Origin of the sequence: Mesorhizobium sp. B3-1-8 (assembly GCF_006439495.1) — a bacterium.
GTDB lineage: Bacteria > Pseudomonadota > Alphaproteobacteria > Rhizobiales > Rhizobiaceae > Mesorhizobium.
Map to the genome: position 1 here is coordinate 55,693 of NZ_VFTK01000008.1, position 54,262 is coordinate 109,954.

Sequence of the window (54,262 nt, forward strand, 5' to 3'; positions counted from 1 at the left end):
CGGGGACGAGCCGCAGCTTCCCCTGCCGCCCACCATCGCGGTGGTTTTGACGGTCGGCAATCGGCCAGAACCACGCATCGGCAGGGCCTATGCACGCCTCCTTGCCGGCGACATGGATCAACCACCGCATCCCATGGGAAGGTCGCTGATACCCACCGGTCAGGAAGAAACCGTTGACTCGAATTAAGTTGTAGGATGATATGCATCACCCGATATCCAGACATGAACTTTCATGACCGTTCATCGCCTCTCGCCGGAAATCCTCAGCGCCATGGAAGGCGCAGTCGGCCGAAACGGCATCGCCGTGGAGCCGGCTGGAATGGCGAAATATCTGGGCGACTGGGCCGGCGATTATCGCGGCAACGCCCTGGCCGTGCTGCGGCCCGCATCGGTGGCCGAGGTCCAGTCGCTGATGCGCCTATGCAATGAGCTCGGGCTGGGTGTCGTTCCGCAGGGCGGCAACACCGGACTGGTATCGGGCGCGATCGACAACAAAGGTGGCGGCCTGGTCGTCGTCAGCCTCGAGCGGCTGAACGCTATCCGGCAGATCGATACGAAAAACTTCACGCTGCGCGCCGACGCCGGTTGTGTGCTGCAGACGATCAAGGATGCTTGCGAGACGAAGGATTGCCTGTTCCCGCTGGCGCTCGGCGCGCAAGGCAGCTGCCAGATCGGCGGCAATGCGGCGACCAATGCGGGCGGCGTCAACGTGCTGCGCTACGGCATGGCGCGCGACCTGATCCTCGGGCTAGAGGTTGTGCTAGCGGATGGCGAACTGTGGAACGGCTTCTCCGGCCTTCGCAAGAACAACAGCGGCTATGACCTGAAGCAGCTTTTCATCGGCTCAGAGGGCACGCTCGGCATCATTACGGGTGTCGAGGTCAAGCTGTTTCCAAAACCGGCCAAAACAGAGACCGCCTATCTCGGCCTGGCCTCGTTCGAGGCGGCCGTTGAGCTGTTCAACGGGGCGCGCCGCGACTGTTCGGACCTAATCTCCGCTTTCGAGATCATCGGCTCGGAATGCATCGAGCTCGCCCGGCTGATCGACCCCGCATTGGGAGCGCCGGTCTCGGCGCCCGTCCAGGTGCTCATCGAATTGTCGTCCGGCGCCGCCATCGACCTCAACAGTCTGCTTGCCGGCTTTCTCGCCGAAGCCATGGAGAACGGCCTGGTGACCGACGCGGCTCTCGCCGCAAGCACCGCGCAGGCCAGGAGTTTTTGGGCCATCCGGGAAGGTCTCGTCGAAGGCCAAGCCAGGCGTGGCTATCATGTGCGCACCGATCTGTCGGTGAGGATTTCCGACATCCCGGCCCTGATCGAGCAGGCCCGCCGCTTCGTCGCGAACGACCATCCCGGCTGGATCCCCCTCGCCTACGGCCACGCCGGCGACGGCAATATCCATTTCAACGTGCTGCCGCCTCTCGACCTTGCCGAGTACGAGGCTCGTGCACGTGGCGCTGAGGTCATTGCCGGGCTCTATGAAATCGCCGTCGGCCTCGGCGGCTCGATCAGCGCGGAGCACGGCATCGGCCGCAGCCGCCGCAAGGAATTCTGGGCCGGACTCTCGCCGGCGCATCGCCGCATGGTCGCGGCGCTGAAGAGCGCCCTTGACCCCAAGGGCCTGATGAATCCCGGCTGTCTGTTGCCCGCGACGGAAACTTTTCCATGAAGCAAAGACTGGCCGCCATCGGTACCATCGAAACCTTGCCGCATCGTGTCGCGGCTTTCCTCAGTCGCGAGATCGAATCGGGCGAGCTGAACCCCGGCGCACGGCTGCCGACCGAGCAGGAACTGTCGAAAAAATTCGGCGTCAGCCGCAATGTGGTGCGCGAAGCGATCGCTCAGCTTCGTGCCGATGGCCTGATCGAGGCGCGCCAGGGCATCGGCGCTTTCGTGCTCGCGCCTGAGCAACGGGCCGCGATCCGCATCGACCGCGAGGCGCTCAAGGACACGCACAACATGGAGCGGCTGTTCGAGCTGCGCTGCATCCTCGAAGCCGAATCGGCGGCGCTGGCAGCGGCGCGGCGCAATCAGGAACATCTCGATTCGATCAAGGCGGCACTCGACCGCATGGGCGGCGAAGAGCGTTGGGAGGAAGGCAGCATCGACGCCGACCTGCTCTTCCACCGCGAGATCGCGCGCGCCACCGGCAACAGCTACATCCACACCTTCATTTCCTTCGTCTGCGAGCAGATCCGTCACTCGATCCACTACGCGCGCATGACCAATCCGCTGCACGACCTCGTGGAAATCAATGTCGGCGAGCATGTGCGCATCTATGACGCCCTGGTGGCGGGCGATCCGGAGGCGGCGGAAGCGGCGATGCGCGCGCACATCGTCGGTGCGGCCAACCGCGTCGGCGTCAAGCTGCCGCTCTCGAAAGCCAACGGAGCGAAATAGCCATGCCAGCAAGCATCACCCGCATCTCCGACGTCTGCCTGCTGGTCGAAAACATCGACAGGACGGTCGATTTCTACGTTGAAAAACTCGGCTTCCGCCTGCGCCGCCGCGCCGAGGGCTTTGCCGATTTCCATGGCGAGGGCGTCACGCTCGCCGCCTGGGAGCTCGACCACATCAACCGGCATACCGGCGTGTCCGACCTGAGATCGCCGCGCCACGCGCACAAAGTCTGCGTCGCCGTGCAGCTCGACACGCCAGCCGATATCGACCGGCTGCATGGCGAACTGAGCGCCAAGGGCGTGCCCTTCTACGGCCCGCCCGAAAACTATGTCTGGAATGCGCGCTGCGCCTATTTCACCGACCCGGACGGCACACTTTGGGAGCTTTACGCCTGGCTCGACGGCGGCCCTGGCGATTACCACGACGAACAGCCGTAGACGACGCCGCGCCGAAGGGAACGGCGCCTGAAGAAAAGACGAGAAAAGTCTGCAACAGGAGCGAAAAATGAATGGGAACAGGGACTTCGAATTGAATCGTCGCGCTTTCGTGAAAGGCGGCATGGCAGCCGTTGCGGCCGCGTCGGCCGGCATGCAACTAGTGCTGACGCCCGGCGCGAAGGCCGCGGGCAAGGTCGTCATCCAGTATGATTGGCTGATGTCCAACGGACAGATCGGCGACATCGCGGCCGTCGCCAACGGCTATTTCAAGGATGCCGGGTTGGAGGTCGAAGTCAGCCCCGGCGGCCCGAATGCGTCAACCGTGCCGCCGGTGATCTCAGGAGCCGCGCAGCTTGGCCAGTTCTCGGAAACGCCGCAGCTTTATTCCGCCCGCGCCAGCGGTGTGCCGGTCAAGATCATCGCCTGCGGCTTCCGCACCGGTCCTTATGCATTGACGTCCAAGCTCGCAAAACCGATCCGCGGCGTGGCCGACCTCAAGGGCAAGAAGATCGGCATCCAGCCGACGGCGCGCTTCGTCATCGATGAGATCCTGGCCAAGAACGGCATCGATCCGTCGGACGTGACCATCGTCAATGTCGGTTTCGACAAGGCACCGCTGGTGCGGGGCGATGTCGACGCGATCGGCGGCTGGATCACCAATACCCAGGCGCTCAGCGTCGTCGGCGACGACCGCATCGACCTCCTGACGCGCGACCTCGGGCTGAGCTCCTACGCCGATGTCTATTTCGCCACCGACGCGGCTATCGAGAAGGATCCCGGGACGCTGGCGAAGTTCATCGGCGCTGTCGGCAAAGGCTGGGGCTGGGTGCACGCCAACCCGCAGGAAGCGGTCAAGAAGATGGTCGCCGCCTATCCGGAAATGGATCTCGGCTGGGAGGAAAAGACCGTCAATCTGGTGCTGAAACTCTCCTTCGACAGCGCCACCGCCAGGGACGGCTGGGGCACGTTCGATCCCGCCTCGATCGACGAGCAGTTGGCGCTGCTCGACAAGGTCGGCCAGTATCCGAACGGCCGGCCGGCCGCCAAGGATGTCTACACCACCAAGATCCTGGAGCTTTCTGCCGCCGACCGGCCCAAGCTCGACGCGCCCGCGGCATGATGCCAAGCGCGATCGAAGCCCGACGGCTGGATGTCGGCTATGGCGGCCGGCAGACGGCCGTCAAAGTGCTCGCCGGCCTCGACTTGACTGTCGCGGCCGGTTCCTTCCTGTCGATCCTGGGGCCGTCCGGCTGTGGCAAGTCGACCTTGCTCAGGGTGGTAGCGGATCTGATCGACCCGCTCGGCGGCTCGATCAGCGTGCTTGGCGAAACGCCGCATACGGTGCGCTCGCGCCGCGATGTCGGCTTCGTTTTCCAAGATTCCACACTGCTGCCCTGGCGCACGGTGCGCGACAATGTGCGCCTGCCGCTTGGCGTCGGCCAGCGCAGCCTGACGCGAAAGATCGAGGACCGCAGCGCCGAACTGCTGGAATTGATGGGGCTCGGCGGGCTCAGTGAGCGCCTGCCGCACCAACTCTCCGGCGGCCAGCGCCAGCGCGTTGCGATCGCGCGTGCCCTCCTCGGCGAGCCCAAATTGCTGTTGATGGACGAACCCTTTGGCGCTCTGGACGAGATCACGCGCGACCGATTGAACGACGAATTGCTGGCGCTCTGGCGGCGCACCGGCACGACGATCCTGTTCGTCACGCATTCGATTGCGGAAGCCGCCTATCTCGGCGAGCGCGTCATCGTGCTGGCCGCTAATCCTGGGCGCGTCGTCAAGGATCTCGACATGCGGCCCTTCAAGCAGGAAGGCAATCGCTGCAGCCGCGAAGATCCGGCGATCGTCGTCGCCATGGCCGATCTGCGCGTGGCGCTGGAGCACGCATCGTGAGACAGGCGCCGCTTTCCCCGCAAATGACCGTCACTCTTCCGGTCCTGGGCGCGGCTTCGATCCTGCTTGCTTGGCAATACATTCTGCCGTTACTCGGCGTGCCGGCCTATATCGTGCCGACACCGACAGCGATCTTCGGTGTCTTCCAGAAGAATTTTACGCTTCTCATCGATAATCTGAGGCCGACGCTGATCGAAGCGGTGGCCGGCTTCGTCATCGGCGATCTGGCCGCCGTGCTGCTGGCCGTGCTCTTCGTCCACAGCCGCGTCCTGCAAGCCGCCTATTTCCCGATCGTGCTCTTCTTCAACACCATCCCGATCCTGGCGCTGTCGCCAATCATCATCCTGATCTTCGGCCTCGGCATGACGCCGAAGATCGTCATCGCCGCGGTGATCTGCTTCTTCCCGACGCTGGTGAACATGATCCGCGGCCTCGATTCGGCCAGCGACAACGAACACGAGCTGTTCCGGGTACTGTCGGCGACGCGCTCGGAGATTTTCTGGAGCCTGCGCCTACCCCGTGCCCTGCCGATGCTGTTCTCTTCGCTGAGGATCTCGTCAGCCACCGCCGTGATCGGCGCCATCGTCGGCGAGTGGATCGGCTCGGACAAGGGGCTCGGCGCGCTGATCATCCAGGCCACCTTCAATTACCAGTCCGACCGACTCTACGCCGCGATCGTTCTGTCGTCATCGCTGTCGATCGCGCTGTTCTGCCTGGTGGTTCTGGTCGAGCGGCGGATCATCAAATACTGAGTCGGGCCATCGGTAGGAACCACCCGGCGTTCTGCGCTCGCATGTCGAGTTAACGATAGCCTCCCGACAGCAATCAGGCACTCATCGCGCATTTAGTCGGTCTGCGATAGGATGCCTGCGTACAACCAAACCGGGAGACAATTCGTGTTAAAAACTTTTCACGTCTCGATCCGAACGATGCTGGCCTTCATGTGTCTGGCCGGGCTGGTCGCCGCGGCGTCCGCCCTTTTCCCCGCCTCGGCCTCGGCGCAGCAGCTGCGGCGATGCGCCGATGAAGGCGGCATATGCCGCTTGCCCTATCCCACGGAGGTCGTTTACGGCGCACGGGGTCGAACAACCTCGCGGTTTTTCGATCGTCAGTCCGTGCCCTGCTCGAATCGCCTTTTTGGCGACCCCGCTCCCGGCCGCGACAAGGCCTGCTATTTCGTGGCGCGCGGCGGCGGTTATGGCGATGACAACAATTACGGGGACAATGATTACGGCTCACGCCCGGACCGCGGCGAATGGGTAGCCTGCGCCAGGGAGGGTGAGTTCTGCGGCTTCCGCGGCCGCGCGATGGTCAGATACGGCGCACGTGGCCAATACACGCAGAATGTTTTCAGAAACGGCGTCCGCTGCGGCAACAACGCTTTCGGCGACGATCCCGCTCCGGGCGCTCACAAGCGCTGTTACGTGAGGCAATAGCGGCCTGAACTCGGCTCTCGACAAGGTGGCGGCCCGGCAAGGGCCGCTGCCGCATTCCGCGTTCTGCTTGTCCGGCGGACTGGTGGGCGATGACGGGCTCGAACCGCCGACATCTTCGGTGTAAACGAAGCGCTCTACCAACTGAGCTAATCGCCCGCTTGAGCGCGGACCTTTAAGCAGTTAGGGCCGTATTCGCAAGGCCAAATGAACGGACGGCGTGCGCCCTGCAGTGCGGATTTTCCCAAGCTCAATGGCGCTGTCAAAAAACCTTCTCCCGATTGCTATAATGCTTGAATGCCGCGCTTGACACCCGCAGGCGAACCCCTTATCCAGCGCCCCAACGACGAACACGGCTGACACGTGCTCGTCAGTGCGCGGGTGTAGCTCAGTCGGTTAGAGTGCCGGCCTGTCACGCCGGAGGTCGCGGGTTCGAGCCCCGTCACTCGCGCCATTCATTTCCCAATGGCTATATTCCAAAGTGACTCCTGACACTGGCGGGAGAAAGAGCGGGACCTTGTAGGCAGCCGAACGAGAGCTTCGGCCGTCTCCGCTTGGCCTTTATATAAGCGTCTGCTAAAGTTAATTTTTACAAGAGTCCGAGCCGCCGTGCGAGCCAACCTTCCGCGCTTTTCCCAGCAGTGGGTCGGCCGCGTGATTGCACGCCAGCCAATGCTGGCACTGCCGATTGATGCTGTCTCGCAGTTGGAGGGGCGCAAAACTCATCACGGAGGATGCGATGACCAGTCCAAGCATGTGGATAATATGGGCTTCGTGGTTTCTTTGGCTTTTTACCCTGCCCGTCCAAGCAAGCAGCTTGGGTGACCTTGTCAGACACGGCGACACCGCGAGGGTGGCTTCTGCCTTGGACAAAGGCGCCGCCGTCAACGAAGTTAACGGTGTTACGGCGCTCTATATCGCCTGTGAGGGCGGAAATGTCGAAATAGCAAAGCTTCTGATAGATCGTGGGGCGGACGTTAACATGCCCGTCAGCTGGCAAAGAACGCCACTCTACGCTGCCAACAATGGTGGCTACCCAGACATCGTGAAGCTGTTACTGGATAACGGAGCCGATCCAAATCAGGTGGCGAAATCGCAAACCCCGCTGCACGTGGCTGCCGAGAAAGGCTGTCTTCGTTGTGTAATCCATCTCGTGGACGCTGGAGCAGACGTCAATGCGCTGACATCAAATGGAAATCCACCCATACACCTGGCCAAGCTCGGTGGTCACGAAGACGTCGTCGCCTACTTGCGGGATCACGGCGCTGGACGACCGGCCATTGCGCCGATTTCGGCGCGACTTGCATCGGCAAACGTTGAATCGGGCAAGGGGATTTTCGACCAAACATGCGGGGTCTGTCATCTTTCAGCCCCGGGCCTCAAGGTTCCCAAACGGGTCAATCTTTGGGGCGTTGTAGGGCGACCAAAAGCTTCACAAGGCGACGTCCCGTATTCATCGGCTCTAAAGGAAGCGGGCGGCACATGGACCTTTGAAGATCTCAATTCCTTCATCTCAAACCCGGCATTCGCATTGCCTGGAACAGACATGATTTTCCCGGGTCTGCGGGACGAGAACCAGCGAGCAAACCTGATTGCTTACCTGCGGACCCTGAGTGACAAGCCGTCGCCGCTTCCCGAGAATTGATTGCTCCTGCGGTGCTGCATGGTGGGAGGAGCGGACCCCTAAAAACGCCATCATCCGTTCCAGCTGACCAGCCCCAGCAGCCTTTCGCCGAGCGGCGTCAGCTTTGCCGTCTCGGCGTTTTTCTTCTCCCACCCGCGCGGATCGCCCGCAAAGCCGGCGCGCCGCGGCGCCTCGCGCTCGCGCCAGGATCGGATCCGCGCCTCGCGCTCGCCGAGATCGCCCTCATCGGCCGGGAACATGGAGATGTACTGCGCCATCCTCACCTTGCCGTCGGATGTGTTCGGCGCCACGCCATGCGCCAGGAGCGAATTGAAGATCATCAGGTCGCCCGGGAAAAGTTCGAGCTTCTCGATCCTGTCCTCGATCCCCCTCATGTCCGGGTGGTGCGGATCGCGGTCGGCTGGCTGGGTTTTGACCCATTCATCGAAATGCTCGAACAGATAGGGCACACATTGGAAACCGCCGATATCACCGCCGTCCTGGTGAACCAGCGAAAGCACACCCTGGACCGAGATCGGCTTGGGCTCGAGCGAGGTGTCGGCGTCCCAGTGGATGAAACCAGGGGATGCGCGTCTGCCCTTGTTGGGGGTGTTGAGGTTGGCGCGGTCGATCGCGACCCACAGATCCTCCATGTCCCAGATGTCGACAAAGGCGTCATAGACCCGGCGCGCCATACGATTGTCCCACAGGAACTGATGGTTGTAGATCTCGACCATGCCGGCGTTGTTGATTTCCTTCAGCGCATAGTCGCGCCGCTGGGTGACGTCCCAGGTCGCCGGATCGCTGGGGTCCTTTTCCTCGAATTGCCAAAGCAACCCCTTGAGGCGCTCGACATTTTCCTTTGGCACTGCATTGCGCACGATCACGAAGCCTCGCTTTTGCCAGTGGGCGAAATCCGCCTCTGAAAGCACGCGCAGCGGAAGCGTTTTCTTGATCCTGGACAATTGGGTCGTTACCCGGCTGGACGTCGGGTGATCGTCCTTGGTGATGTCCTTCGCGTGGGCCATCGATTTCCTCCTCGATCTTGTCTTGTCGAACACGAGGCTAACCGAACGGCGGACCTGCATGTTGTCCCTGACAGGCCGTCAATGATACTATTCTGGCGTCCATCATTCTTTCTATGCCGTTCGAGGCAAATTCCTTGGTGGCACGCCATGAAGCCGTATCTTGAGAAAGTCACAATCGCCGATGACGCCTCATGGTCGATGGTAAGGGTCCCGCGCGACCCGACCATTCCCTTCGAATGGCACCATCATCCGGAGTATGAACTGACGTTCACCCTGAACTCGCGCGGGCGCCGCTTCGTCGGCGACCATGTCGGCAACTATGACGATGGCGATCTCGTGCTGCTCGGCCCGAACCTGCCGCACACATGGTCTTCTTCGGGCAAGATCGACGTGGGCAGGCCGCATCTGGTCATGGTCATCTGGTTCCGGCCCGAATGGGCACGTGGATTGACCGGGCTCCTGACGGAGCTGCGACCGGTCGCCGGCCTGCTGGAAAGATCGGCGCGCGGGCTGAAATTCTCGCAAGGCGCGACCGGGCGCGTCAGGGCGCGTATCGAAGCGATCTTCGACAAGCCGCCCGCGGAGCGGCTGCTCGACCTCATTTCGGTCCTGCTGACGCTTGCCGGGGATGACGAGGCCGAGCCGCTGACTGCGCCGTCCCGCTCGCCCTCGCCCATCGCCTCGAGCGGATCGCGCATAGATCGCGTGCTGGACTATCTGCACGCGCACTACACCGACGATCTGAGCATCGACCGTCTCGCCCGCCTCGCCGCGCTCAGCCCGTCAGGCTTTCACCGCATGTTCACGCGGCACACGCGCTTGACCCTGGTCGAGTATGTGACGCGGCTGCGCATCGGCGAAGCCTGCGCCCTTCTCACGGAAGAAGACAAGCCGATTGCCTACATCGCCGAGCTTGTCGGCTATCGCTCACTGGCCAATTTCGGCCGTCAATTCAAGGCGTTGAAAGGGCTTACGCCGCGCGAATATCGCGGCAGGTTCGCCAGCTGAGGTCTTTCTCGGAACCATTCCAACCTTGTCCCGTTCAGCCCACGGGCGAAAAAACGGGAGATAAAGATGGCTGTGAGATGTCGGATTTCCATCGACGATGACAGGGATATCGACGAGCTCGCCTTCCAGGAATTGCCGCGGGTGGGCGAAAGCGTGTCGATGCCGGTCGAAGGATCGAGCAGGGACCTGCGGGTGCTGCGCGTCGTGCATATGCCCGGCAGCGAGCAAGGTGCAACGACGATGCTGGAGCTGACCAGCAGGATCCTGTAGCGCTATCTATCCTTGGAAATCATTCGCCCAGGACAACCCCGGAAGCGATAATCTGGGCCGTCCGTTCGGTGAGCTTCTGACGCTTCACGAGCGTGGGCTTTTCGTAAGGCTTTTTCATCCTACCGTTCCAAATCGGCGCCGCCGACAGGACGATGAACGCGCTCGCCTCGGTAGCGTTCCGGAATAAGCGGCCTCTAACAAGCCGCGAAAAATGGACGGCGGGAGGTCTCAGGCCCTGGCGAGCAGCGCTTCGACCTCTTTGAGGGTCGGCATGGACGGCGCAGTGCCGGGGCGCGTCACCGAAATGCCGGCGACCGCGCAGGCAAAGCGGATGGCCTCCAGCGGCTCGACGCCTTTTGCCAGGGCCGCGGCCAAGCCGCCATTGAACGCGTCACCTGCTCCCGTGGTCTCGACCACCGGGCCGGCATTGACCGCGCCGACATGTTCGGAGCGGGTCTTGGTGTGGAGCAACGCGCCCTTCTCGCCGAGCGTCACGATGACGGCGCCGACACCCTTGGCCAGCAGAGCGTCGGCGGCGCGGCGGGCGTCGTCGATCGACGAAACCTTGATGCCGGTCAGTCCTTCGGCTTCGGTCTCGTTGGGCGTGACATAGTCGCAGAACGCGTAGATGCGGTCGGGCAGGCTGGCGGCCGGCGCGGGGTTGAGGATGGTCGTCACCCCTGCTCCACGCGCGATCTCCAGCGCCTTCAATACCGCGTCGATCGGCTGTTCGAGTTGGGTGACGAAGACGCCGGCGGACCGGATGAGCTCGGCATGCGCTTCGATGTCGGCCGGGGAAATCAGCATTGCAGCACCCGGGCTGACGATGATGGCGTTGTTGCCGCTGCCTTCCTCGACGAAGATATAGGCGGCGCCCGTATAGCTGTCCGGCGTGTCGATGACGGCGCTTTTCACGCCCGCGTCCTTCCACGTCTGTTTGGCCATGTCGGCGAAAGCATCGACGCCGAGGCGCGTCAGGAAGGTGATGTCGGCGTCGAGCTTGCCGGCGGCCACGGCCTGGTTCGATCCCTTGCCGCCTGGGCCGAGCTTGAAGGAATTGCCGAGGATCGTCTCGCCCAGACGCGGCTGGCGGTCGGCGCGATAGGCGGTGTCGGCGACGAACACACCCAGGATCACAACGGGCTTGCCGGTGGCCATGTCCTTACTCCGTATCCGGCGGCACGACGCCCTTGCGGAAGGCAAAGCAGCCATAGAAGCGGCGCTCGCCGGTCTGGATCACGCAATAGGCTTTCTTGGAGCGCTCGTAGAAGGCATAGCGCTCGATCGATATCATCGGCCAGGGCTTGCCCTCGGCCGCGTCGATCTCCTTCTGCACCTCCCTCTGCACCGGCGGGATCTCGTTCGGCTTGCCGACGATCTCCATGCGCGCCGCCGCATCGTTGACGAAAGTATCCAGCGGCAAGACCGACAGCACCGCCTTCGCCACTTCGGCCGCCGTCGCATCGATGCGCAACAGCTTGCCGAGCACGGTTTGCCGCGCCACGGAATCGGACGGGAAATTGGTGTCGGCTATGATCAGGTCGTCGCCATGGCCCATCGCCCGCAGTGCCTGGAGCACATCGGCATTGAGCAGCGGATTGATCCCTTTGAGCATGGTTTCCTCTTGAAGGGTTGTGTGCGGTCAGAGACGCTTGCCGGTCCCGGCGTCGAAGAGGTGGACCTGGTCGAGACGCGGCTTGAGCTTGAGCGTGTCGCCAGGCTTGAAGTCGTGGCGCTCGCGAAACAGCGCCACCATCTCGCCCTCGCCGAAGCGCACGAAGGCCAGCGTCTCGGAGCCTGTCGGCTCGACCACCGAGACGGTGGATGCGACGCCTTCCGGATGGATCTCCAGATGCTCCGGCCGCACGCCGTAGACGACGGCCTGGCCATCCTCGGCGGCAACTCCCGACGGCATCGGGAACGCCGTGCCCGCGATCTCGACGACCGGCTTCTCAGCCTTCTTCACGGTGCCCTTGAGCAGGTTCATCGAAGGCGAGCCGATGAAGCCAGCGACGAAAAGGTTCGCCGGCCGATCGAACAGCTCAAGCGGGGCGCCGACCTGCTCGATACGGCCGTCGCGCATCACGACGATCTTGTCGGCCATGGTCATGGCCTCGATCTGGTCATGGGTGACGTAGATGGTGGTCGTCTTCAGCCGCTGGTGCAACTCCTTGATCTCGGTGCGCATCTGCACGCGCAGCTTGGCGTCGAGGTTGGAAAGCGGCTCGTCGAACAGGAACACCTGCGGATTGCGCACGATGGCGCGGCCCATGGCGACGCGCTGGCGCTGGCCGCCGGAAAGCTGGCGCGGGTAGCGCTTGAGGTACGGAGCAAGGTCGAGGATGTCGGCGGCACGCTTGACGCGTTCGGCGACGACGGCCGGATCGGTGCCGCGCAGCTTCAGCGCGAAGGCCATGTTCTGCTCCACCGTCTTGTGCGGATAGAGTGCATAGTTCTGGAACACCATGGCGATGTCGCGCTTCGCCGGCGGCAGGTTGTTGACGACGCGGTCGCCGATCGAAATCGTACCGCCGGAAACGGTCTCCAGCCCGGCCACCATCCTCAAAAGCGTGGACTTGCCGCATCCTGACGGACCGACCAGAACGACGAACTGTCCGTCGGCAATATCGACGCTGACCTCATGCAGGACCTTGACGGTTCCGAACGCCTTGGCCACACTGCTGATCGCGACTTGAGCCATCGTCTCCCCTTTATCGTTTGCGGTGAAGCTAGCCATTGCCAACGGCGACGGCAAGTCGGTATCTTATAGATAAAAAGCCAATCTTGTTGACAAGGTAATCGATTACGCGAATAGTGGCGAGTGCCAATCCGAGAGCAGGCCTGTTACCCTGAAATCGGAGCTCCGGCGACGCAGGGTGGGGTCCCACGTCCGGTATGATCGAGGAGAACCGAGAGACGCTTCGACGTCCGAGAGATTGGCACTTCAATTCAATGGCTGTTGTTCTGGGAGGAACCTGTAGATGAGAGTCGATCTGTATGAAAAACTGATGCGCGCCGGAGCGAACCGCCGCGATCTGCTGAAGGGCGCGGCCAGCATGGCCGCAATCGCCGCCGCCTCCGGCGCCGGGCTCGGCGCGCTAACGAGGCCGGCCGCGGCCGATGACGACCTGCGCAAGAAAATCCTGCAGATCCCGGGCGTCGGCAAAGGCCAGCCCACCGACGCCGACTTCCAGAAGGTCGGCGAGCTCTGCCTCGAAGCGACCAAGGCCAATGTCAAGGAAGGCGAGTTCGCCGGGGTCGAGCTGACCTTCATGGGCCTCAACAACCAGAACCTGCACAATGTGCTGTTCCGCGGCTTCCTGAAGCCATGGGAGGCCTATACGGGCGCCAAGATCAGCTGGATCGACCTCGCCCAGGCCGACTACAACGCCCGCCTGCAGCAGTCGATCGCCACCGGCACCGTCGATTTCGACATCATCGAGATGGGCGCGCCCTTCGAAGGCGATGTCTGCGGCAAGGGCCTCACCTCCGAGATGCCCGACTGGGTCAAGAAGCAGATCGACTTCGACGACCTCGTCAACTACCTGAAGCCGCCGGTCGGCACCTGGGACGGCAAGCAGTATCGCGTGACCATCGACGGCGACACGCACAACTTCAACTACCGCACCGACGTGTTCGCCGATGCCGACCTCGCCAAGCAGTGGAAGGACAGCGGCGCGACCACCGAGTGGGGGGTGCCGAAGACCTGGCAGGAAGTGCAGGCCGTCACCAAGTTCCTCAAGGGCAAGAAATTCAAGGGCCAGGACGTTTATGGCTATCTCGACGCGCCCAAGCCCTGGGGCGGTTTCGGCTTCTACTTCCTCGGCAGCCGCGCCACCGCCTATGCCAAGCATCCCGACGACAAGGCCTGGCTGTTCGATGCCGACACCATGAAGCCGCGCATCAACAATCCCGCCTGGGTGCGCGCCATCCAGGACGTGATCGACGCCCTGCCGTCCGAGCCCGCCGACCAGATCAACGCGGATCCGAACACCACGGCCTTCCAGCAGTTCCTGGCTGGCACCGGCTCGATGATCCCCTGGTGGGGCGACGTCGGCTCGAACGTCAAGACCAATGACTCCTCGGTCATCGGCGACGTCACCGGCTTCTCGATCCTGCCGGGCTCCGACGACGTCTACAACTCCAAGACCGGCAAGTGGGACAAGCTTGCCAGCGGCCCGAACTATGCGCCGAACTGCGCCTATCTCGGCTGGGGCGTCTATGTCATGGCCCGCGTCGACAAGGACGAAAAGAAGAAGAAGGCGGCATGGTCCGCCGCCGCCCATCTCGGCGGCAAGGACCTGTCGATCTGGACGGCGATGTACCCGTCGGGCTTCCAGCCCTACCGCAACTCCCATTTCAACATTCCGGAGTGGGTGGCGGCCGGTTACGACGAGGCCTTCATCACCTCCTATCTCAAGTCGGAAGGCGATTCCTACAACCATCCGAACGCGGCGATCGAGCCGCGCATCCCCGGCATCTTCCAGTATTACTCCGCCGCCGAGGACATTCTGGCCAACACCTTCGCCGGCAAGATGAAGGCACAGGAAGGCGCCGACGCCATCGCCGCGGCCTGGGAAAAGCTGACCGACCAGATCGGCCGCGAAAACCAGGTCAAGCTCTACAAAGCCTCGCTCGGCATGTAGGCTGGCTTGTGAGACGTCGCGGCCCGGTGGCACATCGTCACCGGGCCGCGTCTTTACCGGCTTGGCCGGTTTGATGCGTTAGAGCAATTCCAGGAAAAGTGTGAGCGGTTTTCCGTCCGGAATTGCGTAAAAACAAAGAGATAGAGCGGTTCGCCGTTTCCGTGAAACGGTGAAGCGCTCTAGAAGGCGAGAGGCGTGGCTGAGCAGATTTCGACCGCGAATGCGTGGCCGGCGAATCCGGCCGATCTGATCCCGGCAGGCCGCAAGCGCCTCGGTTGGGGCCTGCTGGCCCTCGCGACGCTTGGCCTGCTGGCGATCATCATCGTGCAGGTCCTCTACAAGACCGAAATGTCCACGGTCGGTTTCGACACCTGGCGACCGGTGATCTACGCTTACATCTTGTGGGGCGCAGCGCTCGGCGCCTGGCAGGTGCTGACGCGTGGCGAGGACGGGCAGCGCGCGCTGTTCCTTTTGCCGGCGCTGCTCTTCACCATCGCCATGGTGATCTTCCCGACCCTGTTCGGCTTCTACATCGCGCTCACCGACTGGAACCTCAGCTCGTTTACCGGACGCAGGTTCAACGGACTCGACAATTTCTGGCAGATGCTGGCCGATCCCTACTACCGCAATGCGCTGTTCAACATGGTGCTCTACGTGCTTGCGGTACTGGTCGAATATGTCATCGCCTTCGGCCTGGCGCTGCTGCTCAACGCGCAGATCCGCGCCCGCAAATTCTTCCGCGTTGTCTTCCTTTTGCCGCTGATGCTGTCGCCGGTCGCGGTGTCCTGGATGGTCGGCAAGTCGCTGATGGAATACCGGTTCGGACCGGCGGCGACGCTGGCGCGCCATCTCGGCTGGGACAATCCCGCTTTCTTCTCCGATCCGATCACCGCCCGCATCTCGATCATGATGCTCGACGCCTGGACCTTCATCCCGTTCATGATGATCATGCTGCTTGCCGGCCTGCAGGCGATGTCGCGCGAGGTTCTGGAAGCCGCCCGCGTCGACGGCGCAACCGCATGGCAGACCTTCTGGCAGGTCACCTTCCCGCTGATGCTGCCGGTGTCGGTGACGGCCGTGATCCTGCGCATTATCTTCAAGCTGAAGCTCGCCGACATCATCATCACCTTGACCTCCGGCGGCCCCGGCGGCGCCACCGATTCCGTGTCGAGCTTCATCTATCGCGAATATCGTGACCGCTCGAATGTCGGCTACGGCACCATGCTGGCCATGGCCTATCTCATCATCATCGTCGTGTTCGTGACCTGGCTGCTGAAATTCGCCAGTCGCTTCGTGCGCAACGTCAACTGAGCGGCCGTCATGAGCGTCCAGACCACCGACTACACCGTTTCCGAAATCCGCTCGCCGGCGGCCTTCATCGCCAGCCGCGTCTTCATCTATGGCGCGCTTATCTTCTGGGCTTTTGTCTGTCTGTTCCCGATCTACTGGACGATCACCACCTCGTTCAAATCGGCGGTCGACGTCACGCAAGGGCATCTCATTCCCTTCGTCGACTTCCAGCCGGACTGGAAAGGCTGGCGCTCGCTCGGCCTGTCGCCGGATTCGATCTTCCAGACATCGACCGTGCGCGACGAATTTCTGAAACGGTTCATGAATTCTGTCATCACCTCTGTCGGGGCATCGGGTCTCGCCATCATCATCGGCAGCCTCGCCGCTTATGGCCTCACCCGCTATCGCTACAAATTCGCATGGTTCAAGAACGAGGACATCTCTTTCTTCTTCCTGTCGCAACTGATCCTGCCGCCGGTCGTTCTGGCGCTCCCCTTCCTGGTGCTCTACCGCGAAGTCGCCCTCCTCGATACGCGCATTGGGCTTGTGCTCCTCTACACGCTGATGGTGCTGCCGATCGTCATCTGGATCATGCGCGACCAGTTCAACTCTATTCCCGTCGAATTGGAGGAAGCCGCTTTGGTCGACGGACTGTCGATCTGGGGCGCCTTCTTCCGCATCGTCATGCCGATCGCCCTGCCCGGCATGGTCGCCGCTTTCATCCTGGCGATGGTGCTGTGTTGGAACGAGTATTTCTTCGCCGCCCTTCTGACGTCGACGGACGCCAAGACAATCCCCGTCATGGTGGCGAGCCAGACCGGCTCGCAAGGCATCAACTGGTGGTCGATGGCGGCCCTCGCGACGGCAGCGATCGCGCCGCTGGCGATCATCGGTATCGCGCTCGAGCGCTATCTGATCATGGGCATGACGGCCGGCTCGGTGAAATAGGCGCCCCCACCTTCTCCCCTTGTGGGAAGGTGGATCGGCGCGAAAGCGCCGAGACGAATGAGGGGTGCTTCAGCGGAGTGAGACGTTGGCGCTCCCTGGACCGTCGCCCTTCGGCGAGAGAGCTAGACTAGGCCTGCAGGATCGACCGCAAATGGTCGAGTATCATCGCGACGCCGATCTTGCCGAGACCCGCGGAGGCTTCCGCGGCGCCTTTAGTGTACCAGCCGGTGTTGTCGGCGAAATGCTTCTCGTCCACCGCCTCCGGGCATAGGGCCAGCATCAGCGATGTCTCGCCGATGCCGGCATGGTCGAACGGGTATTTGCCGTTCATCGCGGCCGGCATCAGCGGATGCACCTGCACCCAGTTGAAAACATTCTCGCCCTGGGCGTGGCCGGCATAGTAGTCGGCCATCGCGTTCGAGCCCCACCAGCCCTCGCCGCGCTCCTTTTCGAGGAAGCGAAAGATCGCCTGCCGGCCGGCGGTCTTGAAGGCGAGATCGGTCGGCATGCCGGCCGCGAAATTCTCGGTCTGATGATGGATGATGGCGTGGATGTTGCGGAAGCCGATGCGCAGCAGGCCGTAGAACAATTCCTCCGCGAAAGGCGAAAGCGCCGGACCGCCGACCTGCACCGAGCCGCTGCCTTCCGGCGGAGCCACCGCATAGCTTGCCGCGCCGTAATAGAAGGGCGGCAAAATGACGATGTCCCTCTCCTGCTCGATCAGCTCCACCGTCTTGATGACGGCCAGCGTGTCCATGCCGACTGCCATGTGCTCGCCATGGTATTCGAGCACGCCGAGCGGCAGAACGACCGGCCAGTTCTCCTCGATCGCCTTGCGGATCTGGTGCGGCAGCATCAGCTCGTAGCGCATCCCCTACTCCATATTGGTGTGCCTGGCGCGCATCGCTTCCGGTGTCGCCCCGGTCAGCGCCTTGAGCTTAAGCACCATGATTTCGAACAAAAGGAACAATGCGCCTTCGAACAGCGAGCCCATCGGCAGCACCGAGGTTCGGGCGGCGCCCTGATCGCTGGCCATCGTCTGCGCCGGGATGAGCAGCGTGAAGTCGGCAAGCTTCGCGGCGCTGCCTTCCGGTTCTGCGGTCAAGAGCAGCACCTTTGCCCCAGCCGCGCGGGCAACCCGCATCAAGGTCAGCACCGTGGTGGTCTCGCCCGGCCCTGAACTCGCCAGGAAGACATCGCGCTGCCCCAATGGCGGCGTGGTCATGTCGCCGACGACCGAGACCGACAGGCCGAGATGGTAGAGCCGCATGGCGAAGCCCTTGACCTGCAGCGCCTCGCGGCCGCAGCCATGGACGGCGATCCTGCCGGCGCCGGCAAGCATCGCGCAGGCGGCGTCGATTTGGGCTTCATCCGTGCGCGCCAGCACCGCGCCAAGCTCATTCAGCGCGGTCGCGAACATGCCTGATCCGGCTTTGGTCATGATGGCTCACCCTGCCTGCGGAGGTGTCGCTTGGCTTTGTGGATTTGCGATGTGCTGCCGCGAAAGGCTTGTTTTGTTTATGCTACCACCGCGAAAATCGCTGTCCAACGAGCCTCGGCACTTTTGCTGGGCCACGAGCGTGATAGTGTCATGTCAGACAAATCGCTCCGGGACATCGTCAGACATGAAGACACGGCATTTCGACCGCATCGGCAATGGCGGCATCACCTTCACCGAGCTCGGTTTCGGCACGGCGCCGCTCGGCAATCTCTACCGCGCTATCTCCGACGAGGATGCCAACGCCACCCTGCAGGCGGCATGGGCGACCGGATGCCGCTACTATGATACGGCCCCGCTCTACGGCCTTGGCCTGTCTGAAACCCGCCTCAACCCGTTCCTGCGCGGCAGGAAGCGCGACGACTATGTTTTGTCGAGCAAGGTCGGCCGTATCATGCGCGTCTCTGCGCCGGCCCAGCGCACCGGCATCGGCAAGTTCTTCGACACGCCGTCGCGCCGGGAAGTCTACGACTACAGCTACGACGGCGTCATGCGTTCCTTCGAGGCCTCGCTGGAGCGTCTGGGCGTCGACCGCATCGACATCCTCTTCGTCCACGATGTCGACGTCTTCACTCATGGCAGCAAGGAGGCCTCCGACGCCCGCATCGAGGAGTTCATGTCGTCGGGCTATTACGGGCTGCTTTCGCTGCGCGACCAGGGCGTCATCAAGGCCTTCGGCGGCGGCATCAACGAGTGGCAGGTCGCTCAAACCCTCGCCGAACGCGGCGACTTCGACCTGTTCCTGCTCGCCGGCCGTTACACGCTGCTCGAGCAGGAGGCGCTGCAATCCTTCCTGCCGCTTTGCCAGAAGCGCGGCATCGGCATCGTGCTGGGCGGGCCCTACAATTCCGGCGTGCTTGCGACCGGACCGAAGCCCGGAGCCTTCTACAATTACAGCGAGGCGCCGAAGGAGATCCTGGATCGCGTGGCGCGTATCGAAGCCGTCTGCAAGCGCCACGACGTGCGCCTGATCGAGGCGGCTCTGCAGTTCCCGCTGCAGCATCCTTCGGTGATGTCGGTGATCCCCGGCGGCCAGCGGCCGGCCGAGGTCGAAAGCAACCGGGCGCTGCTCGACACCAAAATACCTGCGGCGCTATGGGTGGATTTGAAACAGGAAGGCCTGATGCGCGCCGACGCGCCGACGGCCTGAGCCGCTGCGAACAGCCGAAAAAAAGAAAAGCCGGGCAAGCCCGGCTTTTCTGCTCTTAAAAGAAAAGGTCTTAGTTGACCGCGTCCTTGAGGCCCTTGCCAGCCGAGAACTTCGGCACGGTGCGGGCCGGAATCTTCACTTCCGCGCCGGTCTGCGGGTTGCGGCCGGTCGAAGCAGCGCGTTTTGACACGGTGAAATTTCCGAAGCCGACAAGCCGGACATCGCCGCCCTTCTTCAGTTCGCCAGTGATCACGGAGAACACCGCATCGACGGCGGACTGCGCATCAGCCTTCGAAATGCTTGCGGAGTCGGCGACGGCGGACACCAGTTCGTTCTTGTTCATAAAAATTCCCTTCCATGAGAAAACCGGAACTACGACTCATCCGGCAGGAAACGGACTTTAGAAAGAAGCGCTCCGGAACCCAAGCCGAAAACCGCGGAATTCCGGGCTTTTTTCCATTTTTTCATGGCTTTTTCACATGAAAAAGCCGGGCTCAAGGCCCGGCTCTCTCTTTGTGCGCTGCAATGTTAGCAAATGCTAATGAGCAAGCGACTTTCCGGCATCGTCGCCGCTGTCGACCGGAGCGGGCGCATTGACCGGCTCGACCCACTCGATCGGCTCCGGCATCCTGGTCAGCGCATGCGCGAGCACCTCGCCGACCCGCGAGACCGGGACGATCTCCATGCCGTTCTTCACATTGTCCGGAATGTCCGCCAGGTCCTTGACGTTCTCTTCCGGGATCAGGACCTTCTTGATGCCGCCGCGCAATGCCGCGAGCAGCTTCTCCTTCAGGCCGCCGATCGGCAGAATACGGCCGCGCAGCGTGATCTCGCCGGTCATCGCCACATCGGCCCGCACCGGGATACCCGTCAGCACCGAAACGATGGCCGTGGCCATCGCGGCGCCGGCGGACGGGCCGTCCTTCGGAGTCGCGCCTTCCGGCAAGTGGACGTGGATGTCGCGCTTGTCGAACAGCGGCGGCTCGATGCCGAAATCGATAGCGCGGGAGCGGACATAGGATGCCGCCGCCGAGATCGATTCCTTCATGACGTCGCGCAGATTGCCGGTCACCGTCATGCGGCCCTTGCCGGGCATCATGACGCCTTCGACCGTCAGCAGCTCGCCGCCGACTTCCGTCCAGGCAAGACCCGTGACCACGCCGACCTGATCGTCCGCCTCGACCTGACCGAAGCGGAAGCGCGGCACGCCGAGATAATCGGCGAGGTTGTCCGCCGTGATCTTCACCGTCTTCTTCTTCGTCCGCAGGATCTCGGTCACCGCCTTGCGCCCGAGCTTCATCAGCTCGCGCTCCAGGCTGCGCACGCCGGCTTCCCGCGTGTAGGTCTGGATGATACCGCGGATCGCGTCCTCGCCGACCGAGAATTCGTTCGGCTGCAGGGCATGGTCGCGGATCACCTTGGGCATCAGGTGACGCTTGGCGATTTCGATCTTCTCGTCCTCGGTGTAGCCGGCGATACGGATGATCTCCATGCGGTCCATCAGGGGCGCAGGGATGTTCAGCGTGTTCGCCGTCGTCACGAACATCACGCTCGACAGGTCGTATTCGACCTCGAGGTAATGATCCATGAACGTCGAGTTCTGCTCGGGATCGAGCACCTCGAGCAGGGCCGAAGACGGATCGCCGCGGAAGTCCTGCCCCATCTTGTCGATCTCGTCGAGCAGGAAGAGCGGGTTGGACCTCTTGGCCTTCTTCATCGACTGGATGACCTTGCCGGGCATCGAGCCGATATAGGTCCGCCGGTGGCCACGGATCTCGGCCTCGTCACGCACGCCGCCGAGCGCCATGCGGATGAACTCGCGGCCGGTGGCCTTGGCGATAGACTTGCCGAGCGAGGTCTTGCCGACGCCGGGCGGTCCGACGAGGCACAGGATCGGCCCCTTCAGCTTCTTCTGCCGGCTCTGCACGGCCAGATACTCGACGATGCGCTCCTTGACCTTGTCGAGGCCGAAATGGTCAGTGTCGAGGACGTTCTGGGCGAAGGCCAGGTCCTGCTTGACCTTGGAGTTCTTGCCCCACGGGATCGACAGCAGCCAGTCGAGATAGTTGCGCACCACCGTCGATTCAGCCGACATCGGCGACATCGAGCGCAGCTTCTTCAATTCGGCTTCCGCCTTTTCGCGGGCCTCCTTGGAGAGCTTGGTCTTCTTGATGCGCGCCTCGATCTCGGCGGCTTCGTCGCGGCCGTCCTCGCCCTCGCCGAGCTCCTTCTGGATCGCCTTCATCTGCTCGTTGAGGTAGTACTCGCGCTGCGTCTTTTCCATCTGGCGCTTGACGCGCGAACGGATGCGCTTTTCCACCTGGAGCACGGAGATTTCGGCTTCCATGAAGCCCATCGCCTTCTCCAGACGCTCCTTGACGGAAAGCGTGGCGAGCATCTCCTGCTTCTCGGGGATCTTGATGGCGAGATGCGAGGCAACCGTATCGGCGAGCTTGGAATAGTCGTCGATCTGGCTGGCGGCGCCCACCACTTCGGGCGAGATCTTCTTGTTCAGCTTGACGTAATTCTCGAAGTCGGTGACGACCGAGCGGGCAAGCGCCTCGATCTCGACCTCTTCCTCTTCCGGTTCGGCGAGCGCGGTAGCGCGGGCTTCGTGGAAATCGGCGCGGTCGGTGAACGAGACGATCTTGGCGCGCGAGGCGCCCTCGACCAGAACCTTCACGGTGCCGTCGGGCAGCTTCAAGAGCTGCAGCACATTGGCGAGCGTGCCGATGTCGAAAATCGCATCGGGCTCAGGATCGTCGTCGGCTGCATTCATCTGGGTGGCGAGCAGGATCTGCTTTTCCTGACCCATCACCTCTTCCAGCGCCTTGATCGACTTTTCACGGCCCACGAAGAGCGGAACGATCATATGCGGGAACACGACGATATCGCGCAGTGGGAGGACTGCGAAAACGCCGTCGCCGGAAGCCTTGGATATCTTGGCCATTGTCCAACCTTTCATGTCGCGGCCGCTTATTTTAGCCAACCGCGAATCTCATATTAACGACCGAGTGTCGTTCCGCCTACCACCGTTTGTGACGGGAGTTTTACAGCACAGAATTCGGCGCCTCGGCCTTCTGGTGTTAGGTGGATGCAGCCGAGGCAAAGATCAAGGGTTAACACGGTCGCTCGACCCGTTCCATTGCGTGCCTTCCCGCCTTTCACAGCAAAACGGCGCCACGCGGGCGCCGTTCCATGAAAATTATGGGGTCAAACGCCATTTCAGGCGCTGACATTGCCCTTCTTTTCCTTCTGCTCGGAATAGATGTAGAGCGGCCGGGCGTTGCCGGACACCACCTCTTCCGAGATCACCACTTCGCGCACGCCTTCCAGCGCCGGAAGCTCGAACATCGTGTCGAGCAGGATCGCTTCCATGATCGAGCGCAGGCCGCGGGCACCGGTCTTGCGCTCGATGGCGCGCTTGGCGATCGCCGAAAGCGCGTTCTCGTGGAAGGTCAGGTCGACATTCTCCATCTCGAACAGCCGCTGATACTGCTTGACCAGCGCGTTCTTCGGCTCGGTCAGGATCTGGATCAGCGCCGGCTCGTCGAGGTCTTCCAGCGTCGCCAGGACCGGCAGACGGCCGACGAATTCCGGGATCAGGCCGAATTTCAGCAGATCTTCCGGCTCGACCTGGCGGAACAGGTCGCCGGTGCGCCGATCCTCGGGCGAGGCAACGGTCGCGCCGAAGCCGATCGAGGTCTTGCGGCCGCGGTCCGAGATGATCTTGTCGAGACCCGCGAAGGCGCCGCCGCAGATGAACAGGATGTTGGCGGTATCGACCTGCAGGAATTCCTGCTGCGGATGCTTGCGACCGCCCTGCGGCGGCACGGAAGCCACCGTGCCTTCCATGATCTTCAAGAGCGCCTGCTGCACGCCCTCGCCCGACACGTCGCGTGTGATCGAGGGATTGTCCGACTTGCGCGAGATCTTGTCGATTTCGTCGATATAGACGATGCCGCGCTGCGCGCGCTCGACATTGTAGTCGGCCGACTGCAACAGCTTCAGGATGATGTTCTCGACGTCCTCGCCGACGTAGCCGGCCTCGGTCAGTGTCGTGGCGTCGGCCATGGTGAACGGCACGTCGATGATGCGGGCGAGCGTCTGCGCCAACAGCGTCTTGCCGCAGCCGGTCGGGCCGATCAGCAGGATGTTCGACTTGGCCAGCTCGACGTCGTTGCTCTTGCCCGCATGCGCCAGGCGCTTGTAGTGGTTGTGGACCGCCACCGACAGCACGCGCTTGGCGTAGGGCTGGCCGATGACGTAGTCGTCGAGGACCTTGAGGATTTCCTGCGGTGTCGGCACGCCTTCGCGCGACTTCACCATCGAGGTCTTGTTCTCCTCGCGGATGATGTCCATGCACAGTTCGACGCACTCGTCGCAGATGAAAACCGTCGGCCCGGCGATCAGCTTGCGGACTTCGTGCTGGCTCTTGCCGCAAAACGAGCAGTAAAGCGTGTTCTTTGAATCACCGCCGCCGTTGCTGACCTTGCTCATTTTTCTGTCCTTTCACCAACGCCCGCCGGTGGTCTGGCTTTGAGTGACGTCTCACCAATCTATCGCGGGAATCCGCCACCGCCAGTGTCCCGGCTCACACAGCGCATTCCGTACGAAACACAAATCAGAAAACGCGGCAATGATTCGCAGCAACCCCACGCAAAGCTAAGCCGTCGAAAATCAACATAGCCTTAACGTAGGCAATCCCAACGCCTGTGGGAACAGCCAAATGTGGCCGAAATGCCGCAAGACGCGCCAAAACCGCGTTATGCTGCCATTTGCCGTCGATGCTCAGGCGGAAGCCGTGGCTGTCTCGACGGCTTCGCGGCTGGAAATGACCTTGTCGATCAGACCGAAGTCCTTGGCCTCGTCCGCGGTCATGAAATGGTCGCGGTCGAGCGTCTTCTCGATCTCGTCATAGCTCTTGCCGGTGTGCTTGACATAGACCTCGTTCAAGCGGCGCTTCAGCTTGATGATGTCCTGCGCATGACGTTCGATGTCCGAAGCCTGGCCCTGGAAGCCGCCGGACGGCTGATGGACCATGATCCGGGCGTTCGGCGTAGCAAAACGCATGTCCTTGTGGCCGGCGGTCAGGAGCAGCGACCCCATCGACGCGGCCTGGCCGATGCAGAGCGTCGACACCGCCGGCTTGATGAACTGCATGGTGTCGTAGATCGCCATGCCCGAGGTGACGACGCCGCCCGGCGAGTTGATATAGAGGTTTATTTCCTTCTTGGGGTTTTCCGCCTCGAGGAACAAAAGCTGTGCACAAACCAGCGTCGCCATCCCGTCCTCGACCGGACCGGTGATGAAGATGATGCGTTCCTTCAAGAGGCGCGAAAAAATGTCATAGGCACGCTCGCCGCGATTGGTCTGCTCGACCACCATCGGAACGAGGTTCATGTAGGTTTCAACGGGGTTCTTCATGGACTACCCTTGTTGGAGATGGATTCCGGCGCCTCGGTATATCAGCAATCGCGCGGAATCGTTCTGGATTGGTTACGACCTAAATAGGATGTCGGCTCACCCTAGCGCAAGGCCGCCTCTCCTAGCCATCTGGTCAAGTCGAGTAAAGCGCGGCAAGCCCGCAAAGCACGGGCGGCTTGCCCCATGAGGTGGGCCCGGTCCAGCTTGGCGACCAAAGCCATTCGCAAAGGTAGCAATTCCTTAACCGCGCCGCTTAACGAAAAGCCTTGAAATCGCTGTCCGCCCCCGGAGCTTCCGCTACAGTCCTGCGTTGTGAAGGCGTCCTTTTTCAACGGGGGAATGTCATGATCCGCAAAAGCTCCGCATCGCTGGCGGCAGTCGCGATGCTTGCCACCGTCTCCGAAACCGCCGCCGGCGGCCGCGCGCTCGAATGCTATGAGCCGATCCACAGGCCGGCGCTCTACGACACCGTTTACGAGGATGTGATGGTGAGCCCCGGCGGACAGGTGGTCGATTACGACGCGCCGATCTACGGCACCTACCAAAGCGTGGACCAGATCGCGCCGGCGCGCGTCACCTATGAGACCGTCCCGGCGGTGACACGCACGGTCTACCACACGGTCAAGGTCGATGATGGCGGTTATGCCTGGGAGTGGCGCGTCATCCACGGCCGCAAGGTGCTGTGCAAGGTATGGCGCAAGGCTCGCTATGCGCGCGTCGCCGAAACGGTAGTGGTCCAGCCGGAGCGCGTCCGACGCGTCGTTCAGCCGGCGGAATATGAAGCGGTTGCCCACGAAGTGCTGGTGCGGCCGCAACAAGTCCGCATCCGGGAAATCCCGCCTTCATATGGGACGGTGGCGCGCCGGGTGGTGGTGCGGGAAGGTTCTACAAGCTGGCGGCGGGTGCATATCCCGCGGTACTGCCAGGATTAGAGCAATTCCAGGAAAGTGCTTCGCGGTTTTCCGTTCAGAAATGCGTCAAAACAAAGCCCTCGGCGGAATTTTCACCTGTAGGCTGCAACCGGCCGGGCGGCGGTGTTCCGCGCCTCGGCCAGAGCTGTTGCTGGCTTAGGCCAGGTCGATGTCGAGAATGGCCATCGAGAAATTATAGTCGCCGTCGTCCTCGTCCTTGAAGACGATGCCGAGGAACTCGTCGCCGACATAGACCTCGGCGGAGTCTTCCTTGCGCGGACGTGCCTTGACCTGCAGCTTGGGGTTCTGGAAGACGCGCTTGAAATAGGCGTCCAGCTTTCTGATTTCGTCAGGCTTCAAAAATCTTCTCCGAAATGTCGGCCTTGTACGTTGGAAGGCGCTTCTGACACGCCAACAATGGCCATGTAAAGGCAAGCCGGCACAATTGCATAGGACAAGTCGGCCGAAACCGGCGGCCGGATTTCGCCGGTTCCCGACGACGGCGGAAATCAGATGTCGAAGCTGACCACGTGGTCCATGCTCTGCGACGGCAGGAGCTGGTCCATCTGCCGCGAAGGCTGGTCGCAGCCGGTTTCCCCCACGACCCGGGCGGGCACGCCGGCGACGGTCTTGTTGTGCGGCACGGGCGACAGCACGACCGAGCCGGCGGCGATCTTGGAGCAATGGCCGATCTCGATATTGCCGAGGATCTTGGCGCCGGCGCCGATCAGCACGCCGCGGCGGATCTTCGGATGGCGGTCGCCACTGGCCTTGCCAGTGCCACCCAGCGTCACCCCGTGCAGGATCGACACGTCGTCCTCGATGACGGCCGTCTGGCCGACGACCAGGCCCGTGGCATGGTCGAGGAAGATGCCCTTGCCGATGCGGGCGGCCGGATTGATGTCGGTCTGGAACACCGAGGACGAACGGCTCTGCAGGTAGAGCGCGAAGTCCCTGCGGCCCTGGTTCCACAGCCAATGCGCCAGCCGGTGCGTCTGGATCGCGTGAAAACCCTTGAAATAGAGAACCGGCATGATGAAACGGTCGCAGGCCGGATCGCGGTCGTAATAGGCCTGGATGTCGACGCGAACCGTCGTGCTCCACTCCGGATCGTCGTCCAGCATCGCCTTGAAGGTCTGGCGGATGAGATCGGAACCGATATCCTGATGCGCCAGCCGTTCGGCAAGCCGGTGGATCACCGCTTCTTCCAGGCTCTCCTGATTGAGGATGGTCGAATAGAGGAAGGCCGCGAGCAGCGGATCGCGGTTCACCGCCTCCATCGCCTCGTCGCGAATCGACCGCCAGATCGGATCGACCGGCTGCACCATGCTGGGACGGGCAATCGTAATGCTGTTCATCGACGCTCTCCGGCCTTACTCATTCTGCGGCGGCACATATAGGCTAGATCATACCACGGTTGAACTCAATTTTCCTTAGTGCTTTGTCAAATGGACATGGTTCACGCAGATTCAAGCGACGATGGAAAACGAACCCTTGATCGACGAAGCGCTGAAAAGCGAGCTTGCAGCGCTCTACCAGGCTGCGGATCGCCACTATCACGGCTTGGCTCACATCGAAGCGATGCTGGCGCTGGCAAGCGAATACCGGCACCTTCTGGATGACCCGGAGGCCGTCGAAGCGGCGATCTGGTTCCACGACGCCATCTATGACAGCCGCGCCAAGGATAATGAGGCAAAAAGCGCCGAACTGGCCGAGAAAAGGCTCGCCGGACGCGCCAACCCCCATCGCCTCGCTTGCATCGCGGCCATGATCAACGCCACCGCCACCCACCAGTTGCCGCCGTTCCGCGACGAGGACGCGCTCAACGATGCAGCTCTTTTGCTCGACATGGATCTGGCGATCCTCGGCGCCAGACCTGCGGTCTTCGATGCCTATGAGAACGCGGTCCGGCGGGAATATGGCTGGGTGGAGGAGCCGATGTGGCGCGCCGGTCGAGCCGCCGTCCTCAAGAGCTTCCTGGCCCGCCAGCACATCTTCCATACGACGGAGTTCCGGGATCGGTTCGAGGCGCAGGCGAGGGAAAATCTCGGCCGTTCCCTGCAAGCCCTGCAAGACCAGCGCTGATAGGCCCATACTCCCGCTGGGCTTTGCCCCTATGCCTGAATTCCAGGCCCTGCGATCACTACGGAACGTGAACCGCTCCGGAATGGCCGCCAGCATGGAAAACAGCTTCCACCAACCCGTCGACGCCGCGCAGGTACCGCGATTTGCCGGGCTTTCCACCTTCATGCGGCTGCCGGCCGTACCGACCGCGAAAGGGCTGGACATCGCCCTTGTCGGGATTCCATGGGATGGCGGCACGACCAACCGGGCCGGCGCGCGCCACGGCCCGCGCGAAATCAGGAACCAGTCGAGCCTGATGCGTCGCGTCCACCACGTCTCGGGAACCGAACCGTTCAGCATCGCCAATGTCGCCGACGTAGGCGATCTGTCGGTTAATCCCATCAACCTACTGGACGGGTTGAAGCGCATCGAGGACGGCATTGCCGCGATCGTGGCGGACGGTGCCCTGCCGCTGGCCGCCGGCGGCGACCATCTGACAACGCTGCCGGTTCTGCGGGCCGTGGCCCGCAAGGCGCCTGTTGGCATGGTTCACTTCGACGCGCATTCTGACACCAACGATCGTTACTTCGGCGACAATCCCTATACGCACGGAACGCCTTTCCGCCGCGCGATCGAGGAAGGGCTGCTCGACCCCAAGCGGGTTGTCCAGATCGGCATCAGAGGCTCGATCTACGAGCCCGGCGAGCACGAATGGGCAACGTCACAGGGCGTGCGCATCATCTATATGGAAGAGTTCGTCAGACGCGGCGCCGCTTCCGTCATGCAGGAAGCGCGCGATCTTGTCGGCGACAGCCCGACCTATGTGACGTTCGACATCGATTGCATCGATCCGTCCATGGCCCCCGGCACCGGTACGCCGGAACTCGGTGGCTTCACGACGCGCGAGGCGCAGGAGATGGTTCGATTGCTGGACGGATTGAATTTCGCCGGCGCCGATGTCGTTGAGGTCGCGCCTCCGTTCGATCTTGCCGGCATGACGGCGCTGGCCGGCGCAACGATGATGTTCGAGCTGCTGTGCGTCATGGCTAGATCCCTCGCCGACAGGAGAGCCCGCGGCTAGGGCGATTCCAGCAAAGGCGCGCAGCGCCTTCCGACTAATCCGGAAAGGTCTCGATCCTCTCGGCGTAGCCTCTGAATCCCGCGCGCCCGTAAACCGACTGGGCAGCCGGATGATCATAGGTATCGGTGTGAAGCCAAAGCCTTTGCGGGCCGTGCGACCACGCCGAGCGCAACGCCCGGTCGAGCAGGAACGGCCCCAATCGCTTTCCTTGAAAAGCCGGGCTTAGAGCGGGTTTTCGGCGTAGAACTCGAGCACGCGCTGCTTGAAGCTTTTGTCGCCGACGGCGAGCATGTGGTCACGTCCTTCGATGTGAAAAGCCCTTGCGTTCGGCATCAGCGCCGCAAGTTCGTCCGGCGAACCGCCGATGTCGTCCTTCGTGCCGACCGCGATCAGGGTCGGCTGGGCGATGCGCGCCATGTCGTCCTCGCTGAGCAACTCGCGCGACTTCGCGATGCAAGCCGCGAGCGCGCGACGGTCGCTGCGCGTCTGGTCGGCGAAAGCGCGGAAGGAGCGGCCGCGCGGGTGCGTGGTTTGGGACGGATCTTCCGCCAACAGGGCCGCCGCGATCGGATCCCAGTCGCCGACGCCGTCGACCATGCCGATGCCCAAACCGCCGAACACCAGCGTCGCCACCTTCTCCGGATCGGAGAGCGCCAGGAAAGCCGAGACGCGCGCGCCCATCGAATAACCCATGACATGGGCGCGCTCGATACCGAGATGATCGAGCAGCGCGGCCGCGTCGGAAGCCATCTTCTGCGGCGTGTAGTCGGCCTCGTCATAGCTCTTCGACGACGAGCCGTGGCCGCGATGGTCGAAGGCGATCGCCCGGTAGCCGGCGTCGTTCAGCGTCTTGAACCAGCCCGGCGAGACCCAGTTGACATAGTGGCTGGAGGCAAAGCCGTGGATCATCAGCACGGGGCCGCCCTGCCCCGAGGCCGGCTGGCGATCGAGATAGGCGAGTTCGAAACCGTCATGGGAAAAGAACTGCATCGGCAGATTTGCTTTTTCAGTTGGCGCCAGTGCCAATAGCCGGGTGGCGCAATAGATCGCCTTCCTTGATGCCATCCCGGGCGGCTGTGCCGGCCTTGAGTTCGAGCACGAAGCGCACGGGTTGTCCCGGCGAGATGATCGCTTCGGATTCGGGCTCGCCGCGCTTGATGGCTTTGATCCTGCCGTCCTGGCCGATGAAGATGAGGTCGAGCGCCATCGGCGTGTTCTTCATCCAGAAGTCCACCTCATCCGTTCTTTCGAAGACGAACAACATGCCGTGATCGTCCGCCATGGTCCGGCGAAACATCAGTCCCGCCTCGCGTTCGGCGGAGGTATCGGCGATCTCGATGGAGAAGGAACGCTCGCCCGAACCGGTCGACACCACAAGCGGCGTCCGGTCGACCGGCAGCAGCATCGCATCCGCCGAACTCGGCTTCGCAGCGATGAAACAGGCGGCGAAAACGATCGCGGCGCAGAATACGCCCGCGGTCAGCCAATTGCGATGAGCCATGGGTTACCTCGTCCAGACGCTCGTCCTAAACCATGATCCGGACAAGTGGAACCGGTTTTCGGACAAGATGGTCGCGCCGCGGCAAAGGGACCTTTCGACTGCGTCGAGAAGCCCTCAGTGCGAGACCGACAAGGTGCCCATATCGGGGTGGATTTCGGCGGCCATAAGGCCTTTGTCGCCGCGTCCGAAGCGGACGAGCACGACCTGCCCGGGCCGGAGCTCGGTTATGCCGTAGCGCCGCAGCGTCTCCATGTGGACGAAGATATCTTCTGTCTCCTCGCCCCTCGTCAGGAAGCCGAAACCCTTGGTGCGGTTGAACCACTTGACCAAGGCCCGCTCGAGGCCGCTCTCCGGGTTGACGGTAACGTGGGTGCGCTGTTCCTGCTCTGCCGGGTGGACAGCCGTCGAGGCATCCATGGAAAGGACGCGGAAAGCCTGCAAGCCGCGCTCGCCCTGTTTGACCAGGCAGACGACCCGCGCGCCCTCGAGCGCCGTCTGGAAGCCGTCCCTTCGAAGACAAGTCACATGGAGGAGAATATCGCCCGAGACGCCGTCGTCCGGAAGAATGAAGCCGTAGCCCTTCGCCACGTCGAACCATTTGATAGCGCCGGCGATTTCGACAAGCTCGGCGGGGTCGCCGCCATTGTCCCGCTGCAAGGCGTCGTCAAGGCTTCCGTCCCGCCTCGTAAAAGAGGCTTTTTCCCCCATAAGAATGCCCCCCTTTTCAACTGAACCGCAACTGATTCTTGCCAAGAGATTAACACTGCGACTTCCGGGGTGTGCAAGGGCTGACGTGCCTTTTTTCACCGTTCAGCACCGGAAAGGCTGAAATGTCGTTTGCCGGCGCTTCCGGAATCCGAAATCGCAAGGCCTGAAATCGATCGCGCCGCCGCTATTGTCGGACGATTGCCCTTTCCCCGGACGGCCCCTATGGTGCCCCGCAACCCAACACTTTGAGGAAGCCGCCATGCGTTACCTGCACACAATGGTCCGCGTCGCCGATATCGACCAGTCGCTCGATTTCTACTGCAACAAGCTTGGCCTGAAGGAGGTGCGCCGCTACGAGAACGAGCAGGGCCGCTACACGCTTGTCTTCCTCGCCGCGTCGGAAGACGAGCAGAGCGGCATCAATGAAAAGGCGCCGCTGGTCGAGCTGACCTACAATTGGGACCCGGAAGACTATAAGGGCGGCCGCAATTTCGGCCATCTCGCCTATGAGGTCGATGACATCTACGCCACCTGCCAGAAGCTGATGGACAATGGCGTGACCATCAATCGTCCGCCGCGCGATGGCAACATGGCGTTTATCCGCTCGCCGGACGGCATCTCGATCGAACTGCTGCAGAAAGGCCCGGCCAAGGCCAAGGCCGAACCATGGGCCTCGATGCCGAACACGGGGGCTTGGTAAGGCGCGATCCGGCGCCGATTTGACCGGCGACCGCCAGAGCAATTCCAGGAAAAGTGTGGGCGGTTTTCCGTTCGGAATTGCGTCAAAACAAAGAGATAGAGCGGTTCGCCGTTTCGGCGAAACGGTGGACCGCTCTGGCATTCCGCCAGGCCTTGCCTATCTATCTGCAACTGGCGCCAGCCTCATCCAGGCTGGCGTTTCTTCATCCGCCAGGAGAATTTCATGCCGATCAGCCGCGCCGATGTCGCCACCGAACATGCCAGCCGCTACCTGCAGCAGCTCTGCAAGCACTGGTCGCATAAATTCCCGGTCGAGTTCGACCCGCAGCACGGCGCCATCCAGCTCTCGATCGGCCGCACCGTGATGGACGCCGACGACAAGGCCCTGCACATCGCCCTGGCCGCCGACGACGAAGCTTCGCTGGGGCGGCTGGAGAGCGTGGTCGCCGACCATATCAAGCGCTTCGCCTTCCGCGAGGAATTGAGCTTCGACTGGCAAAAGGCCGCTTAAGTTCCGAAGCAATTCCAGGAAAAGTGCTTCGCGGCTAGGCTCGGCGACTTCGTCGTAGCCTTCCGTCCGGAATTGCGCACAATGATTGGTCAGCCGCCGGCCTTGCCGGCCATTTCGAGCAGCGCCATCACACTGCGCCAGTTGCGTGCCGTGCCCGGCACCTTCAGCGTGCGCGCAATGAGATTGGCGAAGACCGATTTGCCGAGCCCGTCCGGCGCATGCAGGTAAAGCACGTCGCCCTTGATCTCGAAGCGTTCGGGGCCGGTGCATTTGTCGGAGAGCCGCTGTGTCTCCTCTGCGGTCGGCTCGCGCTCCAACGCATAGGCATGGAGCTTGGTCGGTTCGCCGGCGACCTCGGGATAGGGATTGTCCTTCACCAGCCGCTCGAACCAACCGGCATCGCGCACCATGATGCGCGAATGAAAGCCCCATTTCTTCTCGAAGGCCGCCTCGATCTTCCTGGTCAGCGTCGCCGCATCCTCCTTCTTCGCCCGGAACACGACATTGCCGCTCTGCACATAGGTCGCGACGTCGGCGAAACCGAGGCTTTCGAAGAAGGCCTTGAGCTCCGCCATCTTGACGATGCGGTTGCCGCCGACATTGATACCGGAAAACAGCGCGACGAAGACCGTGCTTTTTTTTGCGCTCATATGATGAACCCCGCCAGCGTCTCGTTGTCGGTGATATCTTGATATTGCACGCCTTCGGCGTCGAAATTGGCCTTCAGCAGGTCGAAATTGCGCCGGTCCTTGGTTTCGATGCCGATCAGCACCGAACCGAAATTGCGTGCCGACTTCTTCAGATACTCGAAGCGGGCGATGTCGTCGTCGGGGCCGAGCATTTCGAGGAAATCGCGCAGCGCGCCCGGCCGTTGCGGGAAGCGGATGATGAAATACTTCTTCAGCCCCTCGAAGCGCAGCGCCCTCTCCTTTACGTCCGGCAGCCGCTCGAAATCGAAATTGCCGCCGGAGACGACAGCGACAATGGTCTTGCCCCTGATTTCCTTGCGCGAAAAATCCTTGAGCGCGTCGATCGCCAGCGCTCCGGCAGGCTCCAGCACGACGCCCTCGACATTGAGCATCTCGATCATGGTGGCGCAGAGCCGGTTCTCCGGGACGAGGCGGACGGCATCGGCGGTGAAGTCCTTGAGATGGCGCAACGGCTCGCGGCCGATCTCGGCCACCGCGGCGCCGTCGACGAAATTGTCGACCTTGGCGAGCTTGACCCGCTTGCCGCCGGCAAGGCTCTCACGCAGGCTTGGCGCGCCCGCCGGCTCGCAGAACACGAAGCGCGGATCGCGATGCTGATCGGCGAAATAATGCGTCACCCCGGCAGCCAGTCCGCCACCGCCGACCGGCAGCATGACGATGTCGGGCACGCGGGCGCTCGGCATCTGGGCCGCGATCTCGTAGGCGACCGTCGCCTGGCCCTCGATGATGTCCTTGTGGTCGAAGGGCGGCACCATATGCGCGCCAGCGGCTTCCGTGAATTCGAAGGCGGCGCGATAGCAATCGTCGAAGAAGTCGCCGACCAGCCTGATTTCGACGAAATCGCCGCCGAACAGCCGCGTCTTGTCGATCTTCTGCTGCGGCGTCGTCACCGGCATGAACACGACGCCCTTCTTGCCGAAATGGCGGCAGACGAAGGCAAAGCCTTGGGCGTGATTGCCTGCCGAGGCGCAGACGAACAGTTCGGCATTGTTGCCGGCGGCGAGCGCCTTGCGGAAGAAGTTGAAGGCGCCCCTGATCTTGTAGGAACGCACCGGCGTCAGGTCCTCGCGCTTCAAAAGGATGCGGGCGCCTGTCTTCTTCGACAGATAGTCGTTCTCCTGCAGCGGCGTTTCCGTGAAGATTCCGCGGATCGCTTCGGCGGCCACGGCTACGCGGGCGGAAAAGCTGTTCACTGAAAGTCCCTCGTTTCGACAGTCGGCACGCGGCAGAATGGCAATGACCCGTGCCGGCAATCTTCCTGCCGCCGTTTTGGCTTTCGCGCAACAGTGCGATGGCCGCCGCCCGACACTGAGCCAATTTCCGCTGGACACGACTTACTTTAGCCGCACTTCGGCTGTCCGGGAGGTTTTCGCGGAGGTGGACGGCCAATCGTGGCCGGAATGGAATTGCCAGTGAAAGTGTCGACGTGCGGTTGAAGACAATTCTGATCATTGCCTTTGCCCTGCTGATAGCAGGCTGCGCGGGCCACCAGACGCAGGAAATCCTGGGCAGCGTCGTCGTGCCGACGACGGCGACCGAGATCGCGGGCAACCACTCGATCTTCATCGCCACGACCCGCAAGCGCTCCGACGACCCGAACAAGGTTTTTGACGGCGAACGCTCGGCGACGCTCAACTATGCACGTGTCAACGTCACCGTTCCCCCCATTCACCAGACCGGCCAGATCGAGCGCCGTTCGCGCGGCAAGTCGAACGACCCGACGAAGTATTTCATGGCCTCCGAAGTCGTCGGCTACGACACGCAGCCGAAATTCGCCAGCGCCCTCAACGCCGACATCGACGCCCGCGGTGGCCGCGTCATGGTGTTCGTCCACGGCTACAACACCGGCTTCGACGACGCCGTCTACCGACTGACCCAGATCGTCCACGATTCCGGCTATCCGGGCACGCCGGTGCTGTTCTCCTGGGCTTCCGGCGCCAAGACCACCGACTATGTCTATGACAAGGAAAGCGCCGCCGCCGCCCGCGACCAGTTGGAGGTGACGTTGCGGATGCTGGCGCAGACCGGCGCCCGGCGCATCGACATCGTCGCCCATTCGATGGGAACCTGGGTGACGATGGAGACGCTGCGCCAGCTCGCCATCACCGGCGACCGCGATCTCAGCGGCAAGCTCGGCGACGTCGTGCTTGCCTCGCCCGACATCGATGTCGACGTCTTCAAGAGCCAGATGCGCCGCTATGGCAAGCCGGACAAGCCCTTCATCCTGCTCCTGTCGGACGACGACCGGGCGCTGAGGCTCTCCGGCCTGATCGCCGGCTCGCGGCCGCGTGTCGGCGATTATCGGGATGCCGCCGATCTCGCCTCCTACGGCGTCACCGTGGTCGACCTTTCCAAGGTCAAGGGCGCTGACAGCTTCAACCACACCAAATTCGCCGACAATCCGATGATGGTGCAGATGATCGGACAGCGTCTGCGCGAGGATGACGGCTTTGCCAGCGATCGCGACGTGACCGACCGCATCCGCCAGCTCGCCACGCAGTAACCGTATCGGTGCGGGTTTCCGCGCATGGACTTTGAACTGGACCCGGCAGCCCTGTGGCTTTATCGGAGTAATAGAGAGGTTTGCCGCCCTTGGGGGACCCCGGGTGACTGTGCATGTGAAGATCGTTGTCGGCCTTGCCTTCACGCTCGCCCTCGCCGGCTGCGCCGGTCCCACGCATGACCTGCTCAACCGCAAGGCGGTCGCGGCGTCTGCCTCCGACATAGCCGGCACACACGAGATCTTCGTCGCCACGACCCGCCAGCAGGCGACCAAGGATCCGCGCCAGGTCTTCGACGGCGACCGTTCGCTGACCACCCTCTATGCCCGCGTCGACGTCACCGTGCCGAAGATCCATCAGGTCGGCGCGATCGAGCGCGCCAAGGGCTCGGCCGACTCTAACCCGGCCAAGCAGTTCACCGCCACCGATGTCGTCCACTATGGCGACGCGCGGCAATTCGCCAAGGCGGTCGGCGCCGACATTTCTATGCGCGGCGACCGCGCCTTGGTGTTCGTGCACGGCTTCAACAACGGTTTTGACGACGGCATCTACCGCATCACGCAGATCGCGCACGACACCAAATATCCGGGTACGCCGGTGCTGTTCTCATGGGCGTCGAGCGCCAAGGCGACCGGCTACATCTACGACAAGGACAGTTCGACCGCCGCGCGCGACGACCTCGAGGCGACGCTGCGGATGCTTGCCAAGACGAAGGTCAAGAGCATCGATATCATCGCCCATTCGATGGGGACCTGGCTGACGATGGAGGCGCTGCGCCAGCTTGCCATCACCGGCGACCGCGATCTCAATGGCAAGCTCGGCTACGTCATCCTCGCCTCGCCCGACATCGACGTCGATGTCTTCAAGAAGCAGATGATCCGCTACGGCAAGCCCGACAAGCCTTTCGCCATCCTGCTTTCGGGCGACGACCGGGCGCTGAAGCTGTCGAGCTTCATTTCCGGCGACAAGCCGCGCGTCGGCGACTACGGCAACGCGGCCGATCTCGCCAATTATGGCGTAACGGTCGTCGACCTGACCCAAGCCAAGGGCGGCGACGGCGGCCTGAACCATGCCAAATTCGCCGACAACCCGATCCTGGTGCAACTGCTGGGCAACCGGCTGCGCACGCCGGCCGGGCTTGCTTCGGACGAGCCCGACCCGGCGCAGCTCAACAATATCGGCCAGGGCCTTGGCAAGGCGGTCGGCTCGGTCGCCGAGGTCGTCATCACCACGCCGTTCAAGGTGCTGACCATCGCCACCGGCGGATGACTTGCCCTAGATAAAAAGATCGACCTTCTGGAACGTCGTCACGTCGACAAGGCCGACGTCCGAGATCCTGAGTTCCGGAATGACCACTAGCGCCAGCAGCGAGTGCTGCATATAGGCGTTGTTGAGCGAGCAGCCGACCTTGCGCATCGCCTCGGTCAGTTGCTCGGCCTTGGCCGCGACGATCTCGGCGCGTTCGTCGGACATCAGGCCGGCGATCGGCATCTCGACCAGCGCCAGTTCCTTGCCCTTGGAATAAAGCACGACGCCGCCGCCCACCTCGCTCAGCCGGTTGACGGCCAAAGCCATGTCCTCCTTGTTGGTGCCGACGACGATGATGTGGTGCGCGTCATGCGCCACGCTGGACGCCATCGCGCAGTCTTTGACATAGCCGAATCCGGAAACGAAGGCGTTGGTGACGCCGCCGGTGCCGCGATGCCGCTCGACCAGGGCGATCTGGCAGATGTCGTTGCGGCGATCCATGGCGACCAGCCCGTCCTCGACCGGCAGGTCGGCTTCCAGAGCGCGCGTCGGCGCCTGGTTCTCGATCACGCCGATCACCCGCGCCCGCACCTCGTTGGCGCCCTGCGGCGCGGGAATGTCGAAGTCCTTCGCCGCGAGCTTCTTGCCGAGCTTGACCGTGTTCTTCGCCGATTGCGGATAGTCATAGGCCGCAATGTCGACCTCCAGCTTGCCGCCCTTCGCCAGCCGGACGCCGCGGGCATAGACCTCGTCTATGGTCATCTGGGCAAGGTCCGAAACGATCAGCAGATCGGCGAGCCGTCCGGGCGCGATGGAGCCGATCTCGCGCTCCAGCCTGAAATGCTGCGCGGTGTTGAGCGTCGCCATCTGGATCGCGGTCACCGGCTTCAGGCCCTGGCTGATGGCGTGCCGCACCACCCGGTCCATATGGCCTTCATGCACGAGCGTGCCGGAATGGCTGTCATCGGTGCACAGGATGAAGCTACGCGGGTCGATGCCGCCTTCCGTCACCGCCTTGATCTGCGCCGCGACGTCGTACCAGGCCGACCCCAGCCTCAGCATCGCCTTCATGCCCTGGCGCACACGCGCGATCGCATCCTCGGCACGTGTGCCTTCATGGTCGTCCTCCGCCCCGCCCGCGACATAGCCATGGAACGGCAGGCCGAGATCAGGCGATGCATAATGCCCGCCGACCGTCTTGCCGGCCTTGACCGTCTCGGCGATCTCGCCCGACATCACCGGATCGTTGGCGGCGACGCCCGGGAAATTCATCACCTCGCCGAGGCCGATGATGTTTTCCCAGGTCATGGCCTCGGCCACGTCGGCGACCGTCAATTCGGCGCCGGCATGTTCCAGCCCCGGCGCCGAGGGCACGCAGGACGGCATCTGCACGTGCACGTTGATCGGCATCGCGACCGCCTCGTCATGCATCAGCCGCACGCCCGGCAATCCAAGCACATTGGCGATCTCGTGCGGGTCGATGAACATCGAGGTCGTGCCGTGCGGGATGACCGCGCGGCAGAACTCCGTCACCGTCACCATGCCGCTCTCGACGTGCATGTGCGCGTCGCAAAGGCCGGGCACCAGATAGCGCCCGCCGGCATCGACGACCTTCGTCCCCTGCCCGATGGCATGACCGGCGTTCGGCCCGCAATAGGCGAAACGGCCGGCGGCGATCGCGATATCGGTGCCGGGGATGATCTCGCCCGAATGGACGTTCACCCAGCGACCGTTGCGGATGACCAGATCGGCCGGCTTTCGGCCCATCGCGACGTCGACCAGATGTGTCGCCACCTCCGTCCACGGCTTTGGCTTTGCGGCGCTTGTCGGCTTGGCGTTCGTCATCGGCGAGTCCTCTGCATGGGCCACTTTGGCAAATGTCGGCGTCCGGAGCCAGAGCGTCAGGTCGTAAACCACTGTTGCAGAGATGCAATTCCGTTTCGTGGCGAATGGAGCTAGTCTGTTGCGAGGAGTTGTTCGAAACCGCCATTTCGGAGCGCTCGATGCGTCGACTGACGTTCGCCAGTGCCGGCTTTCTTGCCCTGCTGTCCGGATCTGCCCGGGCGGCGGATCTGGGTAGCGATCTGCCGATGACCGCAGCCGGCTTCGACTGGACCGGCTATTATGCCGGCATGCAGGCCGGCTATGGCTGGGGCCGGTCCGAAATCACCGGCGATGATGGCGGCCCATTTTCGGTGAAGCCCGACATCAACGGCGGTTTCGTCGGCGGCCATGTCGCGGGGCTCTGGCAGTTCGACCAGGCTGTGATCGGCGCCGAGGCCGATCTCAACTACGCCTCGATCGACGGCACCGCCGACACCGGGCCGGGAAACACATTCGGCACCGACGTCAAGTGGTTCGGATCGATCAATGCCAAGGCCGGCTACGCCATGGATCGCGTGCTGATCTATGGCATCGGCGGCGTCGCTTTCGCCGGCATCGAAACCTCGCAGGCGGCGGCAGGCTCGGCCTTTGCCCGAACCCGCACCAGCACCGGCTGGACGCTCGGCGCCGGCGTCGACTATGCCTTGACCAACAATGTCGTCGTCGGCGCGCAATACCGCTACTACGATTTCGGCAAGGAGCATTTCGATGCGCCGGACACCTTCGCCGACCGCGATCAGGACGTGAAGCTGCAGACGCTTGGCGTGAATTTCAGCTATAAGTTCTGAGGCTTGCGGCGCCGCGACGATGCGGAACACCCCTCCCGCATCTCTTGAAAATTCAGGTGGCCGGCGCCCGCAGGGGGCGGGGGGAATGGGTAGGGGCCTGATAGACGCCGGCCTCGGCGGATCGATCCGCCGCGTGGCCAAACCTAGCGCTCCTTCAGCAATCCGTAATTCCGCGATCGCGCCACTTTGCCACCTAGCGGACGAACATGGCTGATATGCTTCGCCGAAAGGTTGCGGGCGACCGGTCAGGATCGGCGCGAGACGGTCTTTCCCTCCGGCATCGCCTCGAGGCATTCCTCCAGCCGCCGCAGCCGCACTTTTTGCCAGCGCAGCGTGTGCGCGACTTCATGCAGGTTCCATTTGGCCTTCGAATTGGCGGCCTCGATCAGTCCCCGCTCGAGCCGATCGATCTCGGAGCGCAGCTGCCGCGCCTCCGCCTCCCGTAGCCCTCTGATCCAGCCCGCCCCACGCATGGTTCCACCATCAAAGCCGGCCACATGCTCGCAGACAAACGCTAATGAGATCGGTTTGGAGAGCTTTGTATTTTAAACATCACTAATATTAAACCTACGCGATGGCCGCCCGCGCAAACTGCGGACGATCGGAAACATCGCTTGACGGCTCATATCAGGCATTTGAAAAGGGGCACGCCTGCGGACGTGGCGGAATTGGTAGACGCAAGGGACTTAAAATCCCCTACGCCCCACCTCCGGTAGCGTATCTACCCCTAGAAACACACCTAATTCAACGCTTCCAGTCCCAGTCTGGAGCCTCGATACAAGCACCTCCCTTAGCGGAGGGGATTTCGTGACACGGGCCTCCCGTGACACGCCTCTTGTGACATTGTGACATAGCAGGAGAACCGACCGTGAACACGCCCATCCACATCAATCTGCAGGCGGGCACGGACAACGCGTTGAGTACTGCGCCAAGGTCCGTATGGTGACTCAACCATGGACACCCTGACGAAAGAGCAACGAAGCTGGACGATGTCTCGCGTACGAGACCGCGATACGAAACCTGAATGGATCGTCCGACGGATGGTTTATGGCATGGGATTTCGCTATCGAGTTCATCGGCGGGACCTGCCAGGACGGCCCGACTTAGCCTTCATATCTCGAAAGAAGGCGATCTTCGTTCACGGTTGTTTCTGGCATTCCCATGCTGACGGGACGTGTAGCGCTGCCAAGATGCCGGCGACAAATAGGGACTATTGGCAGGCAAAATTGAAACGTAATACGGAGCGGGACGCGGAGGCGATCAGCGCGCTCCACCACCGTGGCTGGCAAACCTTAACGGTCTGGGAATGCTGGTTGAAGGATAAAGAGCGGACGTCTAAGATTCTCAAACGATTCTTGGCCGGTCACGGGGAGACGGAAGGGTGACAAGGATGCGGCCGAAATTTTATGAGTTCTTTGCCGGCGGTGGAATGGCACGCGCAGGCCTTGGGCCTCAATGGACGTGCCTGTTTGCGAACGACTTCGACTCCATGAAGGCCGAAACCTATGAGGCCAATTGGGGCTCCGATCATTTCACCTTAGGTGACGTCGCAAAGATCGCGGTTTCGGATTTGCCAGGACAGGCTGACTTGGCATGGGCGTCATTTCCTTGCCAAGACTTGTCTCTGGCGGGCAACTACGCCGGCCTCGGAAATGCCGCCTCCGCCGTTATGACTCGATCTGGAACGTTCTGGCCATTTTGGGCACTGATGAAGGCCCTTCAGAATGATGGCCGAGCGCCACGGTTGATCGTGCTTGAGAACGTCATTGGTGCGCTAACTTCACGTCAGGGTCGTGACTTTGCCGCTATTGGCGCAGCTCTCTCAGATGCCGGATATCGCTTTGGTGCTCTCGTGGTGGACGCAGTTAAGTTCGTCCCACAGAGCCGCCAAAGGGTGTTCTTCATCGCTGTCCATTCAGACTACGCGGTTCCTGCAGAATTGACGGAAAGAGAGCCTTCTGACGATTGGCACCCTCGTCCACTTCGGGAAGCGCATGCTGGGCTCTCGGCCTCCGCCAAGAAGAAGTGGGTTTGGTGGCGTTTGTCGTCACCACCAGCGCGCAATACCGTGTTGGCTGACCTTATCGAGGACCGCCCGAAAGGCGTCAGATGGCACTCTGAAGCTGAAACCAAGCGTCTCCTCGGTCTCATGTCGCCACTCCATTTGGCTAAAGTGGAGAAGGCTCGAGCCCGTCGACACAAAGTCATCGGGAGCATTTATCGTCGGACCCGGCCAGGGCCGACCGGAGAGAAACAGCAGAGAGCCGAGGTGCGCTTCGACGACGTTGCGGGCTGCTTACGCACTCCGCGAGGCGGATCGAGCCGTCAGACAATTCTCGTAGTTGAAGGCCAGAGGGTTCGGTCACGTCTGCTTTCCCCTCGGGAGGCCGCAAGGCTGATGGGCTTGAGCGATGACTACATACTCCCCAACCGGTACAACGACGCGTACCACGTCGCTGGCGACGGTGTTTGCGTTCCGGTGGTGAGGCATTTGGCTGACAGCCTTTTGGAGCCAATCCTTGCCGGAGCGGCCCACGACACCCTCCTCGCTGCCGAGTAGGCAATGGCTATCGACCTGCCCTTTCGCCGCAGGGCGGTTCGAACGCTAACGAACCGGGTAGGTTGCTACGTTCTATGCGACCTGGATCAAGTGCCCATCTACGTGGGCCAATCCACCGATGGGATAAGGTCCCGGGTGAACCGTCATTTGACCTCTGCCCGCTCAGATATTATCGCCAATCGACAAATCGACGTCTGGGAGATCGCGTGGGTCTGGGCATACCCGGTAGATACTCGCGATCAAATCAATCCGCTCGAAGATGCGCTGTTCCACGAGTTTCATGGCAAGTCGGCCTTGATGAATGGAACTGTGCCGAAACCACCAGCCGCAACATTCGTCCTGCCTAAACCGGCCCAAGTTGTTCAGGTGATGGCCGATGAGGAGATCGCTGAAAAACGAGATCCCGCCCTTCGCCTTCCAAGGCAGGCGGAACATTACTCACAGATTGTGGGTCATTTCCTAGCGGTAAAAAATTCAAAGGAAATCGCAGGCGCTATCAAGGCCCACTTCGAGCGACTGCATAGATACCACCGGCAGCTCCTTGGTCTCGCGGTGGAAGTTGAAGGCGACGATACCGATCACTAGGTCGACTAAGGCCGTCCCGCAGAGCGAAATCCCGCCTCTGCCCTGAACCAATCCAAACATTTCCGTTCAACAGCGCTCGCCCCAAAAGGCGAGATTGAAAACCTGCGAGGCATTAATTGACGCACCACGACCATCTCCTCCAACGGCAGATCGAGCTGGAGATCGACATGTCCGGCCTTGGTCGGGACCGCTACCTCTCTCGCGTAAGAAAGAACGTCGACAAGGAGCGCGGCTACGAGACGGACACCGGGCGCTGCATCCTTGAGAGCGCAGTCGACCCGGTTGCCCTAGGCGTCAGGGCCTATGTCGAAGACATCATGGCCGGCAATCCCAGGACCCGCGCGGTGGCCTTCCGGCTGATCAAGGACATGGACTCCCACGTCGTCTCCTACCTCGCCTGCCGGGCTATCCTGGGCCGCATGATGAAACCCCGCGCCCCGGTGCTAATGACGCTCGCCGTCTCTGTCGCCCGCGCGGTGGAGCTGGAGGCCCGCTTCAGCGAGTTCCGCAAGCAGGACCGGGAGCGGTTCGACTGGCTGCTTAAGGGGCTGTCTGACGACGGAGCGACCGAGCAGCACAAGGCTACGGTCCTGACCTACGCCATGGGCAAGTCGAACATCCCCTGGGATCGCTGGAGCCGCACCGACATGGTCCACCTTGGGATCAAGCTGGTCGAGCTGTTCTGCGAACACACCGGGCTCGCCATGATCCAGCAGGCGTCCGAGGGTGGCGACAAGAACGCCCCGAGGGACCAGTATCTCGTCCACATGACTGAGCGCGCCTCGGCCTGGATCGACCAGTCCATCCGAGGTGGCGAGCATCTGTTCCCCGACTACCTCCCGATGCTGATCCCGCCGAAAGACTGGACCGGGCTCTCGGGTGGCGGCTACTTCACGGACCTCGACCGACCCCTCCAGCTCGTCCGCAGGGGCAACAAGAAACAGGTCGAGCTGCTCAAGCGGAAGCTCGCCGAGGCGCAGCACCGGAACGTCCTTCTGCGTGGTCTCAACGCCATCCAGCGGACACCCTGGCAGATCAACCAACGGGTCCTCGACGTTATGACCGAGATGGCCAAGTCGAAGGAAGGCATCGCTGGCCTCGTGCCGGGCGACAGCCCCAAGCCCGACCGACCCATCGGCATCCCCGAGGGGGTCGACGTCAAGACCCTGCCCGAGCCTCTGCAGAAGCAGTTCAAAGAGTGGAAGTGGGCAGCCCGCGACGTCTACACGCTGAACCTCCAGCTTCGCCAGGATCGTCTCTATCAGGAGACCCTCCTCGGGCTGGCCGACAGGTTCCGCGACGAGCCGGCGATCTACTTCCCCCACAACCTCGACTTTCGTGGTCGAGCCTACCCGGTCCCCTTGGTCCTGCACCCGCAGGGCAGTGATCCGGTCAAGGCACTGCTGCGGTTCGCCGAGGGAAAGCCTCTCGGGGAAGACGGCGCGCGCTGGCTGGCCATCCATGGGGCGAACACGTTCGGGGTCGACAAGGTCGACATGCACGACCGCATCAAGTGGGTGAAGGACAACGAGACCAAGATACTCGATTGCGCCGACGACCCCTTCGAGTGGCGCTGGTGGACCGAGGCCGACAAGCCCTGGTGCTTCCTCGCGTTCTGCTTCGAGTGGGCTGCGTTCATGGCCGACAGGGTCAACTTCGTCTCGCACCTTCCCATCGCGCTCGACGGCTCATGCAACGGGCTCCAGCACTTCTCGGCCATGCTCCTCGACGAAGTCGGCGGCAGGGCGGTGAACCTGATCCCGGCAGACAAGCCGCAGGACATCTATCAGGTGGTCGCCGACCGCGTGATGGTACAACTGCGTCTTATCGTCTCCGGTAACGGATCTGATGCTGAAAGGGAGCGATGGGCCTACGAGTGGCTGACCATGGGCATCGACCGCAAGGTCACCAAGCGCCCCGTTATGGTGCTGCCCTACGGCGGGACGCCACGGTCGTGCCTGAAGTATGTCGACGAGGCAGTGAAGGCCAAGATCGCCGGCGGCTACAAGCACAACCTCGGCGACGAGCTGAAGAAGGCCATCGGGTTCCTGGCGAGCCTTGTATGGGACAGCATCGGGGACGTCGTGATCGCCGCCAGGGAGGCCATGGGATGGCTTCAGAAGACGGCCAGGGTGATGGGCAAGGACAACCTTCCGATCCACTGGACGACGCCCTCCGGCTTCGTGGCGTTCCAGAGCTACGTCGACATGAAGCCTCGCCGGATCAGGACCGCTATCTCTGGAACCATGGTCAAGCTGAGGGCCTACGACGAGACGGACCTGATCGACACCTCGAAGCAGGCCACCTCGATCAGCCCCAACTTCGTCCACTCTATGGATGCGTCGGCGCTGTTCCTTACGGTCGACGAGTTGATCGACCACGGCATCACGGCGTTCGCCATGATCCACGACAGCTATGGCACCCACGCCTGCAACACCACCCTGCTCGCCTCCACCCTGCGGGCGGTCTTCGTCAACATGTACCAGGGCGACCCGCTCACCGCGTTCCGTGACGGGATCATCAGCAACCATCCCGGCGTCGAGCTTGATGCCCTTCCGACAAAAGGAGACCTCGACCTCAACCAAGTCCTCAACTCCGACTTCTTCTTTGCCTGAATGCCTCCGTTAAGGGATTTGTTCCTGAAGCGGAGACTAAGGCCCCCACTAGCCCTACGAAACATTCTCGAAGGATTTCACACGATGCAGAACATCACGATCCGCATGGGCGCTGCCCACCAGGACATCACCGTTGGCTCAGTCAACATCGACCTTGCCGCCGCCTCCAAGACCGAACGCTACGAGGTCCGCAAGACCTTGATCGAGGGCCTGAAAGAGAAGGGCTACTTCGGCAAGAAAGAGCAGCGCAAGGCCCAGTTCCGCAACCGGAGGGCTGCAGCTTGAGCCCGGTCGATATCGCCGCCGTCGTCCTCCTCCACTTCGCCAGCTTCTGGTTCGGCTGGGTCCTCGGAGGGCTGCTGTTCAAATGAGCCCTCTCGAAGGCGTCCTGCTCGCCAACCTCCTGGCCATCGACATCGGCGTCCTCGTCGCCGTCTGGTGGTTCCTCACATGAGCATCGAATGGGCCACGGCGCTCGTCGCCCTCGCGATGTTCCTCCTCTTCATCTCCGCAAACTGGAAAGACCCACATGCCCCGGCTTAACCGTGACGTGTTGAACACGGCCACACCCCGCGACGTCGCCATGGCGTCAATGACCATCCTCGACCGCCTGCAGGACTTCCGCCCCGAGATACAGATCATGGGCGCTGCAACGGTCTTCCTCACCCTCGCAGACCACCTCGGCATTCCTGCTCAGGAAGCCTTCACGGTCACCAAGAACCTCATCAACGGAGACGACGGCAAGCGCGCCGAGTTCCGTGGCATCGACGCGTACATGAAAGGCGAACTGGCATGAGCATCTACTCCAAGAACGACTATGCCCGCTGCATCGACGCCACCGGCACCAGCCTGACGGTTGGCAAGCTCTACCGGGTTCAGAGCTTCCATTCAGGTGGCAGCTACAACCGCATCCTGATCGACAACGATAAGGGCTGGTCGGCCAAGTACAACGTCCGTCGTTTCGAGAAGGTCGAGGCCAAGACGGGTAAGGCCAAGCCGGCGACCCCGTTCGGCCAGGTCAAGGCGGTCACCGTCAACAAGTCCGACGTCCACCACATGCTGACCTTCTATGTCCAATCCGTCTTGGGCATCAGGGCCACGGTCGAGAAGATCGTCGACAAGTTCCCCGAGGCCGTGGAGCTGGTGCTGAAGCAGGAGGCCGCATAATGGACTTCCTGCCCTTCCCCAAGCTCACCCGTCTGGCCAAGTTCAGCCAGCACTGCACGATCACCGAGAAGATCGACGGCAGCAACGCCCAGGTCGTGATCACCGACTGCCAGTCCAGCAACTCGCTCAAGGACGTGGTCGCCAGCATCAACGGTTGGCACATCCGCGCCGGCTCCCGTAGTCGCTGGATCACGCCCGGCAAGGAGACCGACAACTTCGGCTTCGCCGGCTGGGTCCACGACAACGCCGAGGAACTGACCAAGCTCGGTCCCGGCCAGCACTTCGGTGAATGGTACGGCGGCAAAATCCAGTGCGGCTACGGTCGCTCCGAGAAGCGCTTCGCCCTCTTCAACACCGACCGCTGGGGCGCTCACAACCCAAACACGCCGGCCTGCTGCGAAGTCGTGCCGGTCCTCTACCAGGGGCAGTACTCCGAGAGCGTGGCCGACATGGCCATGGAACATCTCGCGGAGAACGGCTCCACCTTGGTGCCTGGGTTCATGAAGCCCGAAGGCATCGTCGTCTACCTCCGTGGCCCGAGGGTCCTCCTCAAGAAGACCTTCGAGTTTGATGGTGGCAAATGGCAGGCCGCAGCATGAACCCCAAGCTGACCGCCGCCATCCTCCTCTGGAAACGCGGACAGGTGATCCCTGTCGACCTAGCCTTCCAGCTCTCCGCTCTGGGCTTCGACGTTGAGGCCCTCGAACGCCGTTATTCCGTCTGAACATCTCCGAAAAAGGACCTACTACTGCATGGCAACTGATACCAAGAAGAAGCTCCCGTCGTTCACCACCACCCGTGGCACCTTCGTCTATCCGAAGCTGAACGAGCCCGACTACGGCAACAAGGACTACCCCAAGCCCGATGGCGAGTACTCGCTGAAGTTCCGCATGTCGAAGGCCGACGCCGACGCCTTCGTCAACCGCAAGGTCAAGCAGGGCAACGAGGAGTTCTCGCTGCAGTCGCTCTACGAGGACGCCCTTCGTGACGCCGAGAGCCAATTCGCTGAGCTGAAGGTCGAGAGCCGTAAGAAGCTTGGCTCGGTCAAGCCGAACGACCTCTTCACGGTCCTGTACGATCAGGAGACCGAGGAAGAGACCGGCGACGTTGAGTTCAAGTTCAAGATGAAGGCCTCGGGCGAGTTCAAGAAAGGCCCGAAGGAAGGCCAGTTCTGGACCCGTCGCCCCGACCTGTTCGACGCTCGCGGTGCCAAGATCAAGGGCATCCAGAAGCGCGACAATAAGGGCAACCCGATCAAGGACAAGGCTGGCAAGCCGACGTTCACCTTCCCGAACATCTGGGGTGGCACCATCGGCAAGGTCTCGTTCGCGACCCGCCCGTACTTCGTGGCCGGCACCGCTGCCGCTGGCCTGACCCTGATGCTGGCCGGCGTCCAGATCATCGACCTCGTGTCTGAGGGCGAGCGCTCGGCCAACAGCTACGGCTTCGGCGAGGAGGAAGGCTACGGCTACGATCCCGAGGATCAGGTCGAGGAAAGCCAGGGCGAGAACACCTCGTCCGACGAAGGCACCTCCGATAAGCCCGCAGGCGAAGACGACTTCTAAGCCTTGCCGAGACCGACATACCCGAGGCGGACCTCGAAGCGGCAGATCGCTGTCGCCAAGGGGTTCCGCTCAGGGCTCGAAGATGTGGTGGCGGGAAAGCTGGATGATGCCGGCGTCCCCTACACCTACGAGAGCTTCAAGATCACCTACGAGGTGCCTGCCCGACTGGCGAAGTACACACCGGACTTCCGCTTGCTCGACAACGGCATCATCGTGGAGACCAAGGGGCAGTTCGTCACTGCCGATCGCCACAAGCACAAGCTGATCAAGGAACAGCACCCGGAGCTAGACATCCGGTTCGTGTTCAGCCGCTCGGGCACCCGCATCTCCAAACAGTCCCAGACCACCTACGCCATGTGGTGCCAATCACAGGGCTTCCTCTACGCCGACAAGTCCATCCCGCAAGCCTGGATCGACGAGCCACCGACAGCCGGTCGCGTGGAGGCACTGAACGCAATCCTCAACTCCCAAACGAAGGTCAAGAAATGAGCATCCTCTCCACCGTCATCAACTTCATCAAGCGCACCCCGTCGACCTCGAAGGCCCTCGCCGGCTTCAACAAGGCCATCGCCCAGCTCGACGCCGTCGTCGCCCACCACAACGTCAAGGCCGAGCTGCTCGACGCCGAGATCGCGGTGAAGGTCGCCGCCCAGACTGCCGCCCGCGATGCCGCCGCTGAGGCCGACAAGGTCGCCAAGCGCATCCGCAAGATCGTCGCCTAATCGGAGAACCATCACATGAAGATCGCCGCACTCGCCTACCTCGTCGCCATCATCGCCGCCATCGCCGGCTGGGTCCTCAACTTCGTCGCCGTCGTCCACCTCGCCTCGGCTGACGCACCGTTCACCACCATGGGCATCCTGCGCATTGTCGGCATCCCGGTCGGCATCCTCGGCGCTGTCCTCGGCTGGTTCTGATGAAGCGCCTTCCGGCAGCAGCGCTGCTCTCCCTCGTGGCCCTCGCCGGCTGCGATGGGGAGCGCGCCCCTACCCAGACACCTGAACCGGCAGTCACCCAGGAGGACAGCGGTCCTCACATGTGCATGCCGTGCGTCGGCCCTCACATCACCATGGGCGGTAAGCTCAAGGTGTTCTCATTCGGCCCCGGCGTCGGCCTCTGATGGAAATCGATAGCAAGGCTTGGACCGGTCGAGAGGCCGGTTCCAAGTCCTATCCTTCGGTCACCGAGCTGATCGACAAGTACCTTCCGCGCAAGACCCAGAACGAGGTCTACGCGATGTCCCGGGTCTACGAGGCCCGGATCACCGACCTGATGCGGACCATCCACGACTATCACCTCCGCTGCGAGGCGATGGCCAACCACATGGATGGCATGGAGAAGGAGTACTATGGCAAGGTCGCCATCCCGGTCAGCTATGGGCTGCTGGAAAGCGACATGTACGTCAGCCCGATGGACATGACCCGCACGATCCAAGTCGAGTGGCGTCCTGATCCGCAGCGTCTGCGCTACGTCATGCGAGACGACTACCGGATCAACGAGCAGGACACACCCCACCTCTACGAGACGGTCTGCCGGCAGTTCGAGGAACGTCTCAAGGCGCACCTCATCCCCAAGCTGCGGGCTGAGTTCGGCAAGCTCTACGCCATGAGCCGCCGCTGATGGACCGCGAAGAGGCAACCAAACGTCTCCGCGAGCTGCAGGGTTCAGGGGACACCGAGGGTGCCCACAGCCAAGCCGACCAAGTCCTCTGCGATCTGCTCACCGAGCTGGGCTTCGCAGAGGTGGTCGAGGAATGGCAGGAGGTGCCCAAGTGGTACGCCTGAGCTACCTCGACGTCTACCGCCAGGAGGCCACCCGCGCCTTCCTCGAACGGTGGGATCGGATGAGCCCAGAAGAGCGGGCCGCATACATCCGCATGACCAGCCAACGACAGCAGTTCCAGAACGACCCGCCGCAAGGCTGAATGCCCGAAACCGATAGTGAGTTCCTGCGCAAGGAGCCCTGCCCCAACTGCGGCTCCCGCGACAATCTCGCCCGGTACACGGACGGCCACGCCTATTGCTTTGGCTGCCGCCACTACGAACCCGGAGACAACGATTTGACCGACCAAGCCGAGGCTGCAGAGCCCCGGACAACAGACTTCGTTCCCCTGGGCGAGCCCTCCGATTGGGCAAGCCGAGGCATCAACCTCGAAAGCGCGCAGAAGTGGGGCTTCACCCGTTCGACCCTGAACGGACAGCCCGTCCGCTTGTTCAACTACCGAAACAGCGCGCAGCAGCTCGTCTGGCAGAAGATCAGGTTCCAAGGAAAGGACTTCCGCTCGAAGGGCGCGAAGGACGACATGTGCCTCTATGGCATGTGGCTCTGGCGGGACGGCGGCAAGCGTGTCGTCATCACCGAGGGCGAGCTGGACGCGATCTCTCTCAGCCAAATGCAGGGCCACAAGTGGGCTGTCGTCTCGGTCCCCAACGGGGCTGACGGCGCGGCCAAGGCGCTGCGGAAGAACCTCCAGTGGCTGGAGCAGTTCGAAGAGATCGTCCTCATGTTCGATCAGGACGAGCCCGGCCAGAAGGCGACCGACGAATGCAAGGTGATCCCGTTCACGCCGGGCAAGCTGCGCATCGCCACGCTGCCCCTCAAGGACGCCAACGAGATGCTCATGGCGGGCCGCGTCAAGGAGACCATCGACGCCATTTGGGGTGCCAAGGTCTACCGGCCTGACGGACTCGTCAGCATCGACGACATCCTCGAAGACGCTCTGGAAGATCCAGTTGTGGGCCTCCCCTGGTGCTTCGAGGAGCTGACGAAGCTCACCTACGGTCGCCGCCTCGGCGAAATCTACGGCGTGGGTGCTGGCACGGGCATCGGCAAGACAGACTTCCTGATGCAGCAGATCGCCTTCGACGTGAACGAGCTGCAAGAGGTGGTCGGCGCGATCTTCCTCGAACAGAAGCCGAAGGAGACCGCCAAGCGAGCTGCAGGCAAGTTCGCCGGCAAGCGCTTCCATGTGCCTGACGGCAGTTGGACGAAGGACGAGCTACGCCGCGCGCTCGAAGAGATGCGGGGCAAGGTCTACTTCTACGACAACTTTGGCCAGACCGATTGGGAGTTGGTTAAGGGGCACATCCGCTACATGGCGGTGAGCCTCGGCGTCCGCATCTTCTACCTCGATCACCTCACGGCGCTCGCGGAAGAGACCGAGGAGCTGAACGGGATCATGAAGGAGCTGGCGGGCATCGCCAACGAGCTTCAGATCATCATCACCTTCGTCAGCCACCTCGCGACCCCAGACGGGAAACCTCACGAGGAAGGCGGACGTGTCATGATCCGCCACTTCCGTGGCTCCCGAGCGATCGGCTTCTGGTCGTTCTTCATGTTTGGCCTGGAGCGGGATCAGCAGCACGAAGACCCGATCATCGCGCAGACGACGATCTTCCGCATCCTCAAAGACCGCTTCACCGGCAACGCGACCGGCAAGACCATCAACCTTGGGTTCGAAAGCGAGACCGGACGCCTGTTCGTTCGCGACGACGACCCCTTCAAGGACAAGGACGCCAAAGAGCATGGGTTCTCCAACGAGGCCGATGACGAACTCCCGTTCTAGCGCCGGCTTCTGGCTGGCAATGATCTTCATCTGGTGGGTGGCTCTCTTCTGCCCGCCAGCTCACTCTGATGAGCAACCCCAGCAGCCGCAGAGGCAATGCCTCGTCGACACCAGTCCGGTCGGCAGCCAGAACTTCTTCCTGCCCTGCTCGAAGGTCGAGCCCAGCGTCTACCCCATGGTTTGGTACTGGGAGGGCCAGGACGTCTGACCTTCGATCACACAAACAATGACATCCCCTCGGCGCTGGTCGTCCGGCGCGAGGGCTCCCGCCTCATCCTCCAAGGCAGAACTGCCAGCATCGTCCTGTTCGCGGAAGCGTGGAGGGACGTTGTGGGCGCAATTCAAGAGGTAATGCAATCCACCCCACCACCCTCGTCTTCGACATCGAGACGAACGGACTGATCCCAGAGATGACCACGATCCACTCGTTGGTCATCAAGAATACCGAGACCGGTGAAATCTGGTCATGTGACGATCACCGCAGCCGCAACGGCTACTTCGTTGACGACGGGCTGAAGCTCCTCATGGAGGCTGACGTCATCGTCGGCCACAACATCCAAGACTTTGACATCCCGGCCATCCAGAAGGTGCGCCCGTGGTTCAAGCCGAAAGGCAAGGTCCGCGACACCCTGATCATGTCCCGCCTCATGTACGCGGACATGCTCGACGCCGACTTCCGGCAAGAGAAGCGCCTCGGCATCGGGAAGTGGATCAACAAGAAACTCATGGGTCGCCACAGCCTCGAAAGCTGGGGCCAGCGCATGGGTATCTGGAAGGGCGACTACGGCGAGATCATGAAGGCGGCTGGTGTCGCCAAGGGTCTCAAGGGCCAGGAGCTGGTCGACTTCGTCTGGGGCTCATGGTCCCAGGGCATGCAGGATTACTGCGAGCAGGACGTCGAGGTCACCGACCGGCTCAGGATGAAGCTCGTCAAGAAGGGCTTCTCGGAAGAGAGCATCCAGCTCGAACATGACGTGCGCCGCATCGTGGCCCGTCAGGAGGCCTACGGGTTCAAGCTCGACCTCCGCAAGGTGCAAGAGCTGCACGGCACCCTGGCGCAGCGCAAGGCCGATCTGGAGAAGATGCTCCAGGCCGAGTTCAGGCCGTGGTTCCGCAACCTCGGGCCGAAGACCCCGACCGCCGACCGCAGCGTCTCCCAGAAGCACCTGAAGCCCATCGGCTACGAGAAGAACCGCAAGGGCGAATACAAGCTCGACAAGGACGGCAACCGCAAGCCGATCTGGCCGAAGTGCCACTACTCGACCGACGCTCCCTACACCGAGGTCAAGCTGCTGCCGTTCAACCCCGGCTCGCGGCAGGACGTCGCCAACCGTATGAAGCACCTGTTCGGCTGGAGGCCCACGGAGTTCACCTCCGATGGTCACCCGAAGGTCGACGACGAGACGCTTAAGGGCCTCTCCTACCCGTCCGCGAAGGTGCTGTGCGAGTACTTCATCGTTCAGAAGCGCATTGGCCAAGTCGCCGAGGGTAAAGAGGCCTGGCTCAAGCACGAGGTCAACGGGCGCGTCCACGGCAAGGTGGCAACGAACGGCGCGGTGACGGGTCGCATGACCCACGCCAAGCCCAACATGGCCCAGGTCCCCGGCCTGCACGACAAGAAGACCGGCGAGAAGCTTCCCTACGGCTACGAGTGCCGTGAGTGCTGGACCGTCGGAAACGGCAAGAAGCTCGTCGGCTGTGACGCGGATGCGTTGGAGCTGCGCGATCTGGCCGGCTACATGGCTGCCTACGACGGCGGCGCGTACATCAAGACGGTTCTCGAAGGGAACAAGGCCGCTGGCACCGACATGCACACCCTCAACGCTGCGGCGCTTGGGTGTAGCAGAGACACGGCCAAGACGTGGTTCTACGCCTTCATCTACGGCTCCGGTGACGAGAACCTGGGCAACATCCTCGGGGTCACCTCGTCGAAGCAGAAGGCCATCGCGGCTGGCAAGCTCTCCAGGGCGAAGTTCCTCAAGGCACTTCCGGCGCTCGGCAAGCTGTCCGAGGCGGTGGCTCGCAAGGCCAAGACCCAGGGCTGGATCAAGGGTCTCGACGGTCGCATCCTCATGGTGCGCTCGGCACACGCCTCCCTGAACACCCTCCTGCAGTCCGCAGGGGCGATCCAGATGAAGCGCGCCCTGGTCATCCTAGACAACAACCTTCAAGCGCTCGGACTGGTCCCCGGCGTCCACTACGAGTTCGTCGCGAATGTTCACGACGAATGGCAGATCGAGGTCGATGAAGACAAAGCAGAGCTGGTGGGGAAGACGGCGCAGGACGCCATCCGACTTGCTGGCGAGTACTACAAGTTCCGCTGCCCTCTCGCAGGCAACTCCGTCGTGGGAGCGAACTGGGCAGAGACACACTAAGGCCCCCCTGAATGCACCCGGTCACGTCTACATCGCAGTCAATGCGGCGTGGCCGGGGCGCTGCAAGGTCGGACTCGCCAAGGACCTTAAGAACCGCCTTCGGCAGATGAATACCAACGACCCCGAGAGGGGTTACCGCTTCCATGAGACAAGGGAATTTGATGATCGCAAA

63 protein-coding genes and 2 tRNA genes (2 of these 65 running past the window's edge) are annotated in these 54,262 nt (G+C 62.3%); 42 read left to right on the top strand and 23 right to left on the bottom strand.

What is annotated here, in order from left to right; all coding sequences use genetic code 11:
• On the bottom strand, window positions 1–121 hold the 5' portion of the coding sequence (locus FJ424_RS33535) for a hypothetical protein (RefSeq protein WP_181167127.1). 35 nt of this gene lie to the left of the window's left edge; only the first 121 of its 156 coding nucleotides appear in the window; it begins with the start codon at window positions 119–121; its stop codon lies beyond the left edge, outside the window.
• Window positions 122–232: 111 nt separating this feature from the next.
• Between FJ424_RS33535 and FJ424_RS09575 the strand changes: the two genes are divergently transcribed.
• The 7 genes from FJ424_RS09575 (at window position 233) to FJ424_RS09605 (ending at window position 6,166) form a co-directional block, all read left to right on the top strand.
• Window positions 233–1,669, top strand: coding sequence for an FAD-binding oxidoreductase (locus tag FJ424_RS09575; protein ID WP_246677193.1), 1,437 nt, complete (start codon window positions 233–235; stop codon window positions 1,667–1,669).
• Entirely contained in the window at window positions 1,666–2,400 is a 735-nt protein-coding gene (locus FJ424_RS09580; protein ID WP_140650913.1) for a FadR/GntR family transcriptional regulator, read from the top strand. Before FJ424_RS09575 ends, FJ424_RS09580 begins: the two co-directional genes overlap by 4 nt.
• A gap of 2 nt (window positions 2,401–2,402) precedes the next feature.
• Window positions 2,403–2,837: a VOC family protein gene (locus FJ424_RS09585; protein WP_181181951.1), complete on the top strand. Its 435-nt coding sequence runs from the start codon at window positions 2,403–2,405 to the stop codon at window positions 2,835–2,837.
• A 67-nt stretch (window positions 2,838–2,904) separates the two neighbouring features.
• A complete protein-coding gene (locus tag FJ424_RS09590) occupies window positions 2,905–3,957 on the top strand; it encodes an ABC transporter substrate-binding protein (protein ID WP_181181952.1) in 1,053 nt (350 codons plus the stop codon).
• On the top strand, window positions 3,957–4,730 hold the full coding sequence (locus tag FJ424_RS09595; RefSeq protein WP_140651283.1) for an ABC transporter ATP-binding protein: 774 nt from the start codon (window positions 3,957–3,959) through the stop codon (window positions 4,728–4,730). The genes FJ424_RS09590 and FJ424_RS09595 overlap by 1 nt, the downstream gene beginning before the upstream one ends.
• A complete protein-coding gene (locus FJ424_RS09600) occupies window positions 4,727–5,482 on the top strand; it encodes an ABC transporter permease (protein ID WP_140650919.1) in 756 nt (251 codons plus the stop codon). Before FJ424_RS09595 ends, FJ424_RS09600 begins: the two co-directional genes overlap by 4 nt.
• A gap of 177 nt (window positions 5,483–5,659) precedes the next feature.
• On the top strand, window positions 5,660–6,166 hold the full coding sequence (locus FJ424_RS09605) for a hypothetical protein (protein WP_246677194.1): 507 nt from the start codon (window positions 5,660–5,662) through the stop codon (window positions 6,164–6,166).
• An 80-nt stretch (window positions 6,167–6,246) separates the two neighbouring features.
• Here the strand turns inward: FJ424_RS09605 and FJ424_RS09610 are convergent.
• Window positions 6,247–6,322 (bottom strand) — tRNA-Val (locus FJ424_RS09610).
• A gap of 218 nt (window positions 6,323–6,540) precedes the next feature.
• Between FJ424_RS09610 and FJ424_RS09615 the strand changes: the two genes are divergently transcribed.
• Window positions 6,541–6,617: transfer RNA gene (locus tag FJ424_RS09615), tRNA-Asp, on the top strand.
• Window positions 6,618–6,902: 285 nt separating this feature from the next.
• Window positions 6,903–7,808 carry an ankyrin repeat domain-containing protein gene (locus FJ424_RS09620; RefSeq protein WP_181181953.1) on the top strand — a complete coding sequence of 302 codons (906 nt, stop codon included), beginning with the start codon at window positions 6,903–6,905 and terminating at the stop codon, window positions 7,806–7,808.
• Window positions 7,809–7,858: 50 nt separating this feature from the next.
• Here FJ424_RS09620 and FJ424_RS09625 read toward each other — a convergent pair whose 3' ends face one another.
• Entirely contained in the window at window positions 7,859–8,815 is a 957-nt protein-coding gene (locus FJ424_RS09625) for a phytanoyl-CoA dioxygenase family protein (protein ID WP_140650925.1), read from the bottom strand.
• A gap of 147 nt (window positions 8,816–8,962) precedes the next feature.
• Between FJ424_RS09625 and FJ424_RS09630 the strand changes: the two genes are divergently transcribed.
• A complete protein-coding gene (locus tag FJ424_RS09630) occupies window positions 8,963–9,823 on the top strand; it encodes an AraC family transcriptional regulator (protein ID WP_140650927.1) in 861 nt (286 codons plus the stop codon).
• Window positions 9,824–9,889: 66 nt separating this feature from the next.
• Window positions 9,890–10,093, top strand: coding sequence for a hypothetical protein (locus FJ424_RS09635; protein ID WP_140650930.1), 204 nt, complete (start codon window positions 9,890–9,892; stop codon window positions 10,091–10,093).
• A 19-nt stretch (window positions 10,094–10,112) separates the two neighbouring features.
• Here the strand turns inward: FJ424_RS09635 and FJ424_RS33815 are convergent, their stop codons facing one another.
• The 4 genes from FJ424_RS33815 to ugpC form a co-directional block, all read right to left on the bottom strand.
• Complete coding sequence (locus tag FJ424_RS33815; protein ID WP_210239401.1) at window positions 10,113–10,211, bottom strand: putative RiPP precursor; 99 nt, start codon at window positions 10,209–10,211, stop codon at window positions 10,113–10,115.
• A 110-nt stretch (window positions 10,212–10,321) separates the two neighbouring features.
• Window positions 10,322–11,251, bottom strand: coding sequence for a ribokinase (rbsK, locus tag FJ424_RS09640; protein WP_140650933.1), 930 nt, complete (start codon window positions 11,249–11,251; stop codon window positions 10,322–10,324).
• Between the two features lie 4 nt (window positions 11,252–11,255).
• Complete coding sequence (locus tag FJ424_RS09645) at window positions 11,256–11,708, bottom strand: RbsD/FucU family protein (RefSeq protein WP_140650936.1); 453 nt, start codon at window positions 11,706–11,708, stop codon at window positions 11,256–11,258.
• Window positions 11,709–11,735: 27 nt separating this feature from the next.
• On the bottom strand, window positions 11,736–12,794 hold the full coding sequence (ugpC, locus tag FJ424_RS09650; protein ID WP_140650939.1) for a sn-glycerol-3-phosphate ABC transporter ATP-binding protein UgpC: 1,059 nt from the start codon (window positions 12,792–12,794) through the stop codon (window positions 11,736–11,738).
• Window positions 12,795–13,074: 280 nt separating this feature from the next.
• Here ugpC and FJ424_RS09655 point away from each other — a divergent pair, with 280 nt between their 5' ends.
• From FJ424_RS09655 to FJ424_RS09665, 3 genes are all read left to right on the top strand, one after another.
• Window positions 13,075–14,739, top strand: coding sequence for a sugar ABC transporter substrate-binding protein (locus FJ424_RS09655; RefSeq protein WP_140647812.1), 1,665 nt, complete (start codon window positions 13,075–13,077; stop codon window positions 14,737–14,739).
• A gap of 195 nt (window positions 14,740–14,934) precedes the next feature.
• Entirely contained in the window at window positions 14,935–16,050 is a 1,116-nt protein-coding gene (locus FJ424_RS09660) for a sugar ABC transporter permease (protein ID WP_140646116.1), read from the top strand.
• A gap of 9 nt (window positions 16,051–16,059) precedes the next feature.
• Entirely contained in the window at window positions 16,060–16,977 is a 918-nt protein-coding gene (locus FJ424_RS09665) for a carbohydrate ABC transporter permease (protein WP_140646117.1), read from the top strand.
• Between the two features lie 127 nt (window positions 16,978–17,104).
• On the opposite strand, the gene FJ424_RS09670 is transcribed toward FJ424_RS09665, so the two are convergent.
• The gene (locus FJ424_RS09670) at window positions 17,105–17,848 is read right to left on the bottom strand and encodes a creatininase family protein (RefSeq protein WP_140650942.1); all 744 of its coding nucleotides are present in this window, start codon (window positions 17,846–17,848) and stop codon (window positions 17,105–17,107) included.
• A 3-nt stretch (window positions 17,849–17,851) separates the two neighbouring features.
• Window positions 17,852–18,418, bottom strand: a complete 567-nt coding sequence (gene hxlB / locus FJ424_RS09675) for a 6-phospho-3-hexuloisomerase (protein ID WP_140646119.1) — start codon at window positions 18,416–18,418, stop codon at window positions 17,852–17,854.
• Between the two features lie 184 nt (window positions 18,419–18,602).
• On the opposite strand from hxlB, the gene FJ424_RS09680 reads away from it, so the two are divergent.
• Window positions 18,603–19,625, top strand: coding sequence for an aldo/keto reductase (locus FJ424_RS09680; protein WP_140650945.1), 1,023 nt, complete (start codon window positions 18,603–18,605; stop codon window positions 19,623–19,625).
• A gap of 70 nt (window positions 19,626–19,695) precedes the next feature.
• Here FJ424_RS09680 and hupB read toward each other — a convergent pair whose 3' ends face one another.
• The 4 genes from hupB to clpP form a co-directional block, all read right to left on the bottom strand.
• Window positions 19,696–19,968: a DNA-binding protein HupB gene (gene hupB, locus FJ424_RS09685; protein WP_027166452.1), complete on the bottom strand. Its 273-nt coding sequence runs from the start codon at window positions 19,966–19,968 to the stop codon at window positions 19,696–19,698.
• A 195-nt stretch (window positions 19,969–20,163) separates the two neighbouring features.
• Window positions 20,164–22,575 (bottom strand): endopeptidase La, encoded by a 2,412-nt coding sequence (lon, locus tag FJ424_RS09690; RefSeq protein ID WP_140650948.1) that lies wholly within the window; start codon window positions 22,573–22,575, stop codon window positions 20,164–20,166.
• Between the two features lie 275 nt (window positions 22,576–22,850).
• Window positions 22,851–24,125: an ATP-dependent Clp protease ATP-binding subunit ClpX gene (clpX, locus tag FJ424_RS09695; RefSeq protein WP_140646122.1), complete on the bottom strand. Its 1,275-nt coding sequence runs from the start codon at window positions 24,123–24,125 to the stop codon at window positions 22,851–22,853.
• A 291-nt stretch (window positions 24,126–24,416) separates the two neighbouring features.
• Complete coding sequence (gene clpP, locus FJ424_RS09700) at window positions 24,417–25,052, bottom strand: ATP-dependent Clp endopeptidase proteolytic subunit ClpP (RefSeq protein ID WP_140646123.1); 636 nt, start codon at window positions 25,050–25,052, stop codon at window positions 24,417–24,419.
• Window positions 25,053–25,396: 344 nt separating this feature from the next.
• On the opposite strand from clpP, the gene FJ424_RS09705 reads away from it, so the two are divergent.
• On the top strand, window positions 25,397–25,984 hold the full coding sequence (locus tag FJ424_RS09705) for a hypothetical protein (RefSeq protein WP_140650951.1): 588 nt from the start codon (window positions 25,397–25,399) through the stop codon (window positions 25,982–25,984).
• 135 nt (window positions 25,985–26,119) lie between these two features.
• Here FJ424_RS09705 and FJ424_RS09710 read toward each other — a convergent pair whose 3' ends face one another.
• Window positions 26,120–26,323 (bottom strand): DUF3126 family protein, encoded by a 204-nt coding sequence (locus tag FJ424_RS09710; RefSeq protein WP_027166457.1) that lies wholly within the window; start codon window positions 26,321–26,323, stop codon window positions 26,120–26,122.
• 149 nt (window positions 26,324–26,472) lie between these two features.
• Window positions 26,473–27,321, bottom strand: coding sequence for a serine O-acetyltransferase (gene cysE, locus FJ424_RS09715; protein WP_140646125.1), 849 nt, complete (start codon window positions 27,319–27,321; stop codon window positions 26,473–26,475).
• A gap of 121 nt (window positions 27,322–27,442) precedes the next feature.
• On the opposite strand from cysE, the gene FJ424_RS09720 reads away from it, so the two are divergent.
• Window positions 27,443–28,048: a hypothetical protein gene (locus FJ424_RS09720; RefSeq protein WP_140650954.1), complete on the top strand. Its 606-nt coding sequence runs from the start codon at window positions 27,443–27,445 to the stop codon at window positions 28,046–28,048.
• 94 nt (window positions 28,049–28,142) lie between these two features.
• On the top strand, window positions 28,143–29,108 hold the full coding sequence (gene speB, locus FJ424_RS09725; protein ID WP_140650957.1) for an agmatinase: 966 nt from the start codon (window positions 28,143–28,145) through the stop codon (window positions 29,106–29,108).
• 34 nt (window positions 29,109–29,142) lie between these two features.
• On the opposite strand, the gene FJ424_RS09730 is transcribed toward speB, so the two are convergent.
• The 4 genes from FJ424_RS09730 to FJ424_RS09745 all read right to left on the bottom strand — a co-directional run bounded on the left by FJ424_RS09730 (window position 29,143) and on the right by FJ424_RS09745 (window position 31,317).
• Window positions 29,143–29,307, bottom strand: a complete 165-nt coding sequence (locus FJ424_RS09730; protein WP_140650960.1) for a hypothetical protein — start codon at window positions 29,305–29,307, stop codon at window positions 29,143–29,145.
• Between the two features lie 23 nt (window positions 29,308–29,330).
• Window positions 29,331–30,098, bottom strand: a complete 768-nt coding sequence (locus FJ424_RS09735) for an alpha/beta hydrolase (protein WP_140650963.1) — start codon at window positions 30,096–30,098, stop codon at window positions 29,331–29,333.
• 16 nt (window positions 30,099–30,114) lie between these two features.
• Window positions 30,115–30,609, bottom strand: coding sequence for a DUF192 domain-containing protein (locus tag FJ424_RS09740; protein ID WP_140650966.1), 495 nt, complete (start codon window positions 30,607–30,609; stop codon window positions 30,115–30,117).
• A gap of 114 nt (window positions 30,610–30,723) precedes the next feature.
• Window positions 30,724–31,317 (bottom strand): cold-shock protein, encoded by a 594-nt coding sequence (locus FJ424_RS09745; protein ID WP_140646193.1) that lies wholly within the window; start codon window positions 31,315–31,317, stop codon window positions 30,724–30,726.
• 259 nt (window positions 31,318–31,576) lie between these two features.
• Here FJ424_RS09745 and gloA point away from each other — a divergent pair, with 259 nt between their 5' ends.
• Complete coding sequence (gene gloA, locus FJ424_RS09750) at window positions 31,577–32,017, top strand: lactoylglutathione lyase (RefSeq protein WP_140650969.1); 441 nt, start codon at window positions 31,577–31,579, stop codon at window positions 32,015–32,017.
• Window positions 32,018–32,239: 222 nt separating this feature from the next.
• Complete coding sequence (locus FJ424_RS09755; RefSeq protein ID WP_140646131.1) at window positions 32,240–32,527, top strand: DUF2218 domain-containing protein; 288 nt, start codon at window positions 32,240–32,242, stop codon at window positions 32,525–32,527.
• Between the two features lie 89 nt (window positions 32,528–32,616).
• On the opposite strand, the gene FJ424_RS09760 is transcribed toward FJ424_RS09755, so the two are convergent.
• Together FJ424_RS09760 and ilvA are read right to left on the bottom strand one after the other, a co-directional pair.
• The gene (locus FJ424_RS09760) at window positions 32,617–33,177 is read right to left on the bottom strand and encodes a DUF1697 domain-containing protein (RefSeq protein ID WP_140650972.1); all 561 of its coding nucleotides are present in this window, start codon (window positions 33,175–33,177) and stop codon (window positions 32,617–32,619) included.
• The gene (gene ilvA / locus FJ424_RS09765) at window positions 33,174–34,430 is read right to left on the bottom strand and encodes a threonine ammonia-lyase IlvA (protein WP_140650975.1); all 1,257 of its coding nucleotides are present in this window, start codon (window positions 34,428–34,430) and stop codon (window positions 33,174–33,176) included. The genes FJ424_RS09760 and ilvA overlap by 4 nt, the downstream gene beginning before the upstream one ends.
• Before the next feature lie 233 nt (window positions 34,431–34,663).
• Here ilvA and FJ424_RS09770 point away from each other — a divergent pair, with 233 nt between their 5' ends.
• Both FJ424_RS09770 and FJ424_RS09775 read left to right on the top strand, forming a co-directional pair.
• The gene (locus FJ424_RS09770) at window positions 34,664–35,740 is read left to right on the top strand and encodes an alpha/beta hydrolase (RefSeq protein WP_140650978.1); all 1,077 of its coding nucleotides are present in this window, start codon (window positions 34,664–34,666) and stop codon (window positions 35,738–35,740) included.
• A gap of 103 nt (window positions 35,741–35,843) precedes the next feature.
• Window positions 35,844–37,007 (top strand): alpha/beta hydrolase, encoded by a 1,164-nt coding sequence (locus FJ424_RS09775; RefSeq protein WP_140650981.1) that lies wholly within the window; start codon window positions 35,844–35,846, stop codon window positions 37,005–37,007.
• 6 nt (window positions 37,008–37,013) lie between these two features.
• Here the strand turns inward: FJ424_RS09775 and ade are convergent, their stop codons facing one another.
• On the bottom strand, window positions 37,014–38,831 hold the full coding sequence (gene ade / locus FJ424_RS09780; RefSeq protein WP_140650983.1) for an adenine deaminase: 1,818 nt from the start codon (window positions 38,829–38,831) through the stop codon (window positions 37,014–37,016).
• A gap of 158 nt (window positions 38,832–38,989) precedes the next feature.
• On the opposite strand from ade, the gene FJ424_RS09785 reads away from it, so the two are divergent.
• On the top strand, window positions 38,990–39,658 hold the full coding sequence (locus FJ424_RS09785; protein WP_140650986.1) for an outer membrane protein: 669 nt from the start codon (window positions 38,990–38,992) through the stop codon (window positions 39,656–39,658).
• Window positions 39,659–39,903: 245 nt separating this feature from the next.
• Here FJ424_RS09785 and FJ424_RS09790 read toward each other — a convergent pair whose 3' ends face one another.
• Complete coding sequence (locus FJ424_RS09790; protein ID WP_140650989.1) at window positions 39,904–40,131, bottom strand: hypothetical protein; 228 nt, start codon at window positions 40,129–40,131, stop codon at window positions 39,904–39,906.
• Window positions 40,132–40,611: 480 nt separating this feature from the next.
• On the opposite strand from FJ424_RS09790, the gene FJ424_RS09795 reads away from it, so the two are divergent.
• The 19 genes from FJ424_RS09795 to FJ424_RS33960 all read left to right on the top strand — a co-directional run.
• Window positions 40,612–41,043 carry a very short patch repair endonuclease gene (locus FJ424_RS09795; RefSeq protein ID WP_140650991.1) on the top strand — a complete coding sequence of 144 codons (432 nt, stop codon included), beginning with the start codon at window positions 40,612–40,614 and terminating at the stop codon, window positions 41,041–41,043.
• Window positions 41,044–41,048: 5 nt separating this feature from the next.
• A complete protein-coding gene (locus tag FJ424_RS09800; protein ID WP_140650994.1) occupies window positions 41,049–42,218 on the top strand; it encodes a DNA cytosine methyltransferase in 1,170 nt (389 codons plus the stop codon).
• Between the two features lie 3 nt (window positions 42,219–42,221).
• A complete protein-coding gene (locus FJ424_RS09805) occupies window positions 42,222–42,803 on the top strand; it encodes a GIY-YIG nuclease family protein (RefSeq protein ID WP_140650997.1) in 582 nt (193 codons plus the stop codon).
• 116 nt (window positions 42,804–42,919) lie between these two features.
• Window positions 42,920–45,418, top strand: a complete 2,499-nt coding sequence (locus FJ424_RS09810) for a DNA-directed RNA polymerase (protein ID WP_140651000.1) — start codon at window positions 42,920–42,922, stop codon at window positions 45,416–45,418.
• 84 nt (window positions 45,419–45,502) lie between these two features.
• On the top strand, window positions 45,503–45,703 hold the full coding sequence (locus FJ424_RS09815; protein WP_140651003.1) for a hypothetical protein: 201 nt from the start codon (window positions 45,503–45,505) through the stop codon (window positions 45,701–45,703).
• A gap of 244 nt (window positions 45,704–45,947) precedes the next feature.
• Window positions 45,948–46,214: a hypothetical protein gene (locus FJ424_RS09820; protein WP_140651006.1), complete on the top strand. Its 267-nt coding sequence runs from the start codon at window positions 45,948–45,950 to the stop codon at window positions 46,212–46,214.
• Window positions 46,211–46,585 carry a hypothetical protein gene (locus tag FJ424_RS09825; protein WP_140651009.1) on the top strand — a complete coding sequence of 125 codons (375 nt, stop codon included), beginning with the start codon at window positions 46,211–46,213 and terminating at the stop codon, window positions 46,583–46,585. Before FJ424_RS09820 ends, FJ424_RS09825 begins: the two co-directional genes overlap by 4 nt.
• Window positions 46,585–47,184 (top strand): RNA ligase family protein, encoded by a 600-nt coding sequence (locus tag FJ424_RS09830; RefSeq protein ID WP_140651012.1) that lies wholly within the window; start codon window positions 46,585–46,587, stop codon window positions 47,182–47,184. Before FJ424_RS09825 ends, FJ424_RS09830 begins: the two co-directional genes overlap by 1 nt.
• The gene (locus tag FJ424_RS34300) at window positions 47,181–47,309 is read left to right on the top strand and encodes a hypothetical protein (protein ID WP_281405430.1); all 129 of its coding nucleotides are present in this window, start codon (window positions 47,181–47,183) and stop codon (window positions 47,307–47,309) included. Before FJ424_RS09830 ends, FJ424_RS34300 begins: the two co-directional genes overlap by 4 nt.
• Before the next feature lie 28 nt (window positions 47,310–47,337).
• Complete coding sequence (locus FJ424_RS09835) at window positions 47,338–48,150, top strand: DUF2815 domain-containing protein (protein WP_140651015.1); 813 nt, start codon at window positions 47,338–47,340, stop codon at window positions 48,148–48,150.
• A gap of 3 nt (window positions 48,151–48,153) precedes the next feature.
• Entirely contained in the window at window positions 48,154–48,639 is a 486-nt protein-coding gene (locus FJ424_RS09840) for a hypothetical protein (RefSeq protein WP_210239402.1), read from the top strand.
• Entirely contained in the window at window positions 48,636–48,872 is a 237-nt protein-coding gene (locus FJ424_RS09845; RefSeq protein ID WP_140651018.1) for a hypothetical protein, read from the top strand. Before FJ424_RS09840 ends, FJ424_RS09845 begins: the two co-directional genes overlap by 4 nt.
• A gap of 15 nt (window positions 48,873–48,887) precedes the next feature.
• Window positions 48,888–49,067 (top strand): transmembrane 9 family protein, encoded by a 180-nt coding sequence (locus FJ424_RS09850; RefSeq protein ID WP_140651021.1) that lies wholly within the window; start codon window positions 48,888–48,890, stop codon window positions 49,065–49,067.
• Between the two features lie 202 nt (window positions 49,068–49,269).
• Window positions 49,270–49,770, top strand: coding sequence for a hypothetical protein (locus FJ424_RS09855; RefSeq protein ID WP_140651024.1), 501 nt, complete (start codon window positions 49,270–49,272; stop codon window positions 49,768–49,770).
• Window positions 49,770–49,934: a hypothetical protein gene (locus FJ424_RS33540; RefSeq protein WP_181181954.1), complete on the top strand. Its 165-nt coding sequence runs from the start codon at window positions 49,770–49,772 to the stop codon at window positions 49,932–49,934. Before FJ424_RS09855 ends, FJ424_RS33540 begins: the two co-directional genes overlap by 1 nt.
• The gene (locus FJ424_RS33545; protein ID WP_181181955.1) at window positions 49,922–50,074 is read left to right on the top strand and encodes a hypothetical protein; all 153 of its coding nucleotides are present in this window, start codon (window positions 49,922–49,924) and stop codon (window positions 50,072–50,074) included. The genes FJ424_RS33540 and FJ424_RS33545 overlap by 13 nt, the downstream gene beginning before the upstream one ends.
• On the top strand, window positions 50,075–51,715 hold the full coding sequence (locus FJ424_RS09860) for a toprim domain-containing protein (RefSeq protein WP_140651027.1): 1,641 nt from the start codon (window positions 50,075–50,077) through the stop codon (window positions 51,713–51,715). It begins immediately after the preceding gene.
• 428 nt (window positions 51,716–52,143) lie between these two features.
• Window positions 52,144–54,090 (top strand): DNA polymerase, encoded by a 1,947-nt coding sequence (locus tag FJ424_RS09865; RefSeq protein ID WP_210239403.1) that lies wholly within the window; start codon window positions 52,144–52,146, stop codon window positions 54,088–54,090.
• A gap of 161 nt (window positions 54,091–54,251) precedes the next feature.
• Window positions 54,252–54,262: the 5' end (the start) of a hypothetical protein gene (locus tag FJ424_RS33960; protein ID WP_246677196.1), read on the top strand. 190 nt of this gene lie beyond the right edge of the window; only the first 11 of its 201 coding nucleotides appear in the window; the start codon lies at window positions 54,252–54,254; the stop codon falls past the right edge of the window.

What these genes read in the sequence shown, in the direction of transcription:
- FJ424_RS09575 (WP_246677193.1), top strand. Translation starts at nt 233, where the DNA reads ATGACCGTTCATCGCCTCTCGCCGGAAATCCTCAGCGCCATGGAAGGC.
- FJ424_RS09580 (WP_140650913.1), top strand. Translation starts at nt 1,666, where the DNA reads ATGAAGCAAAGACTGGCCGCCATCGGTACCATCGAAACCTTGCCGCAT.
- FJ424_RS09585 (WP_181181951.1), top strand. Translation starts at nt 2,403, where the DNA reads ATGCCAGCAAGCATCACCCGCATCTCCGACGTCTGCCTGCTGGTCGAA.
- FJ424_RS09590 (WP_181181952.1), top strand. Translation starts at nt 2,905, where the DNA reads ATGAATGGGAACAGGGACTTCGAATTGAATCGTCGCGCTTTCGTGAAA.
- FJ424_RS09595 (WP_140651283.1), top strand. Translation starts at nt 3,957, where the DNA reads ATGCCAAGCGCGATCGAAGCCCGACGGCTGGATGTCGGCTATGGCGGC.
- FJ424_RS09605 (WP_246677194.1), top strand. Translation starts at nt 5,660, where the DNA reads ATGCTGGCCTTCATGTGTCTGGCCGGGCTGGTCGCCGCGGCGTCCGCC.
- FJ424_RS09620 (WP_181181953.1), top strand. Translation starts at nt 6,903, where the DNA reads ATGACCAGTCCAAGCATGTGGATAATATGGGCTTCGTGGTTTCTTTGG.
- FJ424_RS09625 (WP_140650925.1), bottom strand. Translation starts at nt 8,815, where the DNA reads ATGGCCCACGCGAAGGACATCACCAAGGACGATCACCCGACGTCCAGC.
- FJ424_RS09630 (WP_140650927.1), top strand. Translation starts at nt 8,963, where the DNA reads ATGAAGCCGTATCTTGAGAAAGTCACAATCGCCGATGACGCCTCATGG.
- FJ424_RS09635 (WP_140650930.1), top strand. Translation starts at nt 9,890, where the DNA reads ATGGCTGTGAGATGTCGGATTTCCATCGACGATGACAGGGATATCGAC.
- FJ424_RS33815 (WP_210239401.1), bottom strand. Translation starts at nt 10,211, where the DNA reads ATGAAAAAGCCTTACGAAAAGCCCACGCTCGTGAAGCGTCAGAAGCTC.
- rbsK (WP_140650933.1), bottom strand. Translation starts at nt 11,251, where the DNA reads ATGGCCACCGGCAAGCCCGTTGTGATCCTGGGTGTGTTCGTCGCCGAC.
- FJ424_RS09645 (WP_140650936.1), bottom strand. Translation starts at nt 11,708, where the DNA reads ATGCTCAAAGGGATCAATCCGCTGCTCAATGCCGATGTGCTCCAGGCA.
- ugpC (WP_140650939.1), bottom strand. Translation starts at nt 12,794, where the DNA reads ATGGCTCAAGTCGCGATCAGCAGTGTGGCCAAGGCGTTCGGAACCGTC.
- FJ424_RS09655 (WP_140647812.1), top strand. Translation starts at nt 13,075, where the DNA reads ATGAGAGTCGATCTGTATGAAAAACTGATGCGCGCCGGAGCGAACCGC.
- FJ424_RS09665 (WP_140646117.1), top strand. Translation starts at nt 16,060, where the DNA reads ATGAGCGTCCAGACCACCGACTACACCGTTTCCGAAATCCGCTCGCCG.
- FJ424_RS09670 (WP_140650942.1), bottom strand. Translation starts at nt 17,848, where the DNA reads ATGCGCTACGAGCTGATGCTGCCGCACCAGATCCGCAAGGCGATCGAG.
- hxlB (WP_140646119.1), bottom strand. Translation starts at nt 18,418, where the DNA reads ATGACCAAAGCCGGATCAGGCATGTTCGCGACCGCGCTGAATGAGCTT.
- FJ424_RS09680 (WP_140650945.1), top strand. Translation starts at nt 18,603, where the DNA reads ATGAAGACACGGCATTTCGACCGCATCGGCAATGGCGGCATCACCTTC.
- hupB (WP_027166452.1), bottom strand. Translation starts at nt 19,968, where the DNA reads ATGAACAAGAACGAACTGGTGTCCGCCGTCGCCGACTCCGCAAGCATT.
- lon (WP_140650948.1), bottom strand. Translation starts at nt 22,575, where the DNA reads ATGGCCAAGATATCCAAGGCTTCCGGCGACGGCGTTTTCGCAGTCCTC.
- clpX (WP_140646122.1), bottom strand. Translation starts at nt 24,125, where the DNA reads ATGAGCAAGGTCAGCAACGGCGGCGGTGATTCAAAGAACACGCTTTAC.
- clpP (WP_140646123.1), bottom strand. Translation starts at nt 25,052, where the DNA reads ATGAAGAACCCCGTTGAAACCTACATGAACCTCGTTCCGATGGTGGTC.
- FJ424_RS09705 (WP_140650951.1), top strand. Translation starts at nt 25,397, where the DNA reads ATGATCCGCAAAAGCTCCGCATCGCTGGCGGCAGTCGCGATGCTTGCC.
- cysE (WP_140646125.1), bottom strand. Translation starts at nt 27,321, where the DNA reads ATGAACAGCATTACGATTGCCCGTCCCAGCATGGTGCAGCCGGTCGAT.
- FJ424_RS09720 (WP_140650954.1), top strand. Translation starts at nt 27,443, where the DNA reads ATGGAAAACGAACCCTTGATCGACGAAGCGCTGAAAAGCGAGCTTGCA.
- speB (WP_140650957.1), top strand. Translation starts at nt 28,143, where the DNA reads ATGGAAAACAGCTTCCACCAACCCGTCGACGCCGCGCAGGTACCGCGA.
- FJ424_RS09735 (WP_140650963.1), bottom strand. Translation starts at nt 30,098, where the DNA reads ATGCAGTTCTTTTCCCATGACGGTTTCGAACTCGCCTATCTCGATCGC.
- FJ424_RS09740 (WP_140650966.1), bottom strand. Translation starts at nt 30,609, where the DNA reads ATGGCTCATCGCAATTGGCTGACCGCGGGCGTATTCTGCGCCGCGATC.
- FJ424_RS09745 (WP_140646193.1), bottom strand. Translation starts at nt 31,317, where the DNA reads ATGGGGGAAAAAGCCTCTTTTACGAGGCGGGACGGAAGCCTTGACGAC.
- gloA (WP_140650969.1), top strand. Translation starts at nt 31,577, where the DNA reads ATGCGTTACCTGCACACAATGGTCCGCGTCGCCGATATCGACCAGTCG.
- FJ424_RS09755 (WP_140646131.1), top strand. Translation starts at nt 32,240, where the DNA reads ATGCCGATCAGCCGCGCCGATGTCGCCACCGAACATGCCAGCCGCTAC.
- FJ424_RS09760 (WP_140650972.1), bottom strand. Translation starts at nt 33,177, where the DNA reads ATGAGCGCAAAAAAAAGCACGGTCTTCGTCGCGCTGTTTTCCGGTATC.
- ade (WP_140650983.1), bottom strand. Translation starts at nt 38,831, where the DNA reads ATGACGAACGCCAAGCCGACAAGCGCCGCAAAGCCAAAGCCGTGGACG.
- FJ424_RS09785 (WP_140650986.1), top strand. Translation starts at nt 38,990, where the DNA reads ATGCGTCGACTGACGTTCGCCAGTGCCGGCTTTCTTGCCCTGCTGTCC.
- FJ424_RS09790 (WP_140650989.1), bottom strand. Translation starts at nt 40,131, where the DNA reads ATGCGTGGGGCGGGCTGGATCAGAGGGCTACGGGAGGCGGAGGCGCGG.
- FJ424_RS09795 (WP_140650991.1), top strand. Translation starts at nt 40,612, where the DNA reads ATGGACACCCTGACGAAAGAGCAACGAAGCTGGACGATGTCTCGCGTA.
- FJ424_RS09800 (WP_140650994.1), top strand. Translation starts at nt 41,049, where the DNA reads ATGCGGCCGAAATTTTATGAGTTCTTTGCCGGCGGTGGAATGGCACGC.
- FJ424_RS09805 (WP_140650997.1), top strand. Translation starts at nt 42,222, where the DNA reads ATGGCTATCGACCTGCCCTTTCGCCGCAGGGCGGTTCGAACGCTAACG.
- FJ424_RS09815 (WP_140651003.1), top strand. Translation starts at nt 45,503, where the DNA reads ATGCAGAACATCACGATCCGCATGGGCGCTGCCCACCAGGACATCACC.
- FJ424_RS09820 (WP_140651006.1), top strand. Translation starts at nt 45,948, where the DNA reads ATGCCCCGGCTTAACCGTGACGTGTTGAACACGGCCACACCCCGCGAC.
- FJ424_RS09825 (WP_140651009.1), top strand. Translation starts at nt 46,211, where the DNA reads ATGAGCATCTACTCCAAGAACGACTATGCCCGCTGCATCGACGCCACC.
- FJ424_RS09830 (WP_140651012.1), top strand. Translation starts at nt 46,585, where the DNA reads ATGGACTTCCTGCCCTTCCCCAAGCTCACCCGTCTGGCCAAGTTCAGC.
- FJ424_RS34300 (WP_281405430.1), top strand. Translation starts at nt 47,181, where the DNA reads ATGAACCCCAAGCTGACCGCCGCCATCCTCCTCTGGAAACGCGGACAG.
- FJ424_RS09835 (WP_140651015.1), top strand. Translation starts at nt 47,338, where the DNA reads ATGGCAACTGATACCAAGAAGAAGCTCCCGTCGTTCACCACCACCCGT.
- FJ424_RS09845 (WP_140651018.1), top strand. Translation starts at nt 48,636, where the DNA reads ATGAGCATCCTCTCCACCGTCATCAACTTCATCAAGCGCACCCCGTCG.
- FJ424_RS09850 (WP_140651021.1), top strand. Translation starts at nt 48,888, where the DNA reads ATGAAGATCGCCGCACTCGCCTACCTCGTCGCCATCATCGCCGCCATC.
- FJ424_RS09855 (WP_140651024.1), top strand. Translation starts at nt 49,270, where the DNA reads ATGGAAATCGATAGCAAGGCTTGGACCGGTCGAGAGGCCGGTTCCAAG.
- FJ424_RS33540 (WP_181181954.1), top strand. Translation starts at nt 49,770, where the DNA reads ATGGACCGCGAAGAGGCAACCAAACGTCTCCGCGAGCTGCAGGGTTCA.
- FJ424_RS09860 (WP_140651027.1), top strand. Translation starts at nt 50,075, where the DNA reads ATGCCCGAAACCGATAGTGAGTTCCTGCGCAAGGAGCCCTGCCCCAAC.